This is a genomic window from Nitrosospira sp. Nsp11 (assembly GCF_900142705.1).
Lineage (GTDB): Bacteria > Pseudomonadota > Gammaproteobacteria > Burkholderiales > Nitrosomonadaceae > Nitrosospira.
Map to the genome: position 1 here is coordinate 1 of NZ_FRBV01000016.1, position 57,671 is coordinate 57,671.

Here is a 57,671-nt window from a genome sequence, read left to right on the forward strand (position 1 = left end):
CTGGACCTGTCGGGCGATCCGTCATTTACCGCGCTGCTCGAGCGCGTGCGCAGGGTGGCAACCGAGGCGTACGCGCATCAGGATCTCCCCTTCGAGATGCTGGTGGCCAGGCTCGCCCCAGCACGACATCTGAGCCAGGCGCCGCTCTTTCAGGTGATGTTCAACCTGCTCAATATCGATGGACGCATGCCTGACGAACCTGACGATGAGAATACTGAACTCGATGCAGCGGCTGATTTCGACTCCGATGAGGAATCAGCAAAATTCGACCTCACCCTCTATGCCATCGAGTACGATCGGAACATCCGGCTCCATGCAGTCTATGCACGCGATCTTTTTGAGCCCGATACCGTCAGATACATGCTAGACCACTTTACCAATCTCCTGGAAGCAATCCCCGCCGACCCCGACGTGCCGCTCGCGCAATTGCGCCCCACCCGTCAGATACCTTCAGGAAAAAACGTTGTTACACCCAGGAATCCATTTATAACGTTCTCTGGGCAGGCGATCGAACAATCGATAGGAAGCCGTTTTCGGGAGCAGGCAACGCGTTATCCTGATAACACCGCGGTCAAGACTAAAAATGAGCAGTGGACTTATACACAACTGGAGAGGCTTTCCAATCGAGTCGCCAATGCCATTCTCGCCGTGCGCGGAGATGGTGAGGAGCGGGTCGCCCTGTTTTTCCGCCATGGCGCATCCACGATCGCGGCGATGCTTGGAGTGCTAAAGGCAGGCAAGACGTATGTCCCGCTCGACCCTGCTCATCCTCTGCCCCGAATTAACAGGCTTATAGCCGATTCCACGGCAGCCGCCGTCCTGACAGATATCGAAGACTTTTCCACGGAGCAGGCGCAGGTGATTCGATTTGCCGAGAACGAGCGCTTCGATGCCGATCCCCCGCCAGCCATCTCGCCTGATCGCATTGCCTATATTCTCTACACCTCAGGATCCACAGGAGAACCAAAAGGCGTCGTGCAGACTCACCGCAATGTCTTGGCCCAAGTCCGGAACTACAGTAACAATCTGCATTTATGCGCTGATGACCGGCTGACCTTTGTCTCTTCATACGGCGTTGACGCTGCTGTTCAGGACATCTTCGGCGCCCTGCTCAACGGCGCTGCGGTTTATCCGGTTTCTGTGCGGGAGCATGGCATCGCGGCACTCGTCGATTGTCTCGTAGAACAGGAGATTACGGTTTTTCATTCGGCCCCGACTATATTTCGCCATCTTGTCAATACACTGACGGGAATGGAGCATCTGGAAAAAATCCGTCTTGTCGTCCTTGGGGGTGAGGCCGTGTACCGGCGCGATGTTGATTCTTTCCGTGCGCACTTTCCCCCGGATTGCCTGCTGGTCAATGGTTACGGCCTCACGGAGGCGACGATGGTGCTGCAATGCTTCATCGAAAATAGTAAAACGATGCTTGTGCGCGACGCCGTACCCATCGGTTACCCGGTTGATGACATCGAGGTTCTGTTGCTGAATGATGCCGGACAGCCTGCGGATGTCTACTGCCCAGGGGAAATTGTGCTGCGCGGTCTCTTCGTCGCCATGGGTTATTGGCGGCAGGATAGTATTGCAGCATTTCCATCGAAGAGCGGAGGACGGCGAATTTACCGCACGGGCGATCTCGGACGCCGGCTTCCGGATGACAGCATCGAGTTCATCGGGCGGCGGGATTTTCAGGTGAAAATTCGTGGCTATCGCATCGAACCGGGCGAGATCGAAAACCACCTCCTCCAATTTCCTGATGTAAAACAAGCGGTGGTCATCGCGCAGGAATACGCTGGCGATTGGCGGCTGGTCGCGTATGTCTCGACAGGTTGGGCGAACACGGCGGATTCGACGAATTTGGGCCAACCACCAACCGACGGAGACCTGCGCCGGCATCTCGCTCCTCGGTTGCCCGATTATATGGTGCCGTCATTATTCGTTATACTTGAAGAGTTGCCCACAACACCCAGCGGCAAGATCAATCGGCTGGCGCTGCCGGTGCCAGAAATACGGGACCACGGGCTTGTTTTGCCTCATGCGCCTGCTGAGGCAAAGCTTGTGGCGATTTGGGAGCAGATACTGGGAATCGGACACATCGGTATTAGCGACAATTTCTTCACCCTGGGAGGGCACTCCCTCCTGGCAACCCAGGTAATATCACGGTTACGCGACGAATTCGGTGTAGAAGTTCCGCTGCAACAGATTTTTGAGACCCCCACTATCGCCGATCTGGCCTCAGTGGTGACGAAAGCGCAGACGGAAAATACATCTTTGCCAAAGATCGAGCCACTACCGCGCTGGCGTCATCGGGCAAAAGTTTCCGCGCTCGGAGAGCCTGTGTTTTCCAAAGAACTCAAGGCGCTGCTGGATCGCTTTGCCGCCAATGACATGATCCTGAATCCGGCAGCTGACCACTCATTTGTTAGCTAGGCACTATCACTGAAAAGGATTTTTCGTACCCCGTAAGCTTCACCTTTCTGGTTAGCTCGCTACGGGGCAAATTCAGGATGATGCATTTTGAGGAGAAAGCACAATGAACGCGATACAGCAGATAGAAAACCCGGAAATAAAGCTCATAGAAGGGGATGGGGATGAAGTCACTCTCCTCATCGAAGACGGTCAGGCGATGCAAGGGTGGGAAACGGCGTTGATGTGGGAATCGGCGGACATTCTCTGCAAATATGGCTCGCAGTTCCTGGAGGTGGGCCTGGGGCTGGGCATCTCGGCACTACGCATCGCAGGCAACCCAGCCACGCGGCATCATACCGTAATCGAAAAATTTCCCCAGGTGATAGAACTCTTCCGCGAGCGAAATCCGTCGCTGCCGCCAGCGCTGGAGATCGTTCACGCGGATTTTTTTGAATATATCCATGAGATCGAACCGGAGAGCCTCGACGGCATTTTTTTCGATCCCTACCTTGTTCCCGTGACATTGTGGGACGATGAGGGGCTATGGGCGGAAGTCATGCCTGCGGTTACGCGCGCCCTGCGGCGAGGGGGCGTTTTCATCCCCTGTTTCTCCACGCGGCCGGTACTACGTTGGCAGTTCGTCCATCACTTCGATCGCATCGTCGTGGAGCGTCGGTCCTATGCGTCATACGCAACTACCGATTATGTCAAAAGCGACACCGGAGACGCCTATATTCAGTGCTTCGTGCGGACTGGTTGAGTCCGCGACAGTCTGACTCAGAGCTTTCTCTTACACCAGGGATATCCGCCGCAACAACGTGCCTGAGCCGTATTGACGCAACTCGACTATTTTACAGGCGCGGTTAACGGCAAGACAGCCCAGCGTATCCCGATCGGGCTCAAAAATCATCAGCCGCCATGAGGCCGGGGCAGCAGCGTCATCGGAGTCGAAGAGAACCCTTGGCTCCATTCCTTCTTTTCCCATCGGGAGACTGATTTCGAAGCTGTTCAACGACTTTGAAAGCCCTCGGCCAAGCGCCTTTATGTAAGCCTCCTTGCAAACCCATAGTGTGAAGAATGCACTATTCCACGCCTGAGAATCCGTCGCCGATAGCCAGTCTTGTTCGCCGGCAGCAAAATATGAAGAAATTGATGCAAGTCCAGCAGAATCGCGGATGACTTCAACGTCCACCCCAACCTCGGCTTCGTGCGCGATCGCGTGGAGTATGTAGTTGCCGGAATGCGTTACATTGAACTGGACAGGACTGGGCGGATATTGGAGAAATGGTTTACCGTATTGGTTCTGCTTGAATCGGATGAGAGCAGGCTCGGAATCCGTGTATTGCGCCAACAAGCAACGCAGAGAAGCACGTCCCAGGACGAATCGAACCCGATCGTGATCGAGATGGAACCGATTTGCCCGGTGCCGCTCTTCCTCGTCGAGAACGGATAGATGATGATCGAACGGAATCGTGGTGTCCGCGACGGACATATACCAGAGGTGGACTGTCCCTACAGGCAATTCAGTGGGCAGCAACTCAAGGGGTAGTTCTGGGGTTGATACCGAACTTGCAGAATTCATCCCCTGGTAGGTAACGCGCAATACTGGAACAGGTTCATCAAATGGCGCCTCCGTTTGAGATAGAGTCGAAACGATCAATGCTTTCTCGACAGTAACATCAACAGCATCGGTACGCCCAGCAATGCCGTCAGTACGCCCACGGGCAATTGCTGCGGCGCCCACAACGTACGAGCCAGGGTATCGGCCAATGTGAGAAAACTGCCTCCGGAGAGCACCGACAAGGGCAGCAGCCAGCGAAAATCGTTAACGCCCAGCAAGCGCACGGCGTGCGGCACGATCAGACCGACAAATCCGATGGCGCCCGCCACCATCAGCGCGGATACGGTCGCCAATGAGGCGCAAAAGTAGATGCCGATCTGCAGTGGCAGTACCGCCACACCCAGCGTTTTCGCCTTCATCTGGCCGAGACTCAGAACGTTGAGGCTGCCGGAAAAAAGCATGCTCAAAGCCGTTACAATGATAAGCATGGCCCATGCGGGCGCCAACTCTTCAGCGCGCGAAATGTCGCCCATCAACCAGAACAGCATGCCTTTTATATCGCGGGCAGGCGCCAGCGTCAGGATCAAGGTAGTCAGCGCCGTACAGCCAGCGGACAGTACCACCCCTGTCAGGAGCAACCGGTAAAGATTCCAGTCGCCGACACGAAAACTCAAGCCAAACACAATGGCAATCGCCGTCAGTGCACCAGCCAGCGACGCCAGATTCGTCAAGACGAGCCCCCATCCCAGCAGCATCGCAAGGAGCGCGCCGACCGCCGCCCCACCCGATACGCCCAGAATATAAGGATCAGCCAGCGGGTTACGCAGCAGAACCTGCAATAGCGCGCCCGCCAGGGCCAGCAGGCCGCCACAGGCAAATGCGGCCGAAACACGCGGCAAGCGCAACTGCCAGATGATCTGGTGAGGGATGCTATCGACTGGCGACAACAGGACATCGATAATGCCGGGGATCGGGATATCCACGCTGCCGAACAGCAGTCCGGTAAACAGACTGCCAAGGCCCAGCAGAAAGAAGAAAATCAGCAGCAATAAAGGATGTTTGACGGAACTCACTCGGGCGCTCAGGCCAATTTGCGAACGATCAGCACCCCAGACCTCGAGTCAATAATCGAGTCAATAAGAAAGCTTTGTCGTGTTTTCTGCTATTACTACTACCATTGCTACATTGCGGCCCGGGCGTAACGTTCCTGAACCATTATTCAAGTTATCGCAGGCTGATGATGGGCCATCCTTTTTTTTCCGCATGAGCCTTGAGGGTTGCATCGGGATCCACCGCGACCGGGTGGGTAACCTTGTTGAGTAGCGGAAGGTCGTTCAATGAATCGCTGTAAAACCAGCTTTCCAGAAACGATAGCCATGTCAGATTATGTTCATCCAGCCAGCTTTCCAGCCGCGCTATCTTGCCTTCCCTGAAACAGGGCACGCCCGAAACGCGGCCCGTGTATTCACCATCCCGCTGCTCCGCCTCCGTGGCGATCAGATTGCTTATTCCCAGTTCCTGCGCGATCGGGGCGGTTACAAATCGATTGGTGGCCGTGATGATGACGCATAGATCCTTGCCGATCATATGCTTGTTAATCAATTTCCGCGCGTCCGGCGTTATCAGCGGCAGAATTCTTTCCTTCATGAATTCGCTGTGCCAGGCATCAAGCTGGCTCCGGGGATGACGCGATAACGGCTTCAGCTGAAAGTCCAGAAACGCGTGTATATCCAGCGTTCCAGATTTATATTGCTCGTAGAATTCGACATTTTGTGCTTCGTACACTTCACGGTCGAGCACGCGCTGCTCAATCAGGAATTGCGCCCATTGGAAATCGCTATCACCGGCCAGAAGCGTATTGTCGAGGTCAAATAGCGCCAGATTCATGACGCTGCCTGCAATAATTCACGCACCAGCGGAACCGTGACTTTACGCTGGCTGGCCAGCGAATAACTGTCCAGCGCGTCAAGGGTAGCCATCAAAGACGGCAAGTCGCGCCGTTCATGCCGGAGCAGGTAGTCGCACACCTCTTGGGACAAATCCAGTCCGCGGCTGGTAGCATGGCTTTTCATCGCTTTTATTTTTTCCTCGTCGGTCAATTCATGAACTTGATACACTAAACCCCATCCCAGGCGCGTGACAAGATCTTCGCGTAATTTCAGTTTCAATTGCGCCGGCGCGACCGTGCCACTCACCAGAAGAAACGCGTGACCCTCGTCGCGAATATGATTATAGAGATTAAACAAGCCGATTTGCGCCTCAGCATTGAGCCGGTCCACGTCATCCACCACTACACAACTGGCTTCGCTGCCTGCGGCGAAACTGGTATTTGCGTCACAGGCGAAATATGCCGTATTCACTTTATTGCGCATATGTATCCCCGCTATCGCCAGCAGCAAATGGCTTTTCCCGCACCCGGCTCCGCCCCATAAATAAATAAAACGCTCACGCTCCGATCCAGCAATAACATTGCCCAGGGTCTGCAATAGTTCTATATTGCTTCCCGGCACGAAATTAGTCAGCGTGGGCGGCGGCGACGGGGCGATATCCAGCAGCAGTTGCTTCATTTACGGGTATAAAATTGTTGCCCATGAGTTGTTGGTCATATATTGACGGTTGACCATGACATGTCGAAGTCATACACGAAGCAGCGACTCTCGTGACCATTTACGGTAAAATCGCCATTTTGAAAATTGCACTCTATCTGCAACAAGGCGAGAACTCAACTTGACGTCATCCAATTTCGAAAACCCCAATCCTGACTCTATCCATCTATCCTACCAAGACGCAGGCGTGGACATCAACGCAGGCGACCGCCTGGTGGAGAATATCAAGCCCTATGCCAAGTGTACCATGCGTCCGGAAGTGCTCGCCGGCATAGGCGGCTTCGGGGCATTGTTCGAGATTTCAAAAAAATATCGTAACCCGGTGCTGGTATCGGGCACCGATGGCGTGGGTACCAAGTTGAAGCTTGCATTCCAATCCGGCCAGCACGACAGTATCGGTATCGACCTGGTGGCAATGAGTGTAAACGACATTCTGGTGCAAGGCGCGGAACCGTTGTTCTTCCTGGACTATTTCGCGTGCGGCAAACTGGACGTGGAAACAGCCACCCGCGTTGTAAAAGGCATTGCAAAGGGCTGTGAACAGGCAGGATGCGCCTTGATTGGCGGCGAGACGGCCGAAATGCCGGGCATGTACCCGGAGGGGGAATACGATCTTGCCGGCTTTGCGGTAGGCGCCGTCGAGAAAGACCAGATTATAACCGGCTTGACCATTCGGGAAGGTGATGCGGTATTGGGACTTGCTTCCAGCGGCGCACATTCCAACGGCTATTCGCTGATCCGCAAGATTATCGAAAAAAATAATACGGACTTGTCAGCGGATTTCCACGGTAAAGCGTTAATTGATGTCATCATGGCGCCGACGCGCATTTATGTAAAACCGTTGCTCGAACTGATGAAGCATCTGCCGGTCAAAGGCATGGCACATATCACAGGCGGCGGTTTGACGGAAAACATCCCGCGGGTCCTGCCGAAAGGCCTCACGGCGATATTGAAACACGATGCATGGGACATGCCTCCGCTTTTCCACTGGCTGCGGCTGCAAGGCAATGTGAACGAACAGGAAATGCAGCGTGTGTTCAACTGCGGCATTGGCATGGCGCTGGTAGTGGCGCCGGAATTTGCCGATACTGCAATGCGGCTTTTGCGATCTGCGGGCGAGACTGTGTGGCATATAGGTACGATTCGGCAGCGCCAGGCAGATGAAGCGCAAACAATCATCGAGTAATCGGCAGTGCGTGTAAAGAATAAGCCGGGTCCCGCTGCCGAAATTATGAAATCTCTCGTGATCCTCATTTCCGGTCGGGGCAGCAACATGCAAGCGCTGATCGAAGCAGCGCTGCCGGCCAGGATCGCTGCAGTCATCAGCAACAGGCCCGATGCACCGGGACTGGAAATTGCAAAAATGCATGGTTGTGAAACCAGAGTACTGGATCAACGGTCCTATCCCGAACGCCCGGCGTTTGACGCCGCACTGGCCGACGCAATTGACGCTTATGAGCCCGATCTGATAGTACTCGCGGGCTTTATGCGAATTCTGGGAGATAATTTCGTCAACCGCTATCGGGGAAGGCTAATGAATGTTCATCCATCATTGCTGCCTGCTTTTCCGGGCCTCCATAGCCACAGGCAGGCGTTGCAGGAAGGTGTAAAGATACATGGCTGTACGGTACATTTCGTCACCTCCCAGATGGATCGCGGTCCAATAATCGTCCAGGCCGCAGTTCAGATATTACCGGACGATACCGAGGAAACTCTTGCGGCACGGGTACTGGAACAGGAACATTGCATTTACCCCGAAGCCGTACGGTGGTTCATGGAAGACCGGCTGAAGCTCTCCGATAATCATGTTGAAGTGAGCAATGCCGGAATCAACAACTCAGTTCTATACTCACCGGAATTATACAAATGAAATATTTATCCATTGCGTTGCTGTGGGGCTTTAGTTTTTCGGTGTTCTCCGCTTGTGCCGCTGAGGTCCCCGCCCAAGTCGATATCAGCTATTCGATAACGTCTGGCGCACTCGAAGGCGAAGTGAACGATACTTTGAAAATCAGGCAGGAAAGTGGTAAACGTAGCTATGAGATCAATAGTGAATCCCGTGCTAAAGGGCTACTGGCGCTGACACAGCCCGAAAGCGTGGTGCGTGATAGCGCGGGGATCATCACCGCGCAGGGGGCGTTGCGTCCCGGACGTTTTTCGGACCAGCACGGCAAGAAGATACCCAAAATAGCAATCTTCGATTGGGATAAAAAGCTGCTGACCCTTCAACATAAACGCGGAGAAGAGCAAAAGGCCTTGCCTGCCGACGCTCAGGACAAGCTGAGCGTGCTCTACAGCTTCATGTTCTCCCCTGTTTCCGCCGTGCCAGGCAAGGTGATCGATCTCCATGAAACCGATGGCAAGCACCTCGAATTGGCCCACTATGCGGTTGGAAAAGAAACGCTGGACACGCCGATGGGTAAACTGGAAACCATCGTGCTGACAAAGCGGCTGGAAAACGAAGGCCAGCGCGACAAGAAAATCTGGCTTGCCGTTGACCATCACATGTTGCCGGTGCGCATCGTTGCGGCTGAGAAAATGGGCGTTGTTACGGATCAGATGGTTACCAACATAAGCTACGCGGACAAAATGTCCGACAGTTTTAAACAGGGACGCCTGCGCTGATTGCAAAACGGCAGGTAATCAATATCAGCTAATACGGTCCTGTCAGCTTGTTGTTTTTACGAGCGCGCGCCCATGTGGCCGCGCATCCTTCTCTCCTTGCTTCCCCCTGTGATCGACAATAGATGCGTCTTACCCCTGCTCATCTGGACATGGCCGCCGCTGCATTGCGCGCCGTGCTTCCGCTGGAACACCCTGCAGATTCGATATTGCGGCATTTCTTCCGAGAGAATCCGACACTTGGCGTAAACGACCGCGCATTTGTCGCGGAAACGGTATTTGGCATTTTGCGCCACCGGTTTTTTATCGAGAGCGCGGTTAACATTGCCACTCCCCGTTCGTTGCTGCTTGCTTATCTGGCAAGATTCCAAGGTTTGAATATGCGCGAGCTGATATCGCTCGTTAGCGAAACGGAAGCAAAGTTGCTCACGGGAATCAAGTCGGTATCGCTGGAAGCGCAGCCACTTGACGTCCAGGCTGAGTTCCCGGTCTGGTTGATGGAAAAGCTGCGCAATTTCATGAGCGATAGCGAGATACTTGATCTGGGGCGGTCGCTGCAACAAGCGGCGCCCCTCGATCTACGCGTCAATACGCTGCTTGCGAGTCGCGATGAGGTTCTTGCAGTACTGAGCAAAGACGGAATTGAAGGTAGCGCGACGCCTTATTCGCCCATCGGTATCCGCCTTGCCGGGAAGCCCGCTATCAATCGCCACGAACTATTCGTCACCGGCAAAGTAGAGATCCAGGACGAAGGCAGCCAGTTGCTGGGCTATCTGCTCGGGCCGAAGCGCCGCGACATGGTGGTCGATTTCTGTGCGGGCGCCGGAGGCAAATCGCTGATGCTGGGCGCCCTGATGCGTTCGCAAGGACGCATCTATGCGCTGGATAATTCTGAAAAGCGGCTGAATAACCTTAAACCACGCCTCAAGCGTTCCGGTTTGTCCAATCTGTATCCCCAGCTTATCACTAATGAAAATGATATCAAGGTGAAACGTCTGACGGGAAAGATCGACCGGGTACTGGTGGATGCCCCTTGCAGCGGCCTTGGGACGTTGCGTCGTAATCCGGATTTGAAATGGCGACAATCACCGCAGAGCATTGAAGAGCTCAAGCGCAAGCAGGCAGCCATTCTGGCGTCCGCCGCCAATCTGCTCAAGCCCGGCGGCAGGCTGGTATATGCGACCTGCAGTTTCTTGCCGGAGGAGAATCAGGAGATCGTCGATAAATTTTTAAGCACCCACCCCCGGTTCATGCAGTTGAATTGCGCCGAGCTATTGATACAACAAAAAATTCCCCTCGACACCGGCGCATTCCTGCAACTGTCCCCCGGCCTGCACCGTACGGATGGTTTTTTTGCCGCTGCGCTGGAATTGGCGAAGGGTGAAGCATGACATCGCTACGCCATTGCGCCACTCTTTCCGTCGCCGGCTATCTGGCGATTCTTTTTGCTGCGCCTCATGCAGCAGGGTTCGAACCCACTTCCGGTCATGGCCATAAACCTCCTATTGCTCTTCCCGCCTCAGGCACGGTACAAGCGGCGTTTACCCCAGGAGATGACGCCGGCAAGCTTATTGCCGACGCTATCGATACCGCACATCATCAAGTGCTGGTGCAGACGTTCAGTTTTACCCATCGCAAGATCGCCGACGCATTAATTGCAGCGAAGCGCCGCGGCGTGGAAGTCAAAGTAATTGCTGACAAGGATCAAACCCATCGAATCCCTACCAGCCTGATTTCGAAGATTGCGGGTGAGGGCGTGCCGGTTTTTACGGACTCCGATCACACCAGCGCACATAACAAAGTCATAGTGATCGACGCGGACAGTCCTGACGCAACCCTGATTACCGGCAGCTTCAATTTCACCCACGCGGCACAGTACAGGAACGCGGAGAATGTGCTGTTGATACGCGGCAATGCCGCACTCACTGATCTTTACCTCCAAAACTGGCATCGTCACTACAAGCACTCTCAGCCTTACCGGTAGGACCCGCTACCGCCCTGTCTCATGCAATCCAATAATGAGTTCCAGAATTTGTTACGCGATCTGATCTCCGGCGCGCAGGAAGTCAGCGTCCTATGGCAGATTGCCGTGCTGACTGGAGGTCTGGGGCTTTCCTGGTGGTTGCGGCGGCATGCGATGATCCGCATCGCTCCACAGGTAAGCGCCCGCACGCTGAATATCAGCGCGCGCAGCATGGGCCGCCTCCTGTTCCCTCTCTTCGCGCTTGTCCTGGTCGTTTTCGGCAGGTGGGCGTTGAGTCATTGGTATTCGACTCATCTACTCAACATTGTCGTCCCGTTGTTATTTGCGCTCGCGCTGATTCGCGCAGCCGTTTATATGCTGCGCAGAGTTTTTTCAGGCCAGGAATGGCTGCACCCATGGGAGCGATTTATCGGCTGGACGGTATGGATTGGACTGGCGCTCCATGTAACGGGTCTTCTGCCGGAGATCCTGATATTTCTCGATGATATTTCGTTCCACATCGGCAAACAGCGCCTTTCTGTATTGCTGTTCGTACAAGGCATCCTCGCATTCACAGTCAGCATGCTGGTAGCGCTCTGGCTCGCCAGTTCGCTTGAGGTACGCATCATGGATGCCCAAGCGTTGGATATCAATCAACGCGTGATTCTGTCGAAAATCAGCCGGACGGTACTGATACTTGTGGGCGTGCTGATCGCGCTGCCATTGGTCGGTGTAGATATCACTGTTTTGTCCGTGTTCGGGGGCGCGCTTGGCGTCGGGCTCGGATTGGGTTTACAGAAAATCGCCAGCAACTACATAAGCGGTTTCATCATTCTTCTGGATCATTCACTGCATATTGGCGATATCGTTACAGTAGATGACCGCAAGGGCGAAGTCACCTCACTCACGACCCGGTATGTGGTGCTCAAGAGCGACGATGGAACCGAGGCCCTCATTCCCAACGATACCTTCATTACTTCAACGGTTATCAGTCAGAATTTTTCGGATCCCCGATTACGACTGATCCTGCCATTCCAGATCAGCTACACAAGCTCCGTCGAGGTCGCGATGGACATCATGCTGGACGCCGCTAAAAAGCGGCAACAAATATTGACCAATCCGGAGCCAGCTGTATTTTTGAAGGAATTCGCCCCTGGCGGAATCAATCTGGAACTGTTCGTGTGGGTAGAGAATCCAGAAGGTGGCGCGCTTCGGCTACGCTCCGGCCTCAACATTGAAATCTGGTCTGAATTTCAGAAACACAGCATCGAGATTCCGTTCCTGCCACTGCAGCCTCCTCTCCCGAAAGCGCGATGAGGATGAATGCAGGGCACTCACCTGGCAACACGCCCAAGAGTATGTATGCTACGCAATTATAAATATAGTATTTGACAACAAGAAAGGCCTTCAGTAAATTCAATACGTTTTAGCGGAAAAGACCTTATTTTTCCTAGAACATTTCCTGTCGTTTAGCTAGAAATTCAGTGCTTTTTATCTGGGTTTGGATGATAGTCAACTTCTTAATGGAGAGAGTATTATGGGACGATATAGTCGGATTGCAGTAGCAGCTTCTCTATTTTTACTTCCTGTTTCTGTTTTCGCGGCTGGCTATGGTGCAGCAGGTTGTGGGCTAGGGTCGGAGCTCATGGGACCAAAACCGGGTGCGTCGCAGGTTTTTGCTTCAACAACCAATTCAACGTTCGGAAACCAGACTTTTGGAATTACATCCGGAACTTCAAATTGCGGTGATCATGGCTTGATAAGCATGAACAAGGAACGTGAAGTGTTTGCACAAGAGAACTACACCAGTTTGGTTAAAGAAATGGCGCAAGGTAAAGGTGAAAATCTGTCCACTTTAGCCAATTTATATCAATGTCCCGCAGCGAGCCATCAAGAATTTGGCGCAATGGTTCAAGCGAAATTCGATAGTCTGGTTGCGAGTGATCAAGCAAACTCGACAGAATTACTGAGCCAGCTCGAAAACCAATTAACTCGCCATCCTACACTTGCAAAATCGTGTGATATCAAGCTATCCGCATTGAATTAAAAAAAATCAGAAACGGGTACAGGTGAAAACCTGTATCCGTTTCTATATTGTTATCACTCCAATGATTCCTTCGTGCAACCTATTTACCTGGTAGTCGGGTTATTTTTCTGGTTTTGCTTCCTTCCTGTAACGGCTCATTCCCAACACAAAGTCACTGCTGATTATCTGGCTGAATTGCAACAGCAAGCCAAACAAAAAAAGCTTGCCGATGAACGTCTCTGGCACCTGCTTTTAAAGTACGACAAGAGACTTTTTCGCGGCATGACCAGTGAAGCCGACGGCATGGAGTTTTTCAATTCTCCACAAGGGAAAATTGATCCGACATCAGAGCTACTGGCCACTCTCTCAAGCTTCTTCGTGCCACTGACCGAGATTACGAAAGGCAAAGAGCATCCGCAGTGTAACTTCCCCGCCCGCTTCAAATGGTTGAATCAGCAATTAGCATTCGACCCCAATCGCCTCGAAATACAAGCATGCGACCGACTTGACCGCTGGATGAAGGCGCTAGACCCGGTCGGGGCAACGTTAGTGTTCGCGTCTTATTTCATGGACAATCCAGCCTCCATGTTTGGACATACCCTGCTACGCATTGATAGCCGGAGAACGGGTAGCGGTAATAACTTGATGAACTATGGTGCAAACTATGCCGCGGTTCCGGACACGGAAAATGCGTTTCTATACGCGCTCAAAGGTTTAATAGGTTCCTTTCCTGGCCGCTTCGCGATTTTCCCTTATTACACCAAGGTGCAGGAATACAATAATTTGGAAAGCCGGGATCTTTGGGAGTATGAACTCAAATTTACCCAGGATCAGCTGAACATGATGCTTCTGCACCTGTGGGAATTAGGTGGAACATATTTTGACTATTTTTATTTCCAGGAGAACTGCTCATACCATGTGCTCTCCCTGCTGGAGGTTGCCAATCCTGATCTTCGATTAAAAGATCCATTTTCTTTCAGTGTGATCCCGACCGATACGGTAAAAACCCTGATGGCACAGGACGGACTGGTAAAGCAGGTGGTATATCGGCCGTCAGTGCTCAGCCAGATGAATCATAAGAGACTCAGGATGGTCGATGATGAAAAGCGGATATTGCGACGTATGGTCAAAGGAGAAATATCCCCGGAAAACCCTGCCTTCAAGAGCCTTTCCGCTCCATCACAAGCACTTGTATTAAACGCTTACATGGACTACTTGCAGTATCAAAGCATGCAGGAAAAGAGTACCGGGAACATAAAAATTCCACGTTCCGTTTTGCTGGCGAGAAGCCGCCTGCCGGCTACTACTAATGGGCTAGCAGATACCATCACACGCTTTTCGAGCCGCCCGGACCATGGTCACGGCACGGATCGATTTCGATTAGGGATCGGGCACAATGCGCGTGAGCCTTTCCTGGAATTCGCTTACCGTCCGGTTTATCACGATTTAATGGCCAAGGATGTGGGATATGATAAAAACTCGGAAATCATTTTTTTGGACTTCAAGCTTCGGTATTACCTGGAGTCCGACCGGGTGCGACTGGATCAGGCAAAAATTCTTTCTATTACGGCGCTTAATCCCTATGATGCCTTATTTACCAAACCTTCCTGGCGTTTAGATCTGGAGGTCGACACACTAAGAGACCGCAACTGTAACTACTGCAATTCCGTCAAAGGCACATACGGAAGGGGTATTTCCTATCGACCGGATTTTTTTTCACCCTTGCTGTTATATTCCTTTGCCGATCTGAAAACGGAGTTTTCTGAGCATTTGAAACAAAAATTTCGTTTGGGTGGCGATGCGGAAGTAGGAATGTATTACGACGTAACCGAAAATTTGAGAATCAAACTTGCCGGCAGTTATCAAATTTTTGTCCTTGGTGAAAGCAAACGTTTTTTCACTGCGCATTTCATTACCCGCTATGCACTATCCCGGGATCTTGATCTAAGAATCGAATTGAATCGCTATGACCATAACAATGAAGGAATTTTTTCGGCCAATTATTTCTTCTAGCCCGGATATTTCATAAATTCGCGTAATGATTGCGCAGGATTTTGTTTCGTAGGGAGATTTTGTGAAAGAGTGGCGTAGTTATTCATACGCCCGACTGAACGAAATTTTTATACGAAACAAAAGACCAGCAAGGGCACGCGTCAATTTATGAAACATCCGGGCTAGCCAGCAGCCTTTCGGACTTGAAGAATCGCAGCGAAAAATTGACCAGGGAATATGAACCGGCCAGATCATTTGCTACAGACCAGGCTGTTTATTTTCTCTCTACATCAGAGCCGCACCTCCTTGATATGGAAATGGATTTTAGATAACATAACGCGATATCAATGACTTGTAGAGGAAGCGCTTGGAACCACTACTTTCGCTCCAACCGCTGCCGACGCACCGAAATAATTTATTCCAGGACTCATTCTGTTTATTACACATTAGAACTCATGAAGACAACTACGCTAATCTTATTCTTCGCGCTATTTTCCACGCAGGTTTTCGCACAAAGGGAGGCTCAGGAATTTCCTTGGTCCAAGGCGGCAAAAATTATTTCAGCGGATGAAGCAAAAAGCCGCGGCGGAAAAAAAACAGAGCAGCAACCCGAAGCCAATAGTAAAAGGACCGGAAAGAAAATGGACGCTGAAAATAAAAAGAGCGACCGGGATTACTCAGCCGGGACCGTGGACGGTGGAAAGTAGCTGTTATCGGTCACGCTTCAAGTATTGAAGACAAGCCAGCGAAGGGCAGCAACGGTTAATGACTTGGTAAATTGGAAATCCAGAGGCGCTGATGGGTGCTTTGATCTTCTACGTCGCGGTCTACTTCGTTGGCTACTACGCCGCGAACCTGCTTAACCGGATGATTGGACGGGTCTTGATTCAGAACCGCCGCCTGGCGGGTTTTGTTCTGGTCCTCATGGTCAGCCTGCTGCACGGCTACAAGATAATAAGCACATCACCCTCTCATGATCACGGCGAAGGGGCGGGTTATGCACTGGGCTTTTACGTTATCCTGCCCGTCGCGATCATCGCGATTGCCGTGTTATATCTCACATGGCAGGAAAAACAGGATGATGACATTCCTTGACTGCGCCTAAGCCGACAAAAGCCGACCATTCATTCAAGCGCCATTTTTTGCTGACATCCGGCAGGTGCCGCCAATAATACGGCCTACACCACCTTTTTCTGTATCAACTCGATCTTGTAGCCGTCCGGGTCTTCCACGAATGCAATCACCGTGGCGCCATGCTTCATCGGCCCGGCCTCACGTGTAATTTTACCGCCGCGCTTCCTCACTTCTTCGCAAGCGTCATAAGCGTTATCCACTTCTATGGCGATATGGCCATAGCCGGTGCCCAGATCGTATTTTTTCACATCCCAGTTATGAGTCAGCTCCAGGACGGCGCCATTCGCCTCATCCTGATAACCGACAAATGCCAGGGTAAATTTTCCTTCGGGATAATCCTTCCGGCGCAGCATCTTCATCCCCAGCACATCGGTGTAAAAAGCGATGGATTTTTCCAGATCGCCCACGCGCAGCATCGTATGAAGAATACGCATTTAAATTTCCACCATCTCAAAATCCTCCTTGCGCGCAGCGCATTCCGGACATGTCCAATTCATCGGTACGTCTTCCCACCGGGTTCCCGGAGGAATGCCTTCTTGGGGCGAGCCCTCGGCTTCGTCGTATACGTATCCGCAAATGAGACACATGTAACAGCGGTAAACCAGAGTTTCGGTAGTAGGCATGATGAGTAAGAGTAATTTGAGTTAAAATGTCATTTTACGGTATTAGCCCATGTCTCAGCCACCCCCCATCGTACTTTCTTTCGCTGCCAGCGACTCTACCGGGGGCGCGGGTATCCAGGCCGACATCCTCACTCTTGCCAGCATGGGCTGTCATGCGCTCTCGGTGGTTACGGCCATTACCGTGCAGGATACAGCCGGCGTGGACGATGTGATGGCGCTCGATCCGGAATGGGTGGCGGATCAGGCGCGCGCGGTGCTGGAAGACATGCCGGTACATGTTTTCAAGATCGGGTTGCTCGGCAGTGTTGAAATTATCACGGCTATCGCCGAAGTGGTTTCCGATTATCCCAACATTCCGCTGGTGCTGGACCCTGTGCTTGCTTCCGGGCGCGGCGACGAACTCACCAGCGACGAAATGGTAGCAGCAATGCGCGAATTGCTGCTACCCCAGGCGACTATCATTACGCCCAACAGCATCGAAGCGCGGCGGCTTGCCCAGGATGACGACGACGACAGCGAAATGCCGCATTTGAGCCAGTGCGCGACCCGCCTTCTGCATATGGGCTGCGAATATGTGCTCATCACCGGCACCCATGAAAACACATCACAGGTGATCAATAATTTATACGGAACCAGTGGAGTCATTCGCACCGATTCCTGGGACCGGCTGCCAGGTTCATATCACGGTTCGGGTTGCACGCTTGCCTCGGCTATCGCCGCCTCTCTTGCCAATGGCTTGCCCCTCGCCGAGGGTGTATACGAAGCGCAAGAATATACCTGGCAATCGCTTAAGGCCGGGTTTCGCCCCGGAATGGGACAGTATTTGCCGGACAGGTTATTCTGGGCCAGGGACGACACCGAAGCCGAAGAGGGAAACAAGAGTAAATGACACGGCCCAGGATTCTCGGCTTATATGCAATTACACCGGAAATCGCCGATACCGCCAGCCTCCTTGCGATGACGCAGCAGGCGCTGGCAGGCGGAGCCCGATTAGTCCAATACCGTAGCAAAACGGACGATGCCGCGCTGCGCCTTGAACAGGCACAGTCACTTGCCCGTCTTTGCGCTGAATTCGACGTACCGTTCATCATCAACGATTATCCTGATCTTGCTTTGGAAGTGGACGCCGACGGCGTGCATTTAGGAAAAGGGGATGCGCCCATCACCGAGGCACGGCGCAAACTGGGACCCGGCAAGATCATCGGAATTTCGTGTTACGAACGACTGGAACATGCTGTCGAGGCCGAGCGGCAAGGTGCCGATTATGCCGCCTTCGGCGCTTTTTTTGCTTCCGTCACCAAACCGGGCGCTGTGTCTGCGCCCGCAGACCTGTTGCATCACGCAAAGCAGAAGCTGGGGATTCCAATTGTCGCTATCGGGGGTATTATTCCGGAAAATGCCGGGGAACTGATACGCCAAGGCGCAGACGCGGTGGCTGTCAACAACGCCTTGTTTAACGCCCGGCACATTCGATCCGCTGCCGAGAAATTTTCTTTGTTATTCAGGTCAAACCAGCATTTCATTCCTCATAATCATGGGTTAGCCAACAATGTCACGTAATCAGCAATTATTCGAACGCTCTCAGGAATATATTCCCGGTGGTGTTAATTCACCTGTTCGCGCCTTCAAGTCGGTCGGCGGGACGCCTATATTTTTTCAGCGGGGACAAGGCGCCTACGTTTGGGACGCGGACAATAAAACCTATATAGATTATGTCGGCTCCTGGGGCCCGTTGATTCTCGGCCACGCTCATCCCGAAGTAGTCAAAGCGGTACAGGTAGCGGCACAGAACGGACTGACCTTCGGTGCACCCACCGAGGCGGAACTGGTAATAGCGGAACTGCTATGCAAACTTGTTTCGTCAATTGAGCAGATTCGCCTGGTGAGTTCGGGTACCGAAGCCACCATGAGCGCCATTCGCCTGGCGCGAGGCTATACCGGTAGAAGCCGCATCATCAAATTCGAGGGTTGTTACCATGGCCATGAGGATGCCTTGCTGGTAAAAGCCGGTTCAGGCGCCCTGACTTTCGGCCACCCGAGTTCCGCCGGGGTTCCGGCAGCAACCACTGCCAGCACCCTGGTGCTGGATTACAACGATCTCGCCGGTGTGGAGCAGGCGTTCAGCCAGTTCGGTGAAGAAATTGCCGCAGTCATCGTTGAACCCGTGGCAGGCAATATGAATCTGGTAGCGCCAAAGCCCGGCTTCCTGCCGGGTTTGCGTGACCTATGCACGCGGCACGGCAGCGTACTGATATTTGATGAAGTAATGACGGGCTTTCGCGTTGGGCTGAAATGCGCTCAGGGTCTTTACGGCATAAGACCCGACCTTACCACGCTCGGCAAAGTGATCGGCGGCGGCATGCCAATGGCGGCATTTGGCGGCAGGCGAGACATCATGCAATGCCTCGCGCCAGTGGGGGCCGTGTATCAGGCGGGCACGCTTTCCGGTAATCCGGTCGCGGTGGCTGCCGGCCTCGCCACGCTGAAGCTGGTGCAAACACCGGATTTCTACGAAAAACTTGCGGCTAGCACTCTGCAACTGACCGAAGGTCTTACCGCAGCTGCGAAAAAACATGGTGTTGCCTTTTGCGCACAGGCGGTGGGCGGCATGTTCGGTCTCTATTTCCGCGAAAATCTGCCGACGAGTTATGCTGAAGTGATGAGCTGCGACCGTGAAGCTTTTAACCGCTTTTTCCACGCCATGCTCGATGAAGGCGTTTACTTCGCGCCATCGGCATTCGAAGCCGGATTTGTTTCGGCGTCGCACGGTGCCGCCGAAATCAGTAAAACCCTGGATGCGGCCGATCGGGTATTCGGTACAAGGAAATAAAAAAACCGGCCTGGTTCTCAGGTCGGTTTAAATTTGGTACTGTTTCAGGTTCAGGCTTGCGTATTTAATTTAGCGCAATCCGGAAATAAACTCGGCCACCGCCTCCATTTCCCTTTCGCTCATGCGTGACGCAATCATATGCATCTCATTGTTGGCGTCTTTGGTGCGTTGATCGGTCCGAAATGCGCGCAACTGGGCGAGGGTATATTCAGAATGTTGTCCGGAAAGACGCGGATAGACCGGCGGAATGCCGATTCCAGTGGGAGAATGACAACTTGCACAGGCAGGAACGCCAGAATCGAGATTGCCGCCGCGATATATTTTTTCACCCCTTTCCGCCAGCGATTTATCCTGAGCCGCGCCGGGCTTGGGAGTCTGCTGGGCATAATAAGCGCCGAGATTCTTCATATCCTCTGCGGAGAGTGGCGCTACCATTGCGCCCATGATCGGGCTTTCCCGGGCTGCAGGCTTGCCGTCCTCCGACTTGAAATTATTTAGTTGCTTGGTGATATACTCGGCATGCTGACCGGCCAAGCTTGGATTTGCGGGAATGATGCTATTGCCGTCGGCGCTGTGGCAAGCCGCGCAAACTTGAGTTGCTATTTGCTGACCCTTTGCCGCATCTCCCTTGCTTTTACCGGTTTCCGCTGGAGTTGTTTCTGCGAAAATTTGACTGGATAGCGACAATGCGACACATGCCACAATCTTCGAAATTAGCTTCATGCCTTGCTTCATGCCTTGCATTCCTGGAACTCCGAAAAAATGATGCTCTTGGGATTGAGGTTAACACCGCATTTTAACAAGGCAGAGACTGAATAACAATAATAAGCCCTCAACAAATGAGAACATTATTTTTTCTACTGTTGTTTGTCAATCTGGCTTTTGCGACTTACGTTCAACTGGAGCCGGTTGCCGGAAGCGCCGCCCCGCCGGCATGGGAGCTTCAACCGGAAAAAATCAAGCTCTTGCAGGCGCCTCCCGCACCTGCAACCTGCCTGGAATGGGGAACGTTCGTTGAAGCGGATCAAGAGCGGCTTGAGGCGGCAATTGCCAGCCATGAACTGGACGACAAGCTAGCCCGGCAGACGCTGGGTACAGCCCCCGTCTATTGGGTACATATTCCTCCGCTCAGAAGCAAACGCCACGCTGAACGGAAAATGGGTGAGCTCAAGAGACGGGGGGTTACCCATTACACTCGCGTTGACGACACCGGTAAATGGGATAACGCCATCTCCATGGGGTTTTTTGAAAACATAGAAGACGCCCAGGCTTTCCTGGCAGCGCTCAGGAAAAAAGGTGTAAGGTCAGCAATTATCGGCGCGCGCAACTTGAGGCAAGTCAAATACGTCGCACGCTCACCAGAGGAAAATATGAGCGCAAAGATGATGCAGTTGAAAGAGGAATTTCCCGGCAGCGCGCTCAAGACCGGGAAGTGCGCGAATACCTGAGGTACGGCGAGAAGATCTCATGATGAACAACGATTTGACGCAATACGGCGATTTTCTCTCAACTCTAACCTAACGCTTACCTCTTACGGATAACTGCGAACCGAAGAGTTGTTGTTCTTCAATTTCATCGAATGTCATAAAAATCATAGAAAGAAGACCAGGGACAAAACGTTAGCCAGATTTTCTTGCCTACAGGAAGTGCTTGGCGTCGTTATTCAAACCTTCAGTTTTTGAACATATTTCTCGATCAATCAGGAATTTATTATGACGGTGCTTCTCAAATCCCAGCAGGAAATAGCGAAAATGCGGATAGCGGGCACCCTGGCGTCGGAGGTGCTGGATTACATCACGCCGTTTGTTAAACCTGGGGTCACCACTGGTGAGCTTGATACACTGTGCCACAATTACATGGTCGATGTGCAGCATACCATTCCTGCTCCGCTCAATTATGCTCCGCCGGGGTATTCACCCTATCCGAAATCCATCTGCACCTCGGTCAATCATCAGGTTTGCCACGGCGTTCCGGGCCAGAAAATACTGAAATCGGGGGATATAGTAAATATTGACGTGACGGTCATCAAGGATGACTACCACGGCGATACCAGCCGCATGTACTACGTCGGCGAACCCGGTATCCAGGCCCGGCGGCTATGCGAAATCACGTACGAAGCCATGTGGCGAGGTATCGAGGAAATCAAGCCGGAAAAACATCTTGGAGACGTCGGCCATGCTATCCAGCAGTTTGCCGAAAATCATGGATACAGCGTGGTGAGGGAATTCTGCGGCCATGGCATTGGCGCGAAATTCCATGAAGACCCGCAGGTGCTCCACTATGGCCGCGCCGGTACCGGCCTGAAACTCAGAGCCGGGATGATTTTCACGGTCGAGCCGATGATCAATGCGGGAAAGGCGCCCATCCGCGCGCTGGCCGATGGGTGGACCATCGTTACCAAGGATCACAGCCTGTCGGCGCAGTGGGAACACACCGTGCTGGTGACTGAAACCGGATATGAAGTGCTGACGGTGTCCGCCGGTGCGCCGCCGAAGCCCGTATTCCGCTCCTGATTTGTCATGATGCGCCTCGATGAAAGACTCACATCGTTGTCGAGTCCTTTTAACGCCGAGGCTGCCAAGAAGGCGTTGCTTCAGGGGCGCGAGCTGTTACACCAGCGCTATTGCAGGGATAAGAATGGCACGTTGTTGCTGCGGGGCCACAGCCAGCTGGTGGATAGAATTCTGCGGCATGTCTGGCGCGAAATGGCAATGCCCGGTTCCATCGTTTTACTGGCCGTAGGCGGTTATGGCCGTCGCCAACTTTTTCCTCATTCTGACGTTGATCTGCTGGTGCTGGTCCCCCCAGAAGGAAGCGATGCCAACGTAATGGATGCCGATATCAAGGGGCGACTGGAATGCTGGGTAAGATCGTTATGGGATATCGGGCTGGACGTCGGCCATAGTATTCGCACCCTCGCGGAGTGTATTGAAGAGGCCAAAGACATCTCGGTACAGTCCAGCCTGCTGGAGACTCGGCAGCTTGCGGGCTATCGTCAACCGTTCATAGAATTTTCACTTGCGATGCAGGCGATGCTTGAGCCGCGCTCGTTTTGCACCGCCAAGCAGCTTGAGCAACAGCAGCGCCATGGCCGATACCAGGACGCCATATACAATCTTGAGCCCAATATCAAGGAAAGTCCCGGCGGACTTCGAGATTTGCACAATATTCTCTGGATTAGCCGGGCTGCGGGATTGGGAAAGTCTTGGAAAGAACTTGCCCAGGGCGAATTCATTACTCACCGGGAAGCTCGCCTCGCCCAACATAATCAAATCATCCTTCAAGACCTTCGTATCCGGCTGCACTATCTCGCCGGAAGACGTGAAGACCGCCTGTTATTTGATTACCAGACCCCTCTCGCCGATGAACTCAATATAAGCGGCAAACCGCCGCGCCGTGCAGGCGAAATGCTGATGCAGCGGTATTATCGTGCCGCCAGAGCGGTAACGCAGATTAACACCATCCTGCTGCTCACCTTGCGCGCAAGGATTTTCCCCGATAAGGAGGCGCTTCCGGTCGTCATCAATGAGCGGTTTCAGAAGCGCGGTGAATTGCTGGAAATGCGCGACGAGAACATTTTCCAAAAAACCCCGGGGGCGATTCTTGAAAGCGTTTTGTTACTGCAAAAGAATCCTGATTTGAAAGCGCGCAGTGCAGCAACCCTGCGCGCAATGTGGCGGGCAGCACCATTGATCAATGCCGGTTTCCGGCGCGATCCGCACAACCGCGCCCTATTCATGGAAATCCTGCGTCAACCGCGCGGGCTCACGCGTGAGCTGCGCCTCATGAACCGCTATGGCATCCTGGGCCGTTATATCCCGGTGTTCGGGCAGATTGTCGGCCAAATGCAACACGACCTGTTTCACGTCTATACCGTGGATGAACATATCCTCATGGTGGTGCGAAACCTGCGCAGATTCAAGGCGCCGGAGTTCGCCCATGAATACCCGCTTTGCAGCCGGCTCATCGGTGAATTCGAACGGCCTGAGGTGCTTTATCTCGCCGGGCTGTTCCACGACATTGCCAAAGGGCGCCAGGGAGATCATTCGATACTTGGCAAAACAGACGCCAGACGTTTTTGTCAGCAGCATGAAATGTTGAAGGAAGACGTGGAAATGGTTGAGTGGCTTGTCGAAAATCATCTGGTCATGTCGATGACCGCGCAAAAAAAAGATATATCCGATATGAATGTGATCGCAGACTTTGCCAGGCGCATCGGGAACGGACGGCGCCTCGTTGCGCTCTATCTGCTTACCGTCGCGGATATTCGCGGCACCAGTCCGAAAGTATGGAATACCTGGAAAAGCAAGCTGCTTGAAGACCTGTTCAGGGCAACACGGCGTCATCTGTACGGCGAACCCGCCCATGCTGAAGGCACGCTGAGAAATCGCAGGAACAAGGTCCTGGAACTGCTACAAATCGATAATATTCCCGCCCGCGTGTATGAACAGTTGTATTCAGCGCTCGGCTCGACCTATCTGCTGCTGCATGATCCGCAAGAAATCGCCTGGCATGCGCTTCATCTGGGCCACCAGATGAAGCCGCCGGCACCCGTGGTGAAGGCGCGTGTCGCCCCGGCCGGAACGGGCATCGAGGTACTGGTCTACGCGGCGGATCAGAAGGATTTGTTCGCGCGCATTTGCAATTTCTTCGATCATATCGATTTCAATATAGTCCAGGCAAAAATTCATACCACTCGCCATGGCTATGCTCTCGATAGCTTTCTTGTACTCGACCCCTTCAATGTAACGCAACACCACTGTGATGCACTCAGCTTCATAGAACATGAACTGGCACGGCAATTAGATCCGGCCGTTCCTCTGGAGGCCCCTTTGAAGGGACGCCTGAGCCGCCATCTCAAGCATTTTCCGATTACCCCGGAAGTGGATATCGAACCGGATGAAAAGGGTACGTATCATGTCCTGTCGATTGTTGCCGGCGACCAACCGGGCCTGCTGTCCCGCATCGCGCAAGTGCTGGTACGTTTTGGCATAAATGTACACAGCGCGAGGATAGATACGATGGGCGAGCGTGCCGAAGACACATTTCTGGTGACGGGAAATATATTGAACGAACCGAGAAGGCTGATTCAACTCGAAACAGAACTGATAAAGGCGCTGCAGATTTCATGCGAAACAGTTGAAGAATCTCCGGATGAGTCTTCCATGCACAGAAATGCTGGCTAGACCGGGATAGTCACGCAGCATGTATTGGCTGGGTCTGCCATAATCAGCATCAGTTTTTCCTTCTTGTCCATTTGCTTGATTTCATACTCGCGTTTGCTTGCTGCCGAGCGCGTATCGCATTGTTCCTGGTACACAAGCATCACCGGACGCCGCGGACGAGTGTATTTGGCGGCAAGCACATCATTCGTATTGTGCTCATCCACGCGCTGCGCCACATTCAGGGCAATACCGGTATATAAGCTGCCGTCTGAACAGCGAACCATGTATACGTTCCATTTACCCATTAATTTGATTAAAGATTCCGCTGGTTTAGGGTTAAAGCCCCCGGCCATCACAATTTCTTGCAACAAAACTCTTGCAAGATGCAGTTATGGAACGAGGGGCTTTGTCAAATCATTGTTTTTGCTGTTTCTATCGACAGGATCCGCATTGACGTCAATGCCTCCGGCTGATGGTGGCTTATCAAGATCCCAATATTGGAGTGTACCAAAGGGTTGGATTTCCTTGTCGTCGGGTAATTGGTCGCGGTTCCATCCCCCTCCAAGCGAACGAATAAGTTCCACCGATGCTACCAGCACATTAGTCTTGATCTGTACGGAATTGACGCTTGTCGTCAGCGTGCCGATCTGGGCATAAATGAGTTCAAGGCTGGAGGCCAAACCGCCCTTATAAAGGTCCATGGTAAGGTTTTGTGTTGTACGCGCTGCTCCGACGGCCGCGTCCTGCCGTTCAGCAGCTTTAGCCATCCAATAGGTCTTCGTCAGGTTATTTTCAACTTCACGAAAAGCATTCAACACTGTCGAACGATATGAATTTTCTGTCTCGCGATAGACCGACCACGATTGTTGCAATTGAGCCCGACGATATCCGCCCTGGAAAATCGGAATGGAAAAAGAGGAACCATACGCCCAGAAACTGTTAGCCAGGCTGAGCAGATTGAGTCCGGAATTCTCGATTCCTCCTCCGACCCGGAAGGACACATCTGGAAAAAAAGCGGCACGTGCAATTCCAATGGTGCGGTTGGCCTGTGCCATCCGGCGCTCCATTGCGGCAATATCGGGCCGACGTTCAAGTAAAGTAGATGGAATTGTCTGTGGAAGGTTAAAATTCGTGGTAAGGAGGGTATCTACCGGCTCGAGCTTAAAGCTGGCTGGAGCGAGATTAAGGAGAATTGCAATGGCCTGCTCCGTCACCTTGCGCTCGCTTTGCATCAGGGACAATGTTGACTCGGTAGCGAACAGCAACGACTCAGCCCGTGCTACGTCGAGATTAGAAGCGATCTTGCCTTCAAACTGAGTCACTACAACTTCCAATGAACCCTTATAAAGATCAATCGATTGTTTGTAAATTGCAATTTGCGCATCCAATCCGCGCAGTGCGAAATAATTCGATGCAATTTCCGCCTGTAGAATAAGGCGTGCGAGTCCATAATCGGCCGCACGTTCCTCAGCACGATAGATTTTGGCTTGTGCCGCATTCCGAAGTTTCGACCAGAAATCCGGTTCCCAGGATGCAAGTCCCTGGAAAGCATGTTGAGTATCGCTGTCAGGTTCTCCAGGAGCACGAAAGAGGGCATTATCGGATTGTCTGTTATTACTACCACCGTACTCAAAGCCGATTTGGGGGAAATATCGAGACCTTGCCTTCATCATGGCATCGCGCGCCTGGATGAACCGTTCAGCTGCTGCATGCAAGTCTGGATTGGCTGCCATCCCCTGCTCTACAAGACCGTTTAGAATTGGATCGTCATATAGTTTCCACCAGTCGGGCCGGAGTGCATCATCCGACGGATTAGCCTTAACGAAATCACTCGTTCCTTCCCAAGAATCCGGAACAACAAATGCAGGCGCTTGATAAGTGGGTGACAAATCGAATGCCGGAAAGGGAAGCGCGCTGCAAGACGCCAGGCTGGCTGCCAGTAATGAAAAACCACCAAATCTTGCGCCGAGACGACAGAGATTTGAAAAATGGGTTCCTTTTTTACGCCGCAAGTCAATCATGATCAAATGAGTGTTCATGATGCATGTGATTCGTTTAACGCTTGCTCTAACCTCGGATCCGGTATTTCTGAATGTGAGGCTGGTTTCGATGCCCCCCCAACCGGCTCTTTTGGATTATCGATCAGATCATATCCCGGTGCGGGCGTTACAGTGCTCACCTTGGCACCTTCAGGCAGGGCAGCGTCGGGATTGTTTACAATCCGGTCGTCGGTTCCGTTTAGCGCTTGTGTTAACGTCGGATCTGGCATTTCTGAATGTGCGACTGGTTTCGCTGACTCTGGAACCGGTTCTTTTGGAACATTGATCAGGTCATACCCCGGTGCAGGCGTTACAATGCTTACCTTGTCACCTTCAAGTATGGCAGCGCTGGGATTGTTTATAATCCGGTCGTCTGTTGAGACGCCGTCGGTTAATTCGACAGTAGCGTCGAGGATTTTGCTTATTTTTATCGGCTTGAAGTGAACAATGTTGTCGTCATCCACCACGGCCACTCGCGTCCCCTTCTCATCAAATACCAGTGCGCTGGATGGAATGGAGAGGTGTCTATTCGCGACATCCACGGTGATATTGACTGATGCATAGGAACCCGGCCACAGATCCCGCGCTTCATTTTCAATCACAAATTGGGTGACCACCGTACGTGTACCAACATTGAAGCCGCGAGCAGTGGTCAGAAACTCGGCAGTGAAATGCCGACCGGGAAATTGCGGCACCGTCAGATCGGCTTTCAGGCCATCATGCATAGTGGCGCCGTAGGCCTCGGGCACACTGACAAACAAACGCATCCGGCTCATGTCTGCCACAGTAAAAAGGTTACGGACTTCACCCTCCGGCGTACTGATCGTGCCTTCCTTATTGATGAAGTCTCCCACATTAATGGCACGGTTAATGACCACGCCGTCATACGGTGCAACAATTGTTTTAAACCCAATCAATGCTTCAAAGTTACGGACATTTTGCCTGGCGGCATTAACTTTTGCCTGTTGGGCATTTGCTTCGGCCACCTTTACCGAAATCGATTGCTCGGATACCGCCTGATTTTTGCGCAAGGCTATCCACCGGTCCGCAGTAAGTTTGGCGAGCGCATTAAGGGCCTCTTCCGATGCCAGATCCGCCTTGCTTTGCTGGTATTGGGCATCAAGCGCCGGCGCGTAGATTTCGGCAAGGACATCTCCTTTTTTGACTATCGCTCCCCAATCCTTATGCCACATCTTGACGTAACCGGATACCTGGGCATAGATCGGCGCCTGAAACCATGCCTGGATAGTACCTGGAAGCTTGATGGTTTCCTGAGCAGGCAGTTGCTCGGCCTGGATGATAGCTACAGTCCGAACATCATTCTCCATCGCCTTTTCTGTTAAAGAATCCATATGATTACGGGATTCGATGACTCGGTAACCCAAATAAACAACACCAAGCACGATTGCCAAACTCACTATAATTTTTTGACTTGATTTTTTCATATCAGGAATTCCCGAGTTGAGGAACAATTTCTTTGTCGCCAGGAACGCTTTCCTTGTCTTTAGGAACGCTTCGTGCGTAATACATGATGGCATACACAGCCGGGACAAAGAACAGGGTGTATATCGTCGCGAACATCAAGCCGCCAATAACCGCGCGGCCCAGCGGTGCATTGGTGGATCCTCCCATCGCCATCGGAAGCATGCCCATGATCATGGCCGCCGCGGTCATGAGAACCGGTCGAATGCGGGCTTTGCCAGACTCGATGGCGGCCAGCAGCGGGTCGCCATGCGCTTCGATGCGCTCCAGCGCATAGGCCACGACAAGTATGGAATTTGCCGTGGCCGTCCCCATGGCCATGATGGCTCCTGTCAGCGCCGGAACGGAAATATTCGTCTGGGTCAGGAACAGAGCCCAGGCAATGCCTGCCAAAGCGCCGGGCAGGGCTGTAATGATGATGAAGGGAACCAGCCATGATTGAAAATTGACGACAAGCAAGAGATAGATCAGCACGACAGCCGCTGCGAGACCGATAAGCAGTTCGCCATAGGTGGTAACCATATTCGCGGCTTGGCCGGCGATTTTGACATCGGAGCCGCGAGGTACTTCTTCGTCCATCTCCTCGACGACTTTCTTGACGTCATCCAGCAGGTCGCCGAGCCCCCGCCCTTCGGCAGACACATATACTTCAACCAACGGCATGATGCCCCTGTGGGTGACCAGGCCGGGCGTGCCTACTGGCGTTTTCTGCGTCAGATTGCCCAAGAGTTGATACTTCTCGTCGATGCCGCCTTCCCCCTCCGGTTTGACAGGAATCTTGTTCAACTCATTGGTGCTTGAGACCCAAGGTTGAGGCTGATAGATGTTGATCTGGTATGACATGCCGGTCGTCAGATCCAGCCAGTATTTCTGGTCGATCTGCTGCGTTCCGTTAGTCGTTATCAGCATATTCAGGGCAATATCCGATTCGCTCCTGTCAACGCCGAGTCCATATGTCCTTTGGCCTTCAACAAACAGGGTGGGCGTGCGCATGGTTTGCTGGATCACCACATCACTTGAGCCGGGGAGTTTACGCAGCTTGCCTTGCAATTTGCGCGCGTATTCGTAGTTTGCGTAGATATCCATCCCGTTAACCTGAACAGTAATCGGAGAAGGGGCACCAAAATTCAATATTTTCGCTATCAGATCGGCTGGCTGAAAGGTGAATTCGGTTCCCGGATAGCGCTCATTCAGACCTTTATGGATAATTTTCCGGAGATCCCACACGGCTGATTTCTCGTCGAACAGTGTGATCGTCAGATCGCAGTCCTGCGTTCCGATCGTGGGCGTCGGAATAAACGCCAGATTATGCGGCCCGACGGGTAAGCCGCAATTGCTGATGACGCCTTCAACCTGCCCGGGAAGCATCCGAGAGATATCCTCCGAAACTCGCGTGGCAATGCGGTTTACGGATTCTATCCGTGTGCCGAGAGGCGCCCTCATGTGCATCTGGATGGTCCCCGACCTGACCTCAGGAAAAAAATCGCGGCCGTTGAAGTAGAACAGAATAAGGGAGAGGAGCGCGAAAGCCAGCATGATCGTTACGAACCGGCGGCGATTTGCAATGGTCTGTTCCAGCAGCCCGCCATACCAGGTGGTGAATTGAACAAAGCGAGTCTCGAATGCCTGCTGAAAACGGGAGAAAATCCCCATATGATATTTTAACTTCTCCTTGAAACCGGCAGACTTCCCCCCTGGCTTTTCCTCGCCAAGGTGGTCGCCTTCCTTTCCGTGTCCTTCTGCATGCCCTTCTCCGTGTCCTTCTGCATGAGGATGCTTGATAAGATATTTCGCCATGGTCGGCACGAGCGTACGCGACAGGATGAAGGACGCCAGCATGGCGAATATCACCGCCAGCGCCATCGGCTTGAACAGATAGCCCGATACGCCGGAAAGCGTGAACAATGGCAGCCACACAATGCATATGCATAATGTGGCGAGCAGCGTCGGAATAACGATCTGGTTTGCCGCGTCGATGATTGCCTCATCGAGTTCCTTGCCCATTTCCAGGTGGGTATCGATGTTCTCGATCATCACTGTCGCATCGTCGACAAGAATCCCTACCGCCAGCGCCAATCCGCCAAGTGTCATTACGTTCATCGACTCTCCCAGCACTTGCAGGAAGATGAGGGAGGTTAAAATACACAACGGAATGGAAGTCGTAACGACTATCATGGGACGCCACGAGCCGAGCATGAGCATGACGATCAAACCGACAAGCAGGCCGGCGATCGCCATCTCATGCGTCACCTCGTTGATGGATTCCCGCACGAAGACCGATGCATCGGTGATGATTTTAACGTCCACATGGGACGGCACGATCTCCTTGATGCGCGGAAGGGTTGCCCTGATGCCGTCGACCACGTCCAGGGTCGACGCCTCGCCGCTTTTCATGACGACAATAATGACGGCCTGTTTACCGTCCACGATTACGGAGTTTGTTTGCGGCGGCCCTGCCAGCTGAACATCGGCGACGTCACGCAAAAAAACGAAGGAATTTCCTTCCCTTTTAATCGGAATATCGTTGAATTCCGGAATCTCCGGCGGCATCGCGTTTGTCTGGACCATCCAGTCGGTCTGCTTGATCTTCATATCGCCCGCGGGCAACACGATATTCTGGCGATCGAAAGCCGCATGGACATCGGTTGGCGATACATTGCGAGCCAGCATCTTGTCTTGATCGAGGGATACCAGAAGCTGCTTGGGCTTTCCACCGTAAGGATGCGGAACAATCGCCCCCGGGATCACGACAATCAGGGGCCTGAGTTGGTTATAAGCAAGATTGTAGAGGTCTGCCGGCGTCATCTCGTCCGAGGTAATCTGCAGGCTGGCTACCGCTACCTGAGAGGCTTCCAGCCGCATGATCATGGGCGGCGAAATATCCGGCGGCAGCGCCTTGACAATCGTCTGGGCTATGGCTGTGACTTCCGCTTCTGCGCCAGGGAGGTTGGTGTGGGGCTGAAGAAAAATATTGGTGATGCTGATGCCATAGTACGCCTGGCTGACGATGTCCGAGATACCTTCCACCGTCGAGGTCAAGAAGCGTTCGAAGTAAAAAGTGATACGACCGGACACGTCCAGCGGCAACATGCCGGCGTAAGCCCAGACTACGGAGATCACGGGAATCTTGATAGTGGGAAAGACGTCTGTTGGCGAGTGCCGTATCGCCCTGATTCCGAATATGACGATCAGAATTGAAAGAACCACGAAGGTGTAAGGTCTGCGTAACGCGATAAGTACTATTTTGTTCATACTATGTTTCCTCTTATACCTTCGGTAAAAAAATTCATTTACCTACAATATTGCACGTAAGGATGAGGCAATTCTTTTGCAAACCTTTATGAAACAATACAGTTGCCCCAGCCGCATAAAGAAAGCTGGCGATCGTTACAATTCAAGGCTGGACGTGCAGCTTCCAGCCTTGCGCCTCCAAACGGTCTGAACAGGGTTATTGCCGCGCCCTTGCCAAACCCAGGAGTTGATTGCCCGGCAGAATCTCGCAGGTGAATGGGGGGGAGTGGGAGTCGAACCGGCCCCGCTGTTCCAGAGAATCTCGTTCCCTGACGCCGGCATCGTCCGGCTCCGGTTTACGCCCGGCGCTATCATCCGATTCGCCTTCGTTATGTATTGCCCGATCGCCGCGTCGGTGTAGATATCGGCGGATTGTGAGGGCCAAATCGATTGCCCAATATCGATAAGATGAACGTTACAGAATCGGCCCCCGGTATCGAGCCGTAGCTGATTAGGAAGTGTTCTGGCAATCAAGAGGAAGATGGCACCGAAGGCTGCAGTAGCCGGATTGTTTCCCGACGCGATGGCAATCGCCGCAGCGACCGAGGATATTTTTGCGATGCGTCTCCCATTTTCGCCGACTTGAAGGGCGGGAAAGCTCCGAGGCCTGTTGGTATGCTCCAAGGCATAGTTAAATCCAATCTTGGCCGCCTCGTCGTCTGTTTTCCCGACAGTTCGGGGAAAAACAACTTGGCACATTGTCAGGATTTGGTTCACGTTCAGGCCGCAAGCTCCGAGGATCGTGGCCGAAGCGGCCAGAGCTCCGCAGGCGATTTGCTGGGAGCGAGTACCTGCTGCGGCCCATCGCGCCGCATTTGCCACCGCGTTCGAGATGGCCTCGCTTACAACCCGCATGTTGTTCGCGTTCAGGAGTCCTATGACTCCCCCTGAGTGGTCCTTGTCGTAGTGGCTGACGAGAATGTGATCGAGGGTGTAACCGTAACCTCTGAGGATGGGATCGATAAAGTTGTGGACTGTCTCTGCATACCCGAGTAGCCCGCCATCGATCAATATCGTGCGGTGTCGCCCGGCTGCCACGTCGGCCGCAACAACGAACGCACTTTCTCCCTGCTCGGCGTCAATCGTATGGATGGTGAGTTGAAGGGCCATAAGCTTCCAAGTTCCCTCTTCCAAGATAGACAAGTCATTCTCACATCCGAGAGCGTTTAGCTGCGTGCTATCACGCTACCCCGGTTCTGATAAACTGGCGATTATGATGTGCGAATAATCGATCAGCAGTCAAACGCGATAATTTCGCAATGGCCTTTCTTTAACTGATCAGTGTAGATTCAGAAAAGAAGCCAATGTCCACGGATGAGACAAAATTACCATACCCCTTGTCAGGGAAATCGTATGTATTGGTGGTCAATTTGTGAATTTTTGAATATTGCGGTCTGAATCATTCAAGAAGCATTGGGAGCTGTAGAGAGGGGGAAGTGCTGACCTCTATTGGTGATGTTTTGTTTATACCGTTATGATTTAATTGGAATCGAATTATACCGATCCGGATAATTCACCGGATCACGGGATGATAGCGAGCTGGCTTGCGGGTAGATTTGTACAGCTTGCACCAAAGCCAGTAGCTGAGCATCGATCTGCCAATGGTGATGAATTTCCGGTGTGAGCCGCGGTTAGGCGCTATCCATACAACGGAACGTCCCGGCTCGGAATCTCTGCTTAACGAAAAAGCATGTATACATGTAGCTACGCAGCTATCGGATGCGTGGATTTCCGAAAAATCAAAAAACCGTTACAAAATTAATTGAACATTTGAATGTGCAGGAAGAAACGTTCGGGCAGGTAACGTTTGGCGGCGCCGGGCCAACAGAGCCGCACAAACTTGCTGTTGATCGCCGCATTGGCCGCGTTCCTGCTCTGGTGTATCGGTATTGCCGGGAAAACCCAGCCGATCGCTAAACAGATACGCGTGAATTTGTCCAGCAAACGTGAACCGTATTCGGTGATCTTTCTCGCGCGTTTGCTCCAGCGGCAACCAGCATTTCGATTATTACCCAGCCAAATATGGCGATCGCTAACAACGATCAATCCTTATACCAAAAGCTTATTGTGTGCCTGAATTTGTGGGGATAGCTCAGGGTCAAACCCTGTTGATTCTGCTGTTTCGCGATCTCGATCGAATGTCCGTTGACCGCAATCTGTTCTCTTACGCCACTATATGTATCCCAACAGAACCAGAATCAGCACGATTAACATCACCAATCCGATCGCTATACTCGGACCATAACCCCACTTGGCGTTACGACTCGAAGTCCGAATTATTGCCACAAGCGCAAATATCAACAAGATCCAAAGAAGGGTTTTCAGAGTCAATTGTTTCTCCTCGTTTTGATTTACATTCGAGTTTCTTGCAACCCCCCCGCTTGAGCGGGATTAACTGGCGAATGGAGTAGAGATGGGCCCCATTGCTGGCAAGATGGAGTTTCTGAATACTTCATCTATACGCCCACATGAATACTACGCAACGAAACGGAATCAAACAACGGTGGCGAGTGGTTCAGCATGAGTTGATACCTGAATTGAGATTGGAAGTGAGTTCGCCGACACCAAAGCTGGAGAAAGTGATTCATACGCTGGAATGGGTGCGGATCGAAGAATTCGTCGAATCGGCCTGGTGCGGTGTGAGGTCGGCCGCCGCATAATCGGGTGCCTTGGCGAGCGCGTTTGTAGCCAAACGGTACTGGGCTTGACGACGACAGAGGCGTTGACCTATATCTATTGATCTATGGGGTCAGATTGTCTCCAGTTCTTCATCACCGTCCGTCGATCGGCAAAAGTGCGGTAATTTGAGACAAAGCCCCTTCAAGATCAGGAAACAGAGTTGGATCGCGAATGTTCATGGTGTCTAGCTTCATCCTTAAAAAAGGCTGAAATGAGGCGAGGATGCGAAGTTTGATCGCCTTATAATTAAACCAGAGGCTTCTTAGTTCCTCCTGATCTATCGGTACCGGACACTCTTCAAAATGGGCGGCCTTAACAAATTCATGAAAGACCCTCATTTCATATTCGGCCTTAGCTTGTTCTATCCCATTTAACCTGCGCCTTTCATCTCTTGGGACATAAAAGTGTCATTAATTCTTCCGACATGCTCTGCGGCACTATATCAATGTATTCAATATCTTTTTCTATATAAGAATATGAAAAAAAAGGAACTCTGTTTGTACTATAGGCATACATAGCCGTCCTGGCAAACTTATGTTCATTACAATTTATATTTCCCCTGGTTACGGTGTAGCTGTAGTCCTTAAAAGATGGGTCCATTTCAATTGATTTTTTTAAAACATCATCTGTTACCACAAATTTTTCCCATACAGAAATAACACCGTTTCCCAAGTCCCTTATTCTGCTCTTATCGTAATAAGCAGGTCCAGTGGTGCCAAGTGCAAACTGTACCCATTCCGCACTTGAGCTTGTGGAAAAGATTGCCATTAACATTGCTGCCAAATACCTCATTTTGGCATCTCTACCATGTCATTAGAAACCCTGTCAGGCACCCACCTAAATGGCGTTTCCATCTTCTCTCCTTTTGTCGGTCATTTGATCGTCGGTCATGCCCTATTGTATGACGTTCCCCGAAAACCGGACAGTTCGAAACTACAGTCGGGTCACTTCTGATGTCCCCCCGAAAAAGAGGAAAACCCCGAGGGCTGGCCCACTGGGGACAGCAGTGGGTCTGAACCCATCGAAACGAAGCATAGGTATTTCATATTTGTAATTTCCCACTTTCAATATATAAATAATGAATGGCTCCAGATAATAGTAGTCCTTTATGTTTCGATATCGAACCAAAGCTGGGCCTGAGCAAGAGGCAATCATGAGGCACAAATTCATTCGCTAAAACTGGCTTTACGAGAACCGTGTAAAAGATTTTTGATAATCAAGCATATACATATTCTTGAACTGGATCTGATTGATCTTGCTGGAGTGATGCGCGCACATATGAAAACGAGCGTTTATTTTTCCTGATACATGGAGTCCTGCTTTTTCGGGACACGAACATCAACGGAAGGAGTAGACAATGGGCTGGGCACCGAACTGGGTTGGCGTCAGTGGCGGCGTTGCGGCACCGTCGACTTCTATCACGTCGATTGCGAGGTATCCGCAGCATCTCGATATCTTTTGCGTGGGCACCGACCACGGAATTTACAGCGCGTGGTGGGATATCTCCACGGGATGGTCGAACTGGTTCCAGGTTGCCGGCGGCATCGCGGCGCCGGGGACGACAGTCACCGTCGTCGCCCGCAATCCTGACCACCTCGATCTTTTCGTTGTGGGATCGGACCACAAAATCTACAGCACGTGGTGGGACGCGAACGGAGGATGGGCCAACGGCTGGTTCCGTGTTTCCAACCTTACGGCGGCGCCGGCGACTTCCGTCGCGGCCATCGCCCGAAACCCCAACCACCTGGACTTGTTCGTCGTCGGATCGGACCACAAAATCTACAGCATCTGGTGGGATGCCAACGGCGGATGGGCCGAGAACTGGTTCGTTGTCAGCGGCGGCGTCGCCGCCGCCGGAACGTCAATCACGGCGGTGACCCGCAACCCTAACCATATCGACCTTTTTGCGGTCGGGTCCAATCACGGCATCTTCAGCACCTGGTGGGATGCGAGCACCGGGTGGGCAAACTGGTTTCAGGTCGCGGGCGGGGTAGCCGCCCCGAACAGTTCGGTTGCGGCCGTGGCGCGTTATCCGACCCACATGGACCTCTTCGTCGTCGACCCGGACCATAAGATCGCCAGCATCTGGTGGGACGCCAACGGCGGTTGGGCTCAGAACTGGTTTGTGGTGGAGGGCGGCTTAGCCGCACCCGACACGTCCATCAGCGTCGTGTCGCGCTATCCCAATCACCTTGATGTCTTCGCCGTGGGCCCGAACCACGGCGCCTTCAGCATCTCGTGGGACGCCAGCACCGGCTGGGGCTCCTGGTTCCAGATCGCCGCAGGCGTCGTCGCGCCGGGGTCCTCGATCAATGCATTGAGCCCCTGGAACCGGCACGGTATGATTCGGGCTTTTCCGGTCATCGCACCGGGAACCTCGATCAATGCATTGAGCCGCTACCCCGACATACTCGATGTCTTTGTCGTGGGAACCGATCACCACATCGACCCCGACACACTCGATGCCCTTGTCGTGGGAATCGAACACCACATCGATACGATCTGGTGGCTCGACGAGATCTACTTCTTCATGCAGCCCCAACAGCAATCGAACTGGTGCTGGGCGGCAACAGCGACCAGCGTCGCCCTGTTCTACCAGCCGGGGAGCGGCTGGCAGCAGTGCGCCGTGGCCAATGGCGAACTGGCACGAACCGACTGTTGCGGCGCAGGTGCATCCGGCCCCTGCAACGTCTACGGCTTTCTCGACCAGGCACTCACGGTGGTGGGCCACTTCGACCGCTGGGTGAGCGGCATAGCCACTACCGCCCAGATCGACGACGAGGTAACCTTCGCGCGTCCGCTGGGGATCCGGGTGGCCTGGTCGGGCGGCGGCGCCCACTTCCTGATCATCATGGGGCAATATAGCGCGGGGGGTATCGATTACGTATCGGTTGACGATCCGATCTACGGCCGCTCGGACGTCAATTACGCGACCCTGCAGACTGCCTACAAAGGGTCGGGGACGTGGACCCATACTTACTACACTCAATACTGAGGAGTTTTAGATGGCCTTTATCGCTCCAAAACCTCCACAACAGGCGCTGGATGCCGTGCATTCCATTTTCCTGGACTTGAGCAGGAACCGCGCATTCAGAACTCCCGCCCTACGCAATGCTACCGGGCCTCTGCAGCTCACCGAGCCGCATCAGGTATTCACATTGGGCCTCACCGACCTTGTGGCCGGAAACGGTCTCGATGCTGCCAAGCCAACCGGATGGCGCTACCTCGTACAGGAGGGCGACAATGTCCTCGCTTCCGCCGAGACGGTTGCTGGACCCCAGGGGGAGCAGGTTTTCTCGGCTTTCAACGAAGGCCGCTTCGTCGACTCGAGCGCGAAGGCAATGCGCGCAGTGAGGGAGTTTCCGGAATTGGGACAAGGCGGTTTTGAACTGCGGCTTCTCAGCGTTCCCGGACTCTATGTTCAGGCCCTCTGGCTTCATGACCCGCAGGGAAAAGGCGATCTCCTGCAGCCCCTAGCGCCTTCTCCGGTGGAAACGCCGGGAGATAGACCGGCTCCGGCCGCCGTGCTGCTCAAGGAGCTTGCCGCCAGGGCCCGCGTACCGATTGAGGCGCCTGATAGAACTGGCGGATGATCCGTTGAGTTCGCGTGACAACAAAACGGCTGCAGCGCGGCACCTGTTTTGCTAGCGGCGTACTAAAAGTTGCACCGTTGCTTCAACTTGAGAGCTTTTCATGCGTACCCGATACGCTGTAGACTTGCACCGCTACAGCGCCCACTGTCGGTCTATTACCAGATGGCGGGAGTGTGAATAGCCGAAAATCTTGGAGATTCGTAAGCCGGGGTTTGCTCATCCAACATGAGCACCGGTGAGAAGTCGGAAGACCAATGGAAGCGCTGGAAACCTTGAACCGCGGATATGGGCATAATACGGTCGCCATCGCCTCTGCCGGAACCAATAGAATCCGGGGGGCGTAGGGAATGGGATGCCGTTCTGCTACACGACAAGCCTGAGCACCGTGCCTGTCGCTCAGGCGCGTTAAAGAACAAGCCATGGAAATCCGTAGAGCTATTTCATCATCTCCATCAGGGAATGTCGTAAGCCCGATTAACCAATACTAAAAATGGAGTTCTCAAATATGAATAAGACTGAATTCATTGAAGCAATAGCCACCAGGACTGGCTGCAGCAAAGCCGACGCGAGCCGCACCGTTGGCGCACTGGTCGAAATTATTTCGGATACGCTACAAAAAGGGGATTCACTTTCATTGCCCGGGTTCGGGTCTTTTGAAGTACGCGAACGTGCTGCGCGCACCGGCCGCAACCCGAGGACGGGTGAAGAGCTGGAGATTGCCGCGTCCAGGATTCCGGCATTCAAGCCGGGCGCGACACTCAAGGCTGCGGTCAATGACGCCGGGAAGAAGTAAATCAACGGCGAAAATCCCGTCTTTGCTTATAGCAGCGGCCCGATGCGCTTAACCTGAATTGGGTGGTTGAACTGGGTGGAGCGCGTGGTTTGTGACGTGAAGAGCTGGTGCGGCCTTGAAGCGGGAGCGCACCCCGATGCGCGTAGAACGCGATCGCGGCATCTCCTACGTTGCCCGACCTCCGCTTTGCGAGGCCCTTCGACGCTTCGGGGCGCGATTCCATTCCAAGGAGTTGCGACTTAACCCTGTGCCGCAAAAACACAGAGTTTCTGACACTACCATATAAGGTGAAGTAGGTCAGGCTGCGCCCGACAATTAAAAAATGATACCGGGCATAGCCCGGCCTACTTTAGGGTTTAAAATATCGTTTACGGGAAATAGAACATCTAAAAAAACGATACAGGGCAATGCCCGGTATCGTTTTTAAAGTATCGTTCACGAGGAAAGAGAATATCCACTTCTGGTCGTCATGCTGGCCTGATGGGATCTTCGTTTTATGATCAGCTCATGCCACGGCGCTAGCGGATCCGGTTTTCGAAACCTCCAACCGAGCGCGTAACAGCCGCGCTGCTTCGACCATTCTTTCCAATGCCGTAGTCACTTCCGGCCAGTTTCGTGTCTTCAGGCCGCAGTCGGGGTTCACCCAGAGTTGCCCTGGATCGATCACCAGACAGGCTTTTTCCAGCAGTTCGAGCATCTCGGCGGTTTGAGGAATCCGCGGCGAATGAATGTCATAGACGCCGGGACCTATCTCGTTGGGATATTTGAAATGGCCGAACCCATCGAGCAATTCCATGCGTGAGCGGGAGGTTTCGATGGTAATCACGTCCGCATCCATGTCGGCAATGGCGGGCAGGATATCGTTGAACTCCGAATAACACATATGGGTGTGTATCTGCGTATCATCCCTTACACCCGAGCTGGCGACACGGAATGCTTCCACTGCCCATTGAAAATATCCGTTCCAATCACGTTTTTTCAATGGCAGCCCCTCGCGAAAAGCAGGCTCGTCAATCTGAATAATGCCTATGCCGGCCTGCTCCAGGTCCACAACTTCGTCCCGGATGGCGAGCGCGAGCTGGAGGGCCGTAAGCGAACGCGGCTGGTCGTCACGCACGAACGACCACATCAGCATCGTTATCGGGCCGGTCAGCATGCCCTTGACGGGCTTTTCGGTCTGGCTCTGCGCGAACTGAATCCAGTCCACCGTCATAGGCTCGGGCCGGTAGATATCGCCATATAGAACAGGTGGCTTAACGCAACGGGAACCGTAGCTTTGCACCCAGCCATTCTCGGTAAAAGCGTAACCCCACAATTGCTCGCCGAAATATTCCACCATGTCGTTGCGCTCAGGTTCCCCATGCACGAGTACGTCCAGCCCAATTTCTTCCTGTTTTTTTATCGCCAGCCGTATCTCATTACGCATTGCTTCCAGATACTGCAAATTGCCGAGTTCGCCTTTTTTGAAGGCAGCACGAGCGTGGCGAATCTCCGGCGTCTGGGGAAATGAACCAATGGTTGTTGTGGGTAGCGAAGGAAGCTGCAAACGTTGCCGTTGCAGTGCTTGCCGCACCGGGAATGGGCTTGCGCGCCCGATATCATCCCGTACCAGACGTTGCAGGCGCTCCTGCATTACCGGGCTGTGTATGCGTGGCGATTCGGCGCGCGCTTGTCTTGCCCTGGTAGAGGCATCCAATACGTCGCGTATCGCGTTTTCTCCCTGATTCAACCCGCGACCGAGTATCGAAACCTCGCTCAATTTCTGCGCGGAAAATGCCAGCCAGCTTTTGATTTCCTCATCCAACCGGGTTTCCAGTTCGAGATCTACCGGGCAATGCAGAAGGGAGCAACTGGGCGCAACCCATAGCTGCTCACCCAGGATGGACTGCGCACGTGACAGAATCGAGAATGCCTGCGCAAGATCGGCACGCCACACATTCCGGCCATCGATGATACCGAGCGACAGTATTTTGTCGGCAGGGTAACCCTCAAGAAAAGTATCGAGTTGACCCGGTGCGCGGCACAAATCGATATGCAAACCATTGACCGGCAGCTTTTTCAAGCGTCCAGCATGATTGTCCACGGCTTCAAAATAGGTCGCCAGCAGTAGCTTGGGTAACTTCGGCGCGCTGCTCTCCGCTCCCTGCAAGGCTGCGTAGGCCTGGTCCAGGCCACGTAACCAATTGTCATCCAGATCGAGCGCCAGCAATGGCTCGTCGATTTGCACCCATTCAACGCCCAGGGCAGCAAGCTGGACAAGAATGTCGCGATAAACCGGCAGCAGATGAGGCAGCAAGTCCAGGCGATTGAATCCAGGGGTGGTTTCCTTGCCAAGATATAAATAGGTGAGCGGCCCGATCAACACCACTTTCGGTGAAATGCCGAGAGCCTGTGCCTCGGCCACTTCCCTGAAGAGTTGCGGCGAAGCGATACGGAATGTGGTCTGTGCATCGAATTCCGGGACAATGTAGTGATAGTTGGTATCGAACCACTTGGTCATCTCCATCGCCGGTTGATCCGCCGTCCCCCGCGCCATTGCGAAATACAAGTCCAGTCCGACTTCGTCGTTGCCAGCGTTAAACCGGGCGGGTATCGCACCGAGCAATGCCGTCATATTCAGCATTTGATCGTATAGTGCGAAATCGCCGGCCGGAATGAGATCGATGCCGGTTTCACGCTGCAGCAGCCAGTGCCGCTTTCTTATTTCAGCTGCCGTGGTTTCCAGTTGTTCGTCGTTGATATCGCCGCGCCAGTAGGCCTCGAGTGCCTGCTTCAGCTCACGCCGCGCGCCGATGCGCGGAAAACCCAGGTTATGTGTCAGTGCCATTGATTATTCCCCACGTAAGTTGCCGGTTGCAGTAAGGGATGATTGTGTGGCAGACTAAACTATGAATCAAATGAAATTTAGTTGAAGATTAATGAATAATATTCATACCTATGTCACTTGTATCCATTCTTGAATTACGCCACCTTCGCACGCTCGCAGCGTTGCACGAGACAGGAAGTGTTTCACGCGCTGCCAAGCGCGTACACCTTACCCAATCCGCGTTATCACATCAGATCAAGGCGTTGCAGACTCATTATGGACTATCGATAGTACAGCGGCGCGGGCAAACCGTCGAACTCACCGATGCCGGCAAGCATCTGGTTTCACTCGCGGGAAAAGTCCTGGAGGACATCCAGGCAACCGAACGAAGTCTCGCAATCATGTCGCAGCAGGCAACAGGCAGTTTGCGCATCGCGCTGGAATGCCACACCTGTTTCGATTGGTTGATGCCGCTCATGGATGCTTTTCGCCAGCACTGGCCGGAGGTGGAGCTGGATCTGGTATCCGGATTTCACAGTGATCCCATCAAACTCCTGGAGGAAGGCGGCGCGGATGTGGTGATTGGATCTGAGCATAAGCGGCGGCGCGGCATTATCCATCATCCGCTATTCAGCTTCGAGATTCTGGCGGTACTGGCGCCGGAGCACCCCTTACGGACGAAACGGGTACTGAAAGCGATGGACTTCGCCGCTGAAACCCTTATTACCTATCCGGTACCGGAAGATCGTATCGACCTGATTCTCAACGTGCTGAAGCCCGCCGGTATCCAGCCGCAACGGCGCACGGCGGAACTCACCGTGGCTATCCTGCAACTGGTAGCCAGCCGGCGCGGCGTTGCCGCCTTACCCAGCTGGGGAATCAAAAGCTACGTCGACCATGACTATGTTATTGCCCGCCGTATTGGCGCGCACGGATTATGGAGCGACCTATATGCGTCCACACTTACGGAAACCGCTTCCCGCCCCTATTTACGTGATTTTCTGGTAACCGCGAAGAATACCTGTTTCGCTACGCTGGATGGAATTGTGCCGGTGGATTGAATGAATGCCGATCGGCAAAAACGGGAAGATAGGGAGAAGAAGTTGCAATGGGTATGAATCCGCTGGTGAGCAAACGAACTGTTGTCTGCTCACCAGTGACCAGTGCAGGGAGTTAATGCAAGGTAACGACGGTCCTGTCTTCGCAGGCCAGGTCGGAACAATAATTCTCATACACGCCATCGAGAAAACCCCAAAGCGCATCGCACGCACGGATAGTTGCTGCCACTACCTCAGCCTGTTTCTCCTCAGTATCAGCAAAGCGTTCAATCAAGGTCCATTCAGCTTGTGAGTGATATACGTCGGCTTCCTGGTGTACCGAAAAGAATTCGTAACTGTCCGGATCATCCATTCCATAAAATTTAACCAGCCCGTCAATTTTTACGGCAGCGATTGACGGCACCTGGGATTCAAAAGCGTGCATTGCGGCCAAACCTGCATAAAACGGCTGGTTCAGGCAGATGTCGCGGAATGTCGATACCAGCCTGGCCGTGTCCGGCAAAGCCGTCGCACGAGCCAGGTCCTTGTCGCTCGAACCCAGGGCCAGCGCAAAATTCTTCCATAGAGCGGGATGGTTTTTTTCTCCATGCTCTTCGCTGATCAGGTTTTTCAGCACTTCCTGGCGGACGCTGATGTCACCACTATTTGCTTCACTGTGAAAATGCGGCGTATTGAAATGTACCGCGCTCAGATACGTCGGCTCGGCCAGTACGTTATGAAAATATTGTTCTGCGTACCCGCGCAATTGCTCCTTGGAGAGCTTGCCTTCTGTCCAGGCCACATAAAAAGGATGCTTGAGCAGGTGCTTGGCGTTAATGATGGAATCGATCTTTTGCTTGAGAGATACGGTGGTCGTCATGATTTTCCTCTTGAAAGGGAGTGGATAATTAGCAGCCTATCATCACTCAGATAATACCGTTAAGTCAAATTTTGGTGATTGATTAACGGACGATTTAAATTTATTGCAAAAACTATCCGCACACGTCCTCCTGCGATATATCAAGAAACCCCGAGCACATCCGTGGAACCCTTATTTGGCAGCTAAGCTGTTAAAATCGGCGTGCTACGAATACGAAGCACGCCCCAGCGGGGCGACAGAGACACGAAACGCGCCCCAGCGAACGGCAGAGGTCCTTTGCGCCCTGCCAGGATAATAGCAGCACCAACGCGTGCAGCACAGCGAACATTGCAATGCACCGTTAAACCGCTTATGAGACATCAATCAGACTCATGCCCGAGGAATCGCCCGCGCGTTGCCGCCCCTTGTCCGTTGCGCGTTCCATCCCACCACCCATGCCAATGTGTGCGGCTTTCGCGCCTGCATGAGAATTATTCTCAAATTTTTAGCTACCGGAGCTCTATTTTTTAGAAACTGTTATGGATGAGCAATCAAGTCTGTTCGCCTTATTCATCAGCAGTTTTCTTGCTGCCACCTTGCTCCCTGGCGGTTCAGAAGCGGTATTATTTGGCGTTTTAACAGGTTACCCGGAACTATATTGGTCTGCCTTGAGTGTCGCCTCGCTGGGCAACACCCTGGGAGGCATGAGTTCCTACGCGATCGGGCTATTTTTGCCCGATGAAAAAACGCTCCTGAAAAACTCCGGGGGTAGCATGCGGGCCCTGCAGTGGGTACGTACTCATGGCAGCCCGGTGCTACTGCTGGCGTGGGTGCCGATAATCGGCGACCTGCTGTGTGTCGCCGCCGGTTGGCTTCGAGTTAACTGGATATTGGCCATGCTGTTCATGGCGGCCGGAAAGTTCGCGCGTTACTGGGCAATCGCGGCAGCGATTACCGCATGACCTGATCACTCGCCAATTGTGCACTTTGACATGCACAATACCCAACAAAAAGCCGGCTATCGCTTATCGCCGGCTCATTGTTCCATTGAATCAAATCCTCCAATTTAACTCAATCTTTTTTACCCTGAAGCAACTTCTGCAATTCGCCGCTCTGGTACATTTCGCCAACGATATCGGAGCCGCCCACGAATTCGCCGTTTACGTAGAGTTGGGGAATGGTCGGCCAGTTTGAATATTCCTTGATACCCTGCCTTATTTGGGGTTCGGCAAGCACATCCACCGCGAAAATATCATTGACGCCGCAGGTATGGAGAATCTTGACAGCGTGGGCGGAAAAACCGCATTGAGGGGCATCGGGCGTGCCCTTCATATATAGCACAACGGGATGCGTGGTGACTTGCTGCTTGATGACTTCTTGTGTATTCATATCGACTCCTTCTTTTCCTTTTAAAAAACAAACCGTAAATTAGCTTAGGGGAAACCCGGGTCGTTTACAAGCGATTTGATTCGTCCGGTCAATATATCCCCGTTTCCATAATCAGTAACCCGTGGCTTTATGCAATATCAGGAGCTCCACCACTGACTCGCAGGATGCCCGCGAGATCGGGACGGGAAAATATCCTTACGAAACCCGCTTCGCTCAATAATCGCCTGCAAGCTTCCGCCTGATCATAGCCATGTTCCATCAATAGCGCTCCACCTACGGCCAGGTGAGCGGGCGCGGCAGCGATGATCGAGCGGATGCAATCCAGGCCTTCGCCCTCTGCCGCGAGCGCCAGGTGGGGTTCAAAGCGCAGATCGCCTTGAGTGAGATGTGGGTCGCCATCTGCAATATAAGGGGGGTTAGACACGATGAGGTTGAATCTTTCACCGTTAAAGTCGGCGAACCAGTCAGCTTCGATGAAGCGCACATTATTGACATCGAGCTTGCAGGCATTTATTTTAGCAACCGCCAGGGCATCCGCGGAGAAATCTACTGCCACGATGTTAGCCAGGGGGCGGTGTTTTGCTATGGCTAGCGCGATAGCGCCGCTGCCGGTGCCAAGATCAAGAATTTTCCAGGGAAGGTCCAGCGGAATTCGCGCCAGCGCCAGATCCACCAGTAATTCCGTTTCAGGGCGAGGAATGAGAACTGCCGGAGTGACTGTAAAACCCAGGCTGTAGAATTCTCGTTTGCCTATGAGATATGCAACGGGTTCCCCTCGAGCACGCCGTTCCGCCAGCAGACGAAAGGATTGTGCCTGTTTCGAATCAAGCGCCTGCTCGGCGTGAGCAATGAGGTGAGCGTGGCTGACATCGAGCACGTGTTGCAGCAGAATACGCGCATCGATATCGTCGATGTCGCGGCCCCATTGCTGTAGCGCATCCCGAATAGTGATCAGCTGCATGGGTGGAATCAACCTCAAACTATGCCTTGGCGTTGCGGTCTATCCGCGATACAGACAGATAGAACCGGAGGAAACAAGGGGTAGCAATTGAGGAAAATAGGGGAAACAAAAAAATGTATCGCCCTACTCCCCCATCGCCGCCAATTGCTCCGCCTGATGTTCGGACATTAGCGCAGAGCACAGGTCGCTTAAATCGCCATCCATGATCTGGTCGATCTTGTAGAGCGTGAGGTTGATACGGTGGTCGGTTATTCGTCCCTGAGGAAAATTATAGGTACGAATACGCCCTGAACGATCACCGCTACCGATCAGCGACTTGCGCGTAGCAGCCTGCTTGTCCTGTTGTTCCCGCATCTGCTTGTCGCGAATTCGCGCGGCGAGGACGCTCATTGCCTGCGCCTTGTTTTTATGTTGCGAGCGGCCATCCTGGCACTCGACCACGATGCCTGTCGGCAGATGCGTGACGCGCACCGCGGAGTCGGTCTTGTTGATATGCTGACCGCCCGCGCCGGAAGCGCGGTAAGTATCGATCCGTAATTCAGCCGGGTTCAGGGCGACCTCCATGACCTCGTCCGCCTCGGGCATGACCGCAACGGTACAGGCGGAAGTGTGAATACGGCCTTGGGTCTCGGTAGCGGGAACACGCTGGACCCGATGGCCGCCCGATTCAAATTTGAGCTTGGAGTAGGCGCCATTCCCGATGATCTTGGCAATGATCTCCTTATAACCGCCGGCTTCGGACGGACTTTGCGAGATTATCTCGACCTGCCAGCGTTGGCGTTCGGCGAAGCGTGCATACATCCGGAACAAATCGCCGGCGAATAATGCGGATTCGTCTCCACCCGTTCCGGCACGGATTTCGAGAAAAATATTGCGCTCATCGTTGGGATCTTTAGGCAGCAACTGCTTCTGCAATTCCGCGCCAAATCGCATGAGCTTCTCTTTGCCGTCACGTATTTCGGCATCGGCAAACTCGCGCATATCCGCATCGCCGCACATTCCCTGGGCCGTGTGGATATCGCGCTCACTTTGCAGATAAGCGTCATAAAGCTCGACAACTGGCGCAATCTCCGCGCGTTCCCGCGTCAGCTTGCGATAGTTATCCAGATTGGAGACGATCGTTTCGCTGCTCAGCAGGCGATTCAGCTCCTCCAGGCGCACGCTGAGCTGCGTGAGCTTGGCAGTCATGCTTTTGTTCATTCTGGACGGTGGAGATGGTACAGACGATTGATCAGATCGACCAGATCGTCACGCTCGTCGGCTGCGGCGTGATTGAGTGCATAGGAAGGCAGGTGCAAAAATTTATTGGTCAGGCCATTACTCAAGGATTCCAATATTTTTTGCGGGTCTTCGCCCTTGGCCAGGAGCTTCGTCGCCCGCTCCATTTCATGGCGCCGGTACCGTTCGGCCTGGTCACGCAACGCACGTATGGTGGGCACCAGTTCACGCGACTCCAGCCAGTGCATGAAATTGACCACATTTGAATCGATAATCGCCTCGGCCTGCGCTACCGCGCCCAGGCGGGAATCCAATCCTTCCTTGACGATATCGGCAAGATCGTCCACGGAGTAGAGAAATATATCATCCAGTTCCGCCACTTCCGGCTCGACGTCTCGCGGCACGGCCAGGTCCACCACGAAAATCGGACGATGCTTGCGGGCTTTTATCGCACGCTCCAGCATGCCCTTGCCGAGTATAGGCAAGGTGCTCGCGGTGCAGGTCACCACAATGTCGTGCAGCGCCAACTGTTCAGGAAGCTCATTCAACGCAATGACCTGCGCATTGAAGCGGTGAGCCAGCGCTTGTGCGCGCTCGCTGGTACGATTGGCGACAGTGATGCGCTTCGGATGGCGTGCGGCAAAATGACTGGCGCATAGCTCGATCATTTCACCCGCGCCGATAAACAACACGCGCTGCTCGCTAATGTCACCAAAAATTCGTTCCGCCAATCGCGTGGCGGCCGCAGCCATGGAAACCGAGTTCGCGCCAATCTCGGTGGAACTGCGAACCTCCTTGGCGACAAAAAACGTGCGCTGGAACAGTTTGTGCAACAGCATGCCAAGTGTGCCGGCGTGCTCAGCGGATTTCACCGCATTTTTTAACTGTCCGAGTATCTGCGGCTCGCCCAGCACCATGGAATCCAGTCCGCTGGCTACGCGAAATGCGTGCTTCACGGCCTTTTCGCGGGGCAGCTTGTAGAGATACGGCTCCAGTTCCCGCGTCTGCAAATGATGAAAATTCGCCAGCCAGTGCGTGGCTTCCTCCGGCTTTTCGGTACTGCAATAAACCTCGGTACGATTGCAGGTCGAAACGATTGCCGCCTCTCTCACCGGATGATGAGCCACCAGGTCGTGCAAGGCATGCTCCATGGCATCTTCCGGAAAAGAAACCTGCTCGCGCACGTCCAGCGGCGCGGTTTGATGGTTAATGCCAAAGGCAAATAACTGCATGGAAGACAATGTGAGTAACCGGTGACGAAATTGAAAATTTGCTGATTATAGTATTACAAGCATTTGAATACCATCGCTTAGAAGAGTTTCAGGTTTACAGAAAAATAGCAGGGTTGATGAATGTCAAGGTTGGGTTGATATGCTCGTGGTTAAGTGTGCATTATCGCAGCTATGAAGTGGATAACGGAATCAATCTAATCTGGGACGCGGACCCTAAGCGACGAGAGGTAGTGCAAAGGTATTTTCGATAAAACCGCAAAGCTTAGAAGATATGCTTATAAGTCCTGTAACAAGTCTTCGGTACAATCGAACTGTGAATCATTATTATCGGAGATTGGCAAATGGCTAAATATATTCCCTATGTGCGAACCAAGGAAGGCTATATAGAGCGGAAGTCTTACGCGATTTTCAATGCGTCGGATAATTGCCTGGTGCCTTACGTGCATGAAGAATCGCTCATCGGGTGGCCTGAATCCAAGGTGTACTGGGCCAGCCAGGCTGGGCCTTGTGTAGGTCTGGCTCCCCTCGGCTTCCATTCCTATCGAATTTCTACTGCCGATAATGAACCTGCCGTATTATCGGTGGGTTAATTTTTCTCTGTCATCTTGCCGAAATTAATCTTGCCGAAATCAAATGGCCCACTTGGGCCAGTCCGCTCGCAGAGTTGCTAAACAAGATATTAGCTGTATTCGTTTCCCAGGGAATAGCAGATTCTTCCAGCGGCAACGACATGAAATTAAGCGTTCAGGATGGGTAGTTGTTCATGAACTTGTCGAGAGTTTTTCGTACAACTCGTCAAGGAAGCTGCGCTGCCCCGGAAGAATGCGCCGTGCGGCTTCCGATATTTCGAACCACTCAGCGCGATCTACCTCCGGAAACGCCTGAATTCGCCCAGATCCTTTTGGCCACTCCATGCTGAAGGTATTCGACACGGGTTTGGAAGAATCCCAATCACTCTCGGTTGCCCATGCATCAATAAGTTTCCCACCAGGTTGCTTTCGCTGCGCAAGCGGCAAAAACGGGCCGACTGGCTGGTGCCCAGTTTCTTCCAGAAATTCTCGTAACGCGGCCTGAAGGGGGTCTTCGCCTTCCTCATACTCGCCCTTTGCTATCGACCAGGACCCGAGGTCCTTCTTCGCCCAGAAGGGTCCCCCGGGATGGACAAGCAAAACCTCCAATCGGCCGTCGCGGCTGCGATAGGGTAGGATGCCGGCGCTTGTTTTAGGCATATGTGCCTCTAATGCTCAGCTTGTCGTTTTAGTGCCAAAAATACGTTTCGAGATTCAACCGATGTGCTTATCTGCTTATTCGCATGAGGGGACGTTCCTTAAAGGTTCCGGCACAGGTGGCGCTCGCCAATCCATTGAGCGATGACAAGGCACGGGCCCATCAGATAGGATGGTAGCCTGGTCGATCTCAGCCAATCATGCAGAGATTCATCCGCCCTTACACCGAAGTGCTTATATTTTATTTACGACGTAACTCTGTGCCAATGTGAATCCTAGTGACCTTCATATTATTTCGTACCGGTCTCTTCTTGCAGAACTGCCGCTTAAGTCGCTCGATGCAATCCGGCATAGAAGCAGCCAGTATAACTGGCTGCCACACCACCGACAGGCGGGTCGGCACCGGACAGTTCGTCCCTGCTTTACTCCATCACTTCGTGGAATTGAAATTACCCAGCAGGATCAGGTCGCCCGGCACCCCGCAGCTACTGAATGTGATGTAGTTATTCGCGGGAAACAGCAGATTCTTCAACGCAAACACCGAAACCGCCTCAAACTGGATCGACAGTTTTTGCACGATCTGCTGCGGCACCTGACTCTGGATCTGCTGATTGACTTGCGCCGCCAGGTCGTCGGAACCACTGGGACCCCCTCCGGACAGGTGGCCGCTAACAGCTACGCCCTGGCTGGTAGTCTTGATCTCAATAGTCTGGTTGCGCCCGTTGCCACCTACGCCCAACGGCAGTGAAGCCCTCACCTCGATCGTTACGTCGGTCGCAAGCATGGAATCTCTGCAGCGGGTGCAATTCCCAAAGCAGGGGTAGACCGTTGTGCAGGAATGTTGATTATATTGAAGAGATTGCCCGCGGCTACCGCTGTAATACATTTGCCCGTTAGGCTGCGCCCTGATGGTGGTATCCACCAGAGACCACGACACATCTTTGCCTCCCGGGATCGAATAAGTGTACTCGGTAAATGAGCCGCCGCCTCGTCCGCCACCGTTCGATGAGGTGTGATTGAGCTTGCTCAAATCTACGGTTCCAATGACACTCGCGCCGGTAAACTTGCCCGACCAGGCTTTGGTGGTGCTGCCCGGATTCACGCCCTGCAGCGACCAGCCGTTGTTTCGCAGGCTTTGCGGCAGGACCTCCTTGAATATCAACTCGGAGCGCACCATCATGCTGTTGCTCTGGCCTTGCGGCAGCGGTTCCGGAATATTGTTCAGGAATGCCTGCGAATAATTCAGCACTGCCCGGCCCCCGGTCATGATGAACAGCTGCAGCATCTGGTTGCTGGCTGGCGTCTGAAGCGGCTTGAAAATGAAATCGCTGGGCTTTAGCGCATCCAGCGTCGGAATCGCAGTCAGGTCGAGTTGATTGATTAGGTAGATGACGGGGTTGCTGACGAAATACTCCTTAACCGCCTTGTTGAATTCCACCTTGGTGGCATCGCTCAGGTCGATGTTGCTGATGGAGAACGCGCCTTCCTTCATGTCCAACTGCACTTTCAGGACGTTGTGATTAACGTTATCGATCTTGACTGTACCTGCCACCTTTGCCAGCTGAATCACTGCCGTGAGGGTTTCGCCGGTGATGGATTGCGGCATATCGCATTGTTCAGGAAACGAACCCACCTGAGAGCAGCGCTCTACCGAGCCGCTCAGTATTTCCATTTTCAGTGTGGCTGAATTGTTGTTATTGATGCTGAAGTTCAATAGTGGATAACCGTAATCGATCGTGAAGCGGTTGATCACGGTAACGCCGCCAGGATATTTTTCCGAAGTGTTGACGGTAATACGGTTCTTGTAGACGGTATCTTTTTTCAGCGTTTCGTATTGATCCAGCAGCGCACTGTTGATTCCTTTCAGATCCATGTTGAACACCACGTCCCAGCCATTGGTGCAACTGCCCTGTGCATTCATTTGGGCCAGCAGCGTCTCGGTGGACGGCAAGTTGGCGTCAGTGGCCAGAAGCACGTCGCTTGCGGTCAATAATCCGGGCAATTGGCGCGGCTGGGCAAATGCGAGCAGCCGATAGGCGGCACGCTCCTGCATGATCTTCAGCGGGTCGGCAATTCTTGCCTCCAGCACGAAGGACAACCGTATTGTCAGGCTTTCCCGCGCGAAGCTCAGGCCCTTGTTCGTGCTCGTGTTCGGCAGCGAGATTTCCCAGGTAGAGAAAGGAGTGACGCGGCTGACGCCCTCGGACCAGGATTCGCCGCCATCGGAGAAGTTCGGCGAGTTGTCCTGTGCGTTGTAGCTGTAAATCCGCTCGCGCCAGGGGGTGCGAAACGCCAGGGGATCGCGATGAAGATTGCGGTCGTGAAATGGTGTGCCGTTATAGGCAAGACGAAGCAGATAGGTCCCGCTGGCGGTGGATTTAATGCCTTCCACTACCGCAACCACAGAAATTATTCGTGCGTTGACATATTGATAGAATTCCGGCGCGTCGAGAAAAATCGTACTGCGGAAAACATTGCCGCCAACCAGCTCTTCCGGCTTCACGCCTTCGATGACATATTCGATTGGCTTCGTTCTGCCGGCCTGATAATGAGCCAGCAGGGATTTGGCTTCCAGCGTAGTGGCCTGTTGCTGAACCACGGCAGCACTGAATTTCAGCAGGCTGAACGCCAGCACCGGCGTGGCCGGCTGGAGATTGGCGTACTGGAGCGCCAGATCCTGCATCAGGAACGCCTTGGCGAGGATGGTGAGCATCTGGTTCTGGATGAACGTCAGATGGCCGGTCAGCGCCACCAGATCAATAGCCGACCGGTCGAGATCCTGGACCTTGGCGGGATGCAACTTCTGCTGCAACGCCTCCAGCCGCGCTGCCTGGCGGCTGTTGATCTCTTTTTGTTTCTGGTTGGTATAAATGTCCCGCTGCAGTGCGTGCAGCGAGGACTCCGCGCCCGCCACTGCTTTGCCGCGCAGCACCATGGTCGCAAAAGCCGCTTGCAGACTTGCTTTTTCCGGCTTGATATCCGGGCCGGACGCCATGATCTGATTGAACTGGATCGACATTTCATCCCAGGATAGCATCGAGGGATTACCAAATTGTGCGCCATCCAGATCGTCGAGCGCGCGCTGCGCGTTTTCCAATCCTTTGGCACCGGTACTGATGCCGGTATACAGCTTGGACATCGCGTTCAAGACATTGAAGGTCTTCTGGATCCTTTGTACGGCAAGGCCAAGGTCTTTGACGGCAGAGATGGATGAGGCAGGAATGGCGATACTGGTGCCGAGGCTGAACAGGTTGGTGGCGACTTCCAGCCCGAACTTGATCGCTTCCATGGTCTCCCATTGCTGCACGGCAGATTTATATTTCTGCACAGCCAAGTCCACGTCGCCCCTGGCTAGGAACAGCGATGCGTTCAGGTTGTTGATCTTGGTCTGCTGCTGCTCCGCTTCCGCCTTACCCTGGACGATTATCGAATCGTAAAATCCTTCCAGGTCTTTTTGCTGCGCGGTATTGGCTTCGATTACCCCGCTGATCAGCTCGCCCGACGCGATGATGTTCTGGTTGAGCGTTTTGGCCACGTCGATCGCCAGTTCCTGTTGGCGCCGGTTGGCCATGCGCTGTTCGTTCTGCGCAACCTGCAGCTGTATCCGGTCGAGATAGCTCAGAATGCTTTGCACGTATTGTTCGTAATCCTTATATGGCAGGATGGGAACAAAGCTCCCGTATTCCGGGTTGGTCGCGTAGTTGGCCAAGTCCATCGCACGCACGCGCAACGCAATTACTTCCTCGCTCCCGCCTGCGCTCCCACCTGCGGGCAGCATTTCCGCTACCCATGCCAGGTAATTGCGTACAAATTGCTGAATGCAGCTATTTGCATGAGTAGATTGATCGCTAATCACCGCTTCGGCGAATGTCATTGAAAACTGCAGGCTGTCTGTCAGGAGCGGGATCGTGTCTGCCGGCAGCACTGTGCGAACATCGTCTGCAATAAATGGCATCGCGGCTGGCCCGCTTCCATCCAGGCCGAACCTGAGCCCATCCACAATCACGCTATAGCGGGAGCCGGAGCGACTCTGAATTGCCAGCGCGCCGAGGAATTCATCGCACCCCAACTGCAACGAGTCGAACGCCTCGTCAGCGAGGCTGATTGATCTGGGCTGGCCCTGCACGCGCATGTCCAGTACCTGGCCGAACAGATGCACCTTTTTTCCGGGGACCTGTATGGTCGTGTTGGCGCCGGCGGATAGCACATTCGTGAACAGGACGAAATCCTGCACTTCTCCGGCTGCGACGAGCTGCACATCCGCAAGATCCAGCCGCGCCTTATAGACGTTGACCGTGGGCGTAGCGATAAAAGAGGTGATGCCGGCAGTATCCTGCGGCAGCATGCGCACGAAATCGCGCTGATCGTAAATGGAAAAGTTCGGCTGAATCGTGGTACGGTATTTCTGCGCCATCGCACCCTTGAAGATTCGCTGCCAGATCAGTCCCCGTTTCTGTTCTATCATCACGCTCAGGCTGGCGAGGTGAACGGCTACCACCGCCTGTTCGGTAAATTCCTGCTGCAGGTTGACAAGCGATAACCGGGAGTTGACATTGAAGAGGGAAAACACGCTGTTCTTGTGCGACCACAGCGTATCCCGCCAATCGCCGTCATGCAGCGTGGAGTTGAAGATGGTCGAATTGCTCAGGCAAATGACGCCACCATACTGTTCCACATAACCGAAGATGCCGGTAGCCCGGTCGGTAGTGAATTGGACGAAATTTTGCGATCCCGGCCCGGATAGCGGGTTGCTGCCATCCGCGTAGGCCAGCTTGAGTTTGGCAAACTGTTCCGGTAGATACGCAAATACCTGCTGGATGGTGTCGCCCAGTTCCACGGCCGAAACATAATGGGTGCCGAATTCGCGGAAAGAATCCAGCACCTTGTTGGCGTCGTCCTTGTTCAACTGATCGCCGTAGTCCTGGAGACGGCTGCGGCCCGCATGGCGCAGTTTGGTCGACGTCGAAGTGAATTCGGCACTCAGTCCATATTCCGGATCAGGCTGCCGTGGCCGCGCATGCACCAGAATGCCTCCAACCGCCGAAGCGTGATTATCGGCGCCATCCACTCTCTCCAATTTAACCAGTGCATATCGTAGATCCGTCCGGGTCAGGTCGACACCTATGGTTTTCGACAGCATCTCCAACGAAGGCTGGCTGCCCATTGCGCCGCCCAGCAAGGCGCCCGCGCCGAACGATGGAGCGTCAATATCGCTGGAAGGATTGACGATCCGGTACGGGATCAATTCATCCAGCAGGTCCAGTGCATTTTCATGCAGCGTGATGACCGGATGCGTCCACCTGCCAAGCTGCGCTATCGGCTGGATCGGCCTCAAGGTCATCGCCTGTTGTTCAGTGGGGTAGAGAATGTTCAGCAGGTCCGCCTGCGGCTGCCACTTGGGGTTGAGGCCATTGACTAGATTGGTGGAGAAGCCGATGCTGAAGTCTGAATCGATCATTTGCGTGTCCTTGGTTAACTGTTGGGCTAGCCAAGGATATACGCGCCGCTCGCGCTTCTAAACCGAGAAATACGGGCACATTTGGCTGGTGTTCGACGTTTCGCTGACTTCGAGTTAAGCGGCTTACCCTTTCTCAAGGGTTGGATGAAGCGGCATTAATTGAACGAAACAGCAGAGCGATGAATCGTCTTGCTATTAAGTATGATTGCCGGAAAAACGAGGCAAGAGGGATTCCCTAGCTGGGATCTCGAACGTCAGGTATGAATGATTTGATAATGGGAGCAGTATCAGCTCTGGCAGGTGCGGGAGCTAACACATCAGTTTTTCGACCAACTTATCAATAAAGTCCACCTGTGCCGGATTGATACGGCGATAAGGTTTGAACCGCCTCGGCTTTCATGGAGGCTGGTTGGTTTAAGTTAGACCTCTACCGTGGCTTTTTCTGCCTGCTGCCGATAATAATTTTCCTCGGCCTCAACCGGTGGAATATAACCGATGGGTTCGAGCAGGCGTTGATGGTTGAACCACGATACCCATCCCCTGCAGAAAGGGTGTTATCGTCAGATCCGCCGGATTATGCCGGGGAATATCGTATTATCAATTCAGATGATCTGGACGTCCTGTTTATGAATCATCGGAATGTCGAATCTTGGTGCTAAAATGCCGCGGTCACATCGACCAGTTCTATATCGGCAGCCACCAATCTTTTATCGAAGAATTTGGAAGCATTGACAGCAAAGCGCACAGGATCGTCAGTTGCCAGTATTTTAATTTGACCCCCTGTTCCCGTAATTCCCGAAAGTTGCCTGGCAGCCGCTTTACCGCTGTTGATGAGAGTGACAGATGGTCCAAGAATGTCCTGGAAGAGAGCTTCAAAAACAGGAAAATGAGTGCACCCCATAATCAATGTGTCCGGAGCCTCGGCTGTGTCGAATATGGGATCAAGATACTGGCGGATTGTAGCTGTGGCAATCGGACCTGAAGACCAACCCTCTTCCGCAAGAGCAACCAGCATCTGACAGGCTTGGGACGATACTTTTATATGAGGATTGATTTTTTTAAGTTTCTTTTCATATATTCCGCTCTGGATCGTGCCGAAGGTAGCGATAACGCCGATATGCTGATTCCTTGTTGCCTGAACCGCCGCTGCCGCAGCTGGCTCAATCATGCCGATCACTGGCAGCGGAGCCGCCAGCGCGCGCACCACATCCAGCGCATGAGTCGAAGCGGTATTGCAGGCGATCACGATAGCTTTTGGATTATAGTTCAGCAGAATTCTGCACAAGCTTTGGCTATAACGCTGCACGGTTTCAGGACTTTTGGTTCCATACGGAAGACGAGCCGTATCTCCTAGATAGACATAAGATTCTTGCGGGTAACGCTTTTTCAGCGCCTGAAGAACGCTTAATCCTCCGATACCGGAATCGAATACAGCTACGGGGGAAAATATTTCTGACACTATGGAAATCAGCTCCTCGCTTCTGCCAATCCTCTATACCAACCTGCCACGGCGGCGGGCGCGAGGGGTACCCCTAGAGGCAAGGTTAAGAAAATACTCACACTCGTTGAGTTTGTCGTCTGGGTCTGGAATGGCAGACATATCAACTTGCTCGAGCAAGCCGCCGAGATCAGTCATCCCACATTGAAAATGTGCCTGTCGCGCATGCGCGTTAATATTTAGCTGCGCTAATTGGATGGCCATAAGGATTGCTTCGTAAACAATGCAATAATTCAGAAGCCGCCGATTCTAACCCTGAATGTGATTCATTGAGTGCCGTGGCATACTCAACCAACGCTTTATGGCGAGCATTTGCATGTGATTCGTGACAGGATTACGCGTTTCCTGGAATAAGAAGCAATCACGCTCCCACTGTTGCAAAAGATCATTATTCAGGCGTACCGTATCAATCATGAGAATCAACAGGGTCGGACTCGATTGATTCTCGAACGCATCGGAGATGTACTCGAGGAAGAAAAGATTAAGGGGACAACGTGTTTGTACCCACCGGTCCATGTTGTTGCGCAGCTTGTCGGCGCTGGAGCCGTTGTTTTCCGTTGTCGCTTTTGCCACCAGACCTCCCTTGAATTACCAGTATGGATCCGGTGGTTCCATCAAGGATAACGGAGAAATAACATTTATATTTAGCAGAGTAACGCCGTGCTAGCCGTGATCGCTAATGACCTTCACTGTATTTCGCATCGTTTTTTTTGCAGAGTTGCCGCCAAGTTGCTACTTAGGCGGCCCCACAATATAAAAAAGGATTAGCGGTTAAGCTAATCCTCTGATTAGGTGGTGGCCAAGGGCGGAATCGAACCACCGACACAAGGATTTTCAGTCCTCTGCTCTACCGACTGAGCTACTTGGCCATTTGAAACATATTCAAATACGACGCGGATTCCACGGGAAATTCGCACAGTATAGGTTTTTAGAAGTGCGCAATTCTAGCACAGCGTATAACTCATTGGAACACGCGTCAATTGGCACGGTGGTCTCAAAACTGGGCTTAAAAAGGGCAGAGCAGCGATGAATATCTGATGAAGTTTAAAACCGAATGATGGGTTGCGCTTTACTCCACCCATCCTACCAAAGCGGTACGGACTCATTATTCAAAAATCCACTGTCTAGACCCACCCGAAACGAGCTACAATTCAGCGTTTTAGCAGTCGCAAGCCATGCGTG

Annotated in this window: 50 protein-coding genes, 1 tRNA gene and 1 pseudogene (1 of these 52 running past the window's edge); 26 read left to right on the top strand and 26 right to left on the bottom strand. The window is 53.0% G+C overall.

Annotated features, from left to right (window positions below; translation table 11 throughout):
• Both BUA28_RS13515 and BUA28_RS13520 read left to right on the top strand, forming a co-directional pair.
• Window positions 1–2,427: non-ribosomal peptide synthetase (locus BUA28_RS13515; RefSeq protein ID WP_143148529.1), on the top strand; the 2,427-nt coding region annotated here is incomplete at its 5' end.
• A gap of 103 nt (window positions 2,428–2,530) precedes the next feature.
• The gene (locus BUA28_RS13520) at window positions 2,531–3,166 is read left to right on the top strand and encodes a class I SAM-dependent methyltransferase (RefSeq protein WP_072768647.1); all 636 of its coding nucleotides are present in this window, start codon (window positions 2,531–2,533) and stop codon (window positions 3,164–3,166) included.
• A 30-nt stretch (window positions 3,167–3,196) separates the two neighbouring features.
• On the opposite strand, the gene BUA28_RS13525 is transcribed toward BUA28_RS13520, so the two are convergent.
• The 4 genes from BUA28_RS13525 to hda all read right to left on the bottom strand — a co-directional run bounded on the left by BUA28_RS13525 (window position 3,197) and on the right by hda (window position 6,534).
• Window positions 3,197–4,066, bottom strand: a complete 870-nt coding sequence (locus BUA28_RS13525) for a 4'-phosphopantetheinyl transferase family protein (RefSeq protein WP_083570030.1) — start codon at window positions 4,064–4,066, stop codon at window positions 3,197–3,199.
• Window positions 4,063–5,040 (bottom strand): FecCD family ABC transporter permease, encoded by a 978-nt coding sequence (locus tag BUA28_RS13530; RefSeq protein ID WP_143148531.1) that lies wholly within the window; start codon window positions 5,038–5,040, stop codon window positions 4,063–4,065. Before BUA28_RS13530 ends, BUA28_RS13525 begins: the two co-directional genes overlap by 4 nt.
• 151 nt (window positions 5,041–5,191) lie before the next feature.
• Window positions 5,192–5,854, bottom strand: a complete 663-nt coding sequence (locus BUA28_RS13535) for a histidinol-phosphatase (RefSeq protein WP_072768649.1) — start codon at window positions 5,852–5,854, stop codon at window positions 5,192–5,194.
• Window positions 5,851–6,534, bottom strand: coding sequence for a DnaA regulatory inactivator Hda (gene hda / locus BUA28_RS13540; RefSeq protein ID WP_072768650.1), 684 nt, complete (start codon window positions 6,532–6,534; stop codon window positions 5,851–5,853). Before hda ends, BUA28_RS13535 begins: the two co-directional genes overlap by 4 nt.
• A gap of 160 nt (window positions 6,535–6,694) precedes the next feature.
• On the opposite strand from hda, the gene purM reads away from it, so the two are divergent.
• From purM to BUA28_RS13590, 10 genes are all read left to right on the top strand, one after another.
• Window positions 6,695–7,759: a phosphoribosylformylglycinamidine cyclo-ligase gene (purM, locus tag BUA28_RS13545; RefSeq protein ID WP_072768651.1), complete on the top strand. Its 1,065-nt coding sequence runs from the start codon at window positions 6,695–6,697 to the stop codon at window positions 7,757–7,759.
• A 45-nt stretch (window positions 7,760–7,804) separates the two neighbouring features.
• On the top strand, window positions 7,805–8,443 hold the full coding sequence (gene purN, locus BUA28_RS13550) for a phosphoribosylglycinamide formyltransferase (protein WP_072768696.1): 639 nt from the start codon (window positions 7,805–7,807) through the stop codon (window positions 8,441–8,443).
• Entirely contained in the window at window positions 8,440–9,198 is a 759-nt protein-coding gene (locus BUA28_RS13555; protein ID WP_072768652.1) for a DUF3108 domain-containing protein, read from the top strand. The genes purN and BUA28_RS13555 overlap by 4 nt, the downstream gene beginning before the upstream one ends.
• Window positions 9,199–9,320: 122 nt before the next feature.
• A complete protein-coding gene (locus BUA28_RS13560; protein WP_072768653.1) occupies window positions 9,321–10,586 on the top strand; it encodes an RsmB/NOP family class I SAM-dependent RNA methyltransferase in 1,266 nt (421 codons plus the stop codon).
• Entirely contained in the window at window positions 10,583–11,179 is a 597-nt protein-coding gene (locus BUA28_RS13565) for a phospholipase D family nuclease (RefSeq protein WP_072768654.1), read from the top strand. Before BUA28_RS13560 ends, BUA28_RS13565 begins: the two co-directional genes overlap by 4 nt.
• Before the next feature lie 21 nt (window positions 11,180–11,200).
• A complete protein-coding gene (locus BUA28_RS13570) occupies window positions 11,201–12,475 on the top strand; it encodes a mechanosensitive ion channel family protein (RefSeq protein WP_072768655.1) in 1,275 nt (424 codons plus the stop codon).
• Between the two features lie 220 nt (window positions 12,476–12,695).
• Entirely contained in the window at window positions 12,696–13,205 is a 510-nt protein-coding gene (locus BUA28_RS13575; RefSeq protein WP_072768656.1) for a DUF3015 domain-containing protein, read from the top strand.
• Window positions 13,206–13,277: 72 nt separating this feature from the next.
• Window positions 13,278–15,197, top strand: a complete 1,920-nt coding sequence (locus tag BUA28_RS13580) for an Lnb N-terminal periplasmic domain-containing protein (RefSeq protein WP_256598333.1) — start codon at window positions 13,278–13,280, stop codon at window positions 15,195–15,197.
• A gap of 434 nt (window positions 15,198–15,631) precedes the next feature.
• Window positions 15,632–15,883 (top strand): hypothetical protein, encoded by a 252-nt coding sequence (locus BUA28_RS13585; protein ID WP_072768658.1) that lies wholly within the window; start codon window positions 15,632–15,634, stop codon window positions 15,881–15,883.
• Between the two features lie 91 nt (window positions 15,884–15,974).
• A complete protein-coding gene (locus BUA28_RS13590) occupies window positions 15,975–16,271 on the top strand; it encodes a hypothetical protein (protein ID WP_072768659.1) in 297 nt (98 codons plus the stop codon).
• A gap of 83 nt (window positions 16,272–16,354) precedes the next feature.
• Here the strand turns inward: BUA28_RS13590 and gloA are convergent, their stop codons facing one another.
• Window positions 16,355–16,744, bottom strand: coding sequence for a lactoylglutathione lyase (gene gloA / locus BUA28_RS13595; RefSeq protein ID WP_072768660.1), 390 nt, complete (start codon window positions 16,742–16,744; stop codon window positions 16,355–16,357).
• Complete coding sequence (locus tag BUA28_RS13600; protein WP_371128874.1) at window positions 16,745–16,897, bottom strand: rubredoxin; 153 nt, start codon at window positions 16,895–16,897, stop codon at window positions 16,745–16,747.
• 85 nt (window positions 16,898–16,982) lie between these two features.
• Between BUA28_RS13600 and thiD the strand changes: the two genes are divergently transcribed.
• The 3 genes from thiD to hemL are packed head-to-tail and all read left to right on the top strand — an operon-like array spanning window position 16,983 to window position 19,763.
• A complete protein-coding gene (thiD, locus tag BUA28_RS13605) occupies window positions 16,983–17,822 on the top strand; it encodes a bifunctional hydroxymethylpyrimidine kinase/phosphomethylpyrimidine kinase (protein WP_072768661.1) in 840 nt (279 codons plus the stop codon).
• Window positions 17,819–18,493, top strand: a complete 675-nt coding sequence (gene thiE / locus BUA28_RS13610) for a thiamine phosphate synthase (protein WP_072768662.1) — start codon at window positions 17,819–17,821, stop codon at window positions 18,491–18,493. Before thiD ends, thiE begins: the two co-directional genes overlap by 4 nt.
• Window positions 18,483–19,763, top strand: a complete 1,281-nt coding sequence (gene hemL, locus BUA28_RS13615; RefSeq protein WP_072768663.1) for a glutamate-1-semialdehyde 2,1-aminomutase — start codon at window positions 18,483–18,485, stop codon at window positions 19,761–19,763. The genes thiE and hemL overlap by 11 nt, the downstream gene beginning before the upstream one ends.
• 69 nt (window positions 19,764–19,832) lie before the next feature.
• Here hemL and BUA28_RS13620 read toward each other — a convergent pair whose 3' ends face one another.
• A complete protein-coding gene (locus tag BUA28_RS13620) occupies window positions 19,833–20,486 on the bottom strand; it encodes a c-type cytochrome (protein ID WP_072768698.1) in 654 nt (217 codons plus the stop codon).
• A 116-nt stretch (window positions 20,487–20,602) separates the two neighbouring features.
• Here BUA28_RS13620 and BUA28_RS13625 point away from each other — a divergent pair, with 116 nt between their 5' ends.
• From BUA28_RS13625 to BUA28_RS13635, 3 genes are all read left to right on the top strand, one after another.
• On the top strand, window positions 20,603–21,211 hold the full coding sequence (locus tag BUA28_RS13625) for an SPOR domain-containing protein (RefSeq protein ID WP_072768664.1): 609 nt from the start codon (window positions 20,603–20,605) through the stop codon (window positions 21,209–21,211).
• A gap of 264 nt (window positions 21,212–21,475) precedes the next feature.
• Entirely contained in the window at window positions 21,476–22,276 is an 801-nt protein-coding gene (gene map, locus BUA28_RS13630; protein ID WP_072768665.1) for a type I methionyl aminopeptidase, read from the top strand.
• A 6-nt stretch (window positions 22,277–22,282) separates the two neighbouring features.
• Window positions 22,283–24,949 (top strand): [protein-PII] uridylyltransferase, encoded by a 2,667-nt coding sequence (locus BUA28_RS13635; protein ID WP_256598334.1) that lies wholly within the window; start codon window positions 22,283–22,285, stop codon window positions 24,947–24,949.
• Here the strand turns inward: BUA28_RS13635 and BUA28_RS13640 are convergent.
• The 6 genes from BUA28_RS13640 to BUA28_RS13670 all read right to left on the bottom strand — a co-directional run bounded on the left by BUA28_RS13640 (window position 24,946) and on the right by BUA28_RS13670 (window position 34,071).
• Window positions 24,946–25,281: a GIY-YIG nuclease family protein gene (locus tag BUA28_RS13640; RefSeq protein ID WP_371915225.1), complete on the bottom strand. Its 336-nt coding sequence runs from the start codon at window positions 25,279–25,281 to the stop codon at window positions 24,946–24,948. The two genes, BUA28_RS13635 and BUA28_RS13640, sit on opposite strands and share 4 nt — an antisense overlap.
• 36 nt (window positions 25,282–25,317) lie before the next feature.
• Window positions 25,318–26,967 carry an efflux transporter outer membrane subunit gene (locus BUA28_RS13645; protein WP_072768666.1) on the bottom strand — a complete coding sequence of 550 codons (1,650 nt, stop codon included), beginning with the start codon at window positions 26,965–26,967 and terminating at the stop codon, window positions 25,318–25,320.
• On the bottom strand, window positions 26,964–28,412 hold the full coding sequence (locus BUA28_RS13650) for an efflux RND transporter periplasmic adaptor subunit (RefSeq protein WP_256325386.1): 1,449 nt from the start codon (window positions 28,410–28,412) through the stop codon (window positions 26,964–26,966). The genes BUA28_RS13645 and BUA28_RS13650 overlap by 4 nt, the downstream gene beginning before the upstream one ends.
• Before the next feature lies 1 nt (window position 28,413).
• Entirely contained in the window at window positions 28,414–31,701 is a 3,288-nt protein-coding gene (locus BUA28_RS13655) for an efflux RND transporter permease subunit (protein WP_072768667.1), read from the bottom strand.
• Window positions 31,702–31,836: 135 nt separating this feature from the next.
• Window positions 31,837–32,850, bottom strand: coding sequence for a ComEC/Rec2 family competence protein (locus BUA28_RS13660; protein ID WP_143148532.1), 1,014 nt, complete (start codon window positions 32,848–32,850; stop codon window positions 31,837–31,839).
• Window positions 32,851–33,912: 1,062 nt separating this feature from the next.
• The gene (locus tag BUA28_RS13670) at window positions 33,913–34,071 is read right to left on the bottom strand and encodes a DUF3309 family protein (RefSeq protein ID WP_072768670.1); all 159 of its coding nucleotides are present in this window, start codon (window positions 34,069–34,071) and stop codon (window positions 33,913–33,915) included.
• Between the two features lie 137 nt (window positions 34,072–34,208).
• Here BUA28_RS13670 and BUA28_RS13675 point away from each other — a divergent pair.
• Window positions 34,209–34,465, top strand: a pseudogene (locus BUA28_RS13675) (IS5/IS1182 family transposase); the annotation flags it as partial.
• A gap of 338 nt (window positions 34,466–34,803) precedes the next feature.
• Here BUA28_RS13675 and BUA28_RS13685 read toward each other — a convergent pair.
• The gene (locus BUA28_RS13685; protein ID WP_072768673.1) at window positions 34,804–35,187 is read right to left on the bottom strand and encodes a surface-adhesin E family protein; all 384 of its coding nucleotides are present in this window, start codon (window positions 35,185–35,187) and stop codon (window positions 34,804–34,806) included.
• A gap of 589 nt (window positions 35,188–35,776) precedes the next feature.
• On the opposite strand from BUA28_RS13685, the gene BUA28_RS13690 reads away from it, so the two are divergent.
• From BUA28_RS13690 to BUA28_RS13700, 3 genes are all read left to right on the top strand, one after another.
• Window positions 35,777–37,414 carry a DUF8189 domain-containing protein gene (locus BUA28_RS13690; RefSeq protein ID WP_072768674.1) on the top strand — a complete coding sequence of 546 codons (1,638 nt, stop codon included), beginning with the start codon at window positions 35,777–35,779 and terminating at the stop codon, window positions 37,412–37,414.
• Window positions 37,415–37,424: 10 nt separating this feature from the next.
• Window positions 37,425–38,012 carry a hypothetical protein gene (locus tag BUA28_RS13695; RefSeq protein WP_072768675.1) on the top strand — a complete coding sequence of 196 codons (588 nt, stop codon included), beginning with the start codon at window positions 37,425–37,427 and terminating at the stop codon, window positions 38,010–38,012.
• Between the two features lie 505 nt (window positions 38,013–38,517).
• On the top strand, window positions 38,518–38,805 hold the full coding sequence (locus BUA28_RS13700; protein WP_072768676.1) for an HU family DNA-binding protein: 288 nt from the start codon (window positions 38,518–38,520) through the stop codon (window positions 38,803–38,805).
• A 505-nt stretch (window positions 38,806–39,310) separates the two neighbouring features.
• On the opposite strand, the gene metE is transcribed toward BUA28_RS13700, so the two are convergent.
• Entirely contained in the window at window positions 39,311–41,632 is a 2,322-nt protein-coding gene (metE, locus tag BUA28_RS13705; RefSeq protein WP_072768677.1) for a 5-methyltetrahydropteroyltriglutamate--homocysteine S-methyltransferase, read from the bottom strand.
• 110 nt (window positions 41,633–41,742) lie between these two features.
• Between metE and BUA28_RS13710 the strand changes: the two genes are divergently transcribed.
• Window positions 41,743–42,672, top strand: coding sequence for a LysR family transcriptional regulator (locus BUA28_RS13710; RefSeq protein ID WP_256598335.1), 930 nt, complete (start codon window positions 41,743–41,745; stop codon window positions 42,670–42,672).
• A 112-nt stretch (window positions 42,673–42,784) separates the two neighbouring features.
• Here BUA28_RS13710 and BUA28_RS13715 read toward each other — a convergent pair whose 3' ends face one another.
• Window positions 42,785–43,528, bottom strand: coding sequence for a 4-aminobenzoate synthase (locus BUA28_RS13715; protein ID WP_072768678.1), 744 nt, complete (start codon window positions 43,526–43,528; stop codon window positions 42,785–42,787).
• A 518-nt stretch (window positions 43,529–44,046) separates the two neighbouring features.
• On the opposite strand from BUA28_RS13715, the gene BUA28_RS13720 reads away from it, so the two are divergent.
• On the top strand, window positions 44,047–44,469 hold the full coding sequence (locus tag BUA28_RS13720; RefSeq protein ID WP_072768679.1) for a YqaA family protein: 423 nt from the start codon (window positions 44,047–44,049) through the stop codon (window positions 44,467–44,469).
• 109 nt (window positions 44,470–44,578) lie between these two features.
• On the opposite strand, the gene grxD is transcribed toward BUA28_RS13720, so the two are convergent.
• The 4 genes from grxD to hemA form a co-directional block, all read right to left on the bottom strand.
• A complete protein-coding gene (grxD, locus tag BUA28_RS13725; protein WP_072768680.1) occupies window positions 44,579–44,896 on the bottom strand; it encodes a Grx4 family monothiol glutaredoxin in 318 nt (105 codons plus the stop codon).
• Window positions 44,897–45,023: 127 nt separating this feature from the next.
• Complete coding sequence (prmC, locus tag BUA28_RS13730; RefSeq protein WP_072768681.1) at window positions 45,024–45,857, bottom strand: peptide chain release factor N(5)-glutamine methyltransferase; 834 nt, start codon at window positions 45,855–45,857, stop codon at window positions 45,024–45,026.
• Between the two features lie 123 nt (window positions 45,858–45,980).
• A complete protein-coding gene (gene prfA / locus BUA28_RS13735) occupies window positions 45,981–47,057 on the bottom strand; it encodes a peptide chain release factor 1 (protein ID WP_072768682.1) in 1,077 nt (358 codons plus the stop codon).
• Complete coding sequence (gene hemA / locus BUA28_RS13740) at window positions 47,054–48,307, bottom strand: glutamyl-tRNA reductase (protein ID WP_072768683.1); 1,254 nt, start codon at window positions 48,305–48,307, stop codon at window positions 47,054–47,056. Before hemA ends, prfA begins: the two co-directional genes overlap by 4 nt.
• Window positions 48,308–48,648: 341 nt before the next feature.
• Here hemA and BUA28_RS13745 point away from each other — a divergent pair, with 341 nt between their 5' ends.
• Entirely contained in the window at window positions 48,649–48,897 is a 249-nt protein-coding gene (locus BUA28_RS13745; protein ID WP_072768684.1) for a hypothetical protein, read from the top strand.
• A gap of 171 nt (window positions 48,898–49,068) precedes the next feature.
• On the opposite strand, the gene BUA28_RS13750 is transcribed toward BUA28_RS13745, so the two are convergent.
• The 6 genes from BUA28_RS13750 to BUA28_RS13780 form a co-directional block, all read right to left on the bottom strand.
• A complete protein-coding gene (locus BUA28_RS13750; RefSeq protein ID WP_072768685.1) occupies window positions 49,069–49,536 on the bottom strand; it encodes an NUDIX hydrolase in 468 nt (155 codons plus the stop codon).
• Between the two features lie 427 nt (window positions 49,537–49,963).
• Window positions 49,964–54,991, bottom strand: a complete 5,028-nt coding sequence (locus BUA28_RS13755; RefSeq protein WP_083570031.1) for a hypothetical protein — start codon at window positions 54,989–54,991, stop codon at window positions 49,964–49,966.
• 655 nt (window positions 54,992–55,646) lie between these two features.
• Window positions 55,647–56,450 carry a glutamate racemase gene (gene murI / locus BUA28_RS13765; RefSeq protein ID WP_178298058.1) on the bottom strand — a complete coding sequence of 268 codons (804 nt, stop codon included), beginning with the start codon at window positions 56,448–56,450 and terminating at the stop codon, window positions 55,647–55,649.
• A 33-nt stretch (window positions 56,451–56,483) separates the two neighbouring features.
• On the bottom strand, window positions 56,484–56,693 hold the full coding sequence (locus BUA28_RS15980) for a hypothetical protein (protein ID WP_072768688.1): 210 nt from the start codon (window positions 56,691–56,693) through the stop codon (window positions 56,484–56,486).
• Window positions 56,694–56,738: 45 nt separating this feature from the next.
• Window positions 56,739–57,062, bottom strand: a complete 324-nt coding sequence (locus tag BUA28_RS13775; RefSeq protein ID WP_072768689.1) for a hypothetical protein — start codon at window positions 57,060–57,062, stop codon at window positions 56,739–56,741.
• 220 nt (window positions 57,063–57,282) lie between these two features.
• Window positions 57,283–57,358 (bottom strand) — tRNA-Phe (locus tag BUA28_RS13780).
• 306 nt (window positions 57,359–57,664) lie between these two features.
• Here BUA28_RS13780 and BUA28_RS13785 point away from each other — a divergent pair.
• Window positions 57,665–57,671 carry the 5' portion of a bifunctional riboflavin kinase/FAD synthetase gene (locus tag BUA28_RS13785; RefSeq protein ID WP_072768690.1) on the top strand. 992 nt of this gene lie beyond the right edge of the window, so 7 of the gene's 999 nt are visible here — the first part of the coding sequence; it begins with the start codon at window positions 57,665–57,667; its stop codon lies off the right edge, out of view.

Coding starts and splice junctions, on each gene's coding strand:
- BUA28_RS13520 (WP_072768647.1), top strand. CDS start 2,531: ATGAACGCGATACAGCAGATAGAAAACCCGGAAATAAAGCTCATAGAA.
- BUA28_RS13535 (WP_072768649.1), bottom strand. CDS start 5,854: ATGAATCTGGCGCTATTTGACCTCGACAATACGCTTCTGGCCGGTGAT.
- hda (WP_072768650.1), bottom strand. CDS start 6,534: ATGAAGCAACTGCTGCTGGATATCGCCCCGTCGCCGCCGCCCACGCTG.
- purN (WP_072768696.1), top strand. CDS start 7,805: ATGAAATCTCTCGTGATCCTCATTTCCGGTCGGGGCAGCAACATGCAA.
- BUA28_RS13555 (WP_072768652.1), top strand. CDS start 8,440: ATGAAATATTTATCCATTGCGTTGCTGTGGGGCTTTAGTTTTTCGGTG.
- BUA28_RS13560 (WP_072768653.1), top strand. CDS start 9,321: ATGCGTCTTACCCCTGCTCATCTGGACATGGCCGCCGCTGCATTGCGC.
- BUA28_RS13565 (WP_072768654.1), top strand. CDS start 10,583: ATGACATCGCTACGCCATTGCGCCACTCTTTCCGTCGCCGGCTATCTG.
- BUA28_RS13570 (WP_072768655.1), top strand. CDS start 11,201: ATGCAATCCAATAATGAGTTCCAGAATTTGTTACGCGATCTGATCTCC.
- BUA28_RS13575 (WP_072768656.1), top strand. CDS start 12,696: ATGGGACGATATAGTCGGATTGCAGTAGCAGCTTCTCTATTTTTACTT.
- BUA28_RS13585 (WP_072768658.1), top strand. CDS start 15,632: ATGAAGACAACTACGCTAATCTTATTCTTCGCGCTATTTTCCACGCAG.
- BUA28_RS13590 (WP_072768659.1), top strand. CDS start 15,975: ATGGGTGCTTTGATCTTCTACGTCGCGGTCTACTTCGTTGGCTACTAC.
- gloA (WP_072768660.1), bottom strand. CDS start 16,744: ATGCGTATTCTTCATACGATGCTGCGCGTGGGCGATCTGGAAAAATCC.
- BUA28_RS13600 (WP_371128874.1), bottom strand. CDS start 16,897: ATGTGTCTCATTTGCGGATACGTATACGACGAAGCCGAGGGCTCGCCC.
- thiD (WP_072768661.1), top strand. CDS start 16,983: ATGTCTCAGCCACCCCCCATCGTACTTTCTTTCGCTGCCAGCGACTCT.
- thiE (WP_072768662.1), top strand. CDS start 17,819: ATGACACGGCCCAGGATTCTCGGCTTATATGCAATTACACCGGAAATC.
- hemL (WP_072768663.1), top strand. CDS start 18,483: ATGTCACGTAATCAGCAATTATTCGAACGCTCTCAGGAATATATTCCC.
- BUA28_RS13620 (WP_072768698.1), bottom strand. CDS start 20,486: ATGAAGCTAATTTCGAAGATTGTGGCATGTGTCGCATTGTCGCTATCC.
- BUA28_RS13625 (WP_072768664.1), top strand. CDS start 20,603: ATGAGAACATTATTTTTTCTACTGTTGTTTGTCAATCTGGCTTTTGCG.
- map (WP_072768665.1), top strand. CDS start 21,476: ATGACGGTGCTTCTCAAATCCCAGCAGGAAATAGCGAAAATGCGGATA.
- BUA28_RS13635 (WP_256598334.1), top strand. CDS start 22,283: ATGATGCGCCTCGATGAAAGACTCACATCGTTGTCGAGTCCTTTTAAC.
- BUA28_RS13640 (WP_371915225.1), bottom strand. CDS start 25,281: ATGGCCGGGGGCTTTAACCCTAAACCAGCGGAATCTTTAATCAAATTA.
- BUA28_RS13645 (WP_072768666.1), bottom strand. CDS start 26,967: ATGAACACTCATTTGATCATGATTGACTTGCGGCGTAAAAAAGGAACC.
- BUA28_RS13650 (WP_256325386.1), bottom strand. CDS start 28,412: ATGAAAAAATCAAGTCAAAAAATTATAGTGAGTTTGGCAATCGTGCTT.
- BUA28_RS13655 (WP_072768667.1), bottom strand. CDS start 31,701: ATGAACAAAATAGTACTTATCGCGTTACGCAGACCTTACACCTTCGTG.
- BUA28_RS13660 (WP_143148532.1), bottom strand. CDS start 32,850: ATGGCCCTTCAACTCACCATCCATACGATTGACGCCGAGCAGGGAGAA.
- BUA28_RS13685 (WP_072768673.1), bottom strand. CDS start 35,187: ATGGCAATCTTTTCCACAAGCTCAAGTGCGGAATGGGTACAGTTTGCA.
- BUA28_RS13690 (WP_072768674.1), top strand. CDS start 35,777: ATGGGCTGGGCACCGAACTGGGTTGGCGTCAGTGGCGGCGTTGCGGCA.
- BUA28_RS13695 (WP_072768675.1), top strand. CDS start 37,425: ATGGCCTTTATCGCTCCAAAACCTCCACAACAGGCGCTGGATGCCGTG.
- BUA28_RS13700 (WP_072768676.1), top strand. CDS start 38,518: ATGAATAAGACTGAATTCATTGAAGCAATAGCCACCAGGACTGGCTGC.
- metE (WP_072768677.1), bottom strand. CDS start 41,632: ATGGCACTGACACATAACCTGGGTTTTCCGCGCATCGGCGCGCGGCGT.
- BUA28_RS13710 (WP_256598335.1), top strand. CDS start 41,743: ATGTCACTTGTATCCATTCTTGAATTACGCCACCTTCGCACGCTCGCA.
- BUA28_RS13715 (WP_072768678.1), bottom strand. CDS start 43,528: ATGACGACCACCGTATCTCTCAAGCAAAAGATCGATTCCATCATTAAC.
- BUA28_RS13720 (WP_072768679.1), top strand. CDS start 44,047: ATGGATGAGCAATCAAGTCTGTTCGCCTTATTCATCAGCAGTTTTCTT.
- grxD (WP_072768680.1), bottom strand. CDS start 44,896: ATGAATACACAAGAAGTCATCAAGCAGCAAGTCACCACGCATCCCGTT.
- prmC (WP_072768681.1), bottom strand. CDS start 45,857: ATGCAGCTGATCACTATTCGGGATGCGCTACAGCAATGGGGCCGCGAC.
- prfA (WP_072768682.1), bottom strand. CDS start 47,057: ATGAACAAAAGCATGACTGCCAAGCTCACGCAGCTCAGCGTGCGCCTG.
- hemA (WP_072768683.1), bottom strand. CDS start 48,307: ATGCAGTTATTTGCCTTTGGCATTAACCATCAAACCGCGCCGCTGGAC.
- BUA28_RS13745 (WP_072768684.1), top strand. CDS start 48,649: ATGGCTAAATATATTCCCTATGTGCGAACCAAGGAAGGCTATATAGAG.
- BUA28_RS13750 (WP_072768685.1), bottom strand. CDS start 49,536: ATGCCTAAAACAAGCGCCGGCATCCTACCCTATCGCAGCCGCGACGGC.
- BUA28_RS13755 (WP_083570031.1), bottom strand. CDS start 54,991: ATGATCGATTCAGACTTCAGCATCGGCTTCTCCACCAATCTAGTCAAT.
- BUA28_RS15980 (WP_072768688.1), bottom strand. CDS start 56,693: ATGGCCATCCAATTAGCGCAGCTAAATATTAACGCGCATGCGCGACAG.